Annotated in this window: 32 protein-coding genes and 1 pseudogene; 10 read left to right on the forward strand and 23 right to left on the reverse strand. The window is 64.2% G+C overall.

All coding sequences use genetic code 11. From position 1 onward, the window contains the following. Positions 1-220 precede the first annotated feature (220 nt). From rraA to OKB81_RS05650, 12 genes are all read right to left on the reverse strand, one after another. Entirely contained in the window at positions 221-706 is a 486-nt protein-coding gene (gene rraA, locus OKB81_RS05595; protein ID WP_010676045.1) for a ribonuclease E activity regulator RraA, read from the reverse strand. Between the two features lie 154 nt (positions 707-860). After that, a complete protein-coding gene (gene mgtE, locus OKB81_RS05600; RefSeq protein ID WP_010676044.1) occupies positions 861-2,285 on the reverse strand; it encodes a magnesium transporter in 1,425 nt (474 codons plus the stop codon). Positions 2,286-2,417: 132 nt separating this feature from the next. Beyond that, complete coding sequence (gene cysG / locus OKB81_RS05605) at positions 2,418-3,824, reverse strand: siroheme synthase CysG (RefSeq protein ID WP_160837361.1); 1,407 nt, start codon at positions 3,822-3,824, stop codon at positions 2,418-2,420. 12 nt (positions 3,825-3,836) lie between these two features. Beyond that, positions 3,837-4,649 (reverse strand): nitrite transporter NirC, encoded by an 813-nt coding sequence (gene nirC / locus OKB81_RS05610; RefSeq protein ID WP_160837359.1) that lies wholly within the window; start codon positions 4,647-4,649, stop codon positions 3,837-3,839. A 136-nt stretch (positions 4,650-4,785) separates the two neighbouring features. Next, complete coding sequence (gene nirD / locus OKB81_RS05615) at positions 4,786-5,103, reverse strand: nitrite reductase small subunit NirD (protein ID WP_160837365.1); 318 nt, start codon at positions 5,101-5,103, stop codon at positions 4,786-4,788. Continuing rightward, positions 5,103-7,649: a nitrite reductase large subunit NirB gene (gene nirB / locus OKB81_RS05620; protein WP_160837357.1), complete on the reverse strand. Its 2,547-nt coding sequence runs from the start codon at positions 7,647-7,649 to the stop codon at positions 5,103-5,105. The genes nirD and nirB overlap by 1 nt, the downstream gene beginning before the upstream one ends. A gap of 303 nt (positions 7,650-7,952) precedes the next feature. Continuing rightward, entirely contained in the window at positions 7,953-9,041 is a 1,089-nt protein-coding gene (locus OKB81_RS05625) for an ABC transporter permease (protein WP_005355575.1), read from the reverse strand. 3 nt (positions 9,042-9,044) lie between these two features. Continuing rightward, positions 9,045-10,154 carry an ABC transporter permease gene (locus tag OKB81_RS05630; protein WP_160837355.1) on the reverse strand — a complete coding sequence of 370 codons (1,110 nt, stop codon included), beginning with the start codon at positions 10,152-10,154 and terminating at the stop codon, positions 9,045-9,047. Then, positions 10,151-11,920, reverse strand: coding sequence for an ATP-binding cassette domain-containing protein (locus tag OKB81_RS05635; protein WP_160837353.1), 1,770 nt, complete (start codon positions 11,918-11,920; stop codon positions 10,151-10,153). Before OKB81_RS05635 ends, OKB81_RS05630 begins: the two co-directional genes overlap by 4 nt. After that, a complete protein-coding gene (hlyD, locus tag OKB81_RS05640; protein ID WP_160837351.1) occupies positions 11,917-12,885 on the reverse strand; it encodes a secretion protein HlyD in 969 nt (322 codons plus the stop codon). Before hlyD ends, OKB81_RS05635 begins: the two co-directional genes overlap by 4 nt. Positions 12,886-12,979: 94 nt before the next feature. Then, positions 12,980-13,621, reverse strand: a complete 642-nt coding sequence (locus OKB81_RS05645) for a TetR/AcrR family transcriptional regulator (RefSeq protein ID WP_041211954.1) — start codon at positions 13,619-13,621, stop codon at positions 12,980-12,982. A gap of 272 nt (positions 13,622-13,893) precedes the next feature. Beyond that, a complete protein-coding gene (locus OKB81_RS05650) occupies positions 13,894-14,814 on the reverse strand; it encodes a LysR family transcriptional regulator (protein WP_160837349.1) in 921 nt (306 codons plus the stop codon). A gap of 168 nt (positions 14,815-14,982) precedes the next feature. Between OKB81_RS05650 and OKB81_RS05655 the strand changes: the two are divergent. Next, positions 14,983-16,378 (forward strand): annotated as a pseudogene (locus tag OKB81_RS05655) (MFS transporter). A gap of 88 nt (positions 16,379-16,466) precedes the next feature. Here OKB81_RS05655 and hslU read toward each other — a convergent pair. The 4 genes from hslU to argS form a co-directional block, all read right to left on the reverse strand. Beyond that, on the reverse strand, positions 16,467-17,795 hold the full coding sequence (gene hslU / locus OKB81_RS05660) for an HslU--HslV peptidase ATPase subunit (protein ID WP_042005659.1): 1,329 nt from the start codon (positions 17,793-17,795) through the stop codon (positions 16,467-16,469). A gap of 92 nt (positions 17,796-17,887) precedes the next feature. After that, the gene (hslV, locus tag OKB81_RS05665; protein WP_005306539.1) at positions 17,888-18,421 is read right to left on the reverse strand and encodes an ATP-dependent protease subunit HslV; all 534 of its coding nucleotides are present in this window, start codon (positions 18,419-18,421) and stop codon (positions 17,888-17,890) included. Between the two features lie 186 nt (positions 18,422-18,607). Then, entirely contained in the window at positions 18,608-19,456 is an 849-nt protein-coding gene (locus OKB81_RS05670; RefSeq protein ID WP_010676029.1) for an SPOR domain-containing protein, read from the reverse strand. A 3-nt stretch (positions 19,457-19,459) separates the two neighbouring features. Beyond that, on the reverse strand, positions 19,460-21,205 hold the full coding sequence (argS, locus tag OKB81_RS05675) for an arginine--tRNA ligase (protein ID WP_010676028.1): 1,746 nt from the start codon (positions 21,203-21,205) through the stop codon (positions 19,460-19,462). 314 nt (positions 21,206-21,519) lie between these two features. Here argS and OKB81_RS05680 point away from each other — a divergent pair, with 314 nt between their 5' ends. The 3 genes from OKB81_RS05680 (at position 21,520) to OKB81_RS05690 (ending at position 23,438) form a co-directional block, all read left to right on the forward strand. Next, on the forward strand, positions 21,520-22,086 hold the full coding sequence (locus tag OKB81_RS05680; RefSeq protein WP_010676027.1) for an LON peptidase substrate-binding domain-containing protein: 567 nt from the start codon (positions 21,520-21,522) through the stop codon (positions 22,084-22,086). A 124-nt stretch (positions 22,087-22,210) separates the two neighbouring features. After that, entirely contained in the window at positions 22,211-22,780 is a 570-nt protein-coding gene (locus OKB81_RS05685) for a sigma-70 family RNA polymerase sigma factor (RefSeq protein WP_010676026.1), read from the forward strand. Continuing rightward, positions 22,773-23,438, forward strand: a complete 666-nt coding sequence (locus OKB81_RS05690; protein ID WP_160837347.1) for a ChrR family anti-sigma-E factor — start codon at positions 22,773-22,775, stop codon at positions 23,436-23,438. The genes OKB81_RS05685 and OKB81_RS05690 overlap by 8 nt, the downstream gene beginning before the upstream one ends. 111 nt (positions 23,439-23,549) lie before the next feature. Here OKB81_RS05690 and bacA read toward each other — a convergent pair whose 3' ends face one another. From bacA to galE, 6 genes are all read right to left on the reverse strand, one after another. Further along, positions 23,550-24,365 carry an undecaprenyl-diphosphate phosphatase gene (gene bacA, locus OKB81_RS05695; RefSeq protein ID WP_010676024.1) on the reverse strand — a complete coding sequence of 272 codons (816 nt, stop codon included), beginning with the start codon at positions 24,363-24,365 and terminating at the stop codon, positions 23,550-23,552. 254 nt (positions 24,366-24,619) lie between these two features. Beyond that, the gene (locus OKB81_RS05700; protein WP_160837363.1) at positions 24,620-25,615 is read right to left on the reverse strand and encodes an aldo/keto reductase; all 996 of its coding nucleotides are present in this window, start codon (positions 25,613-25,615) and stop codon (positions 24,620-24,622) included. Between the two features lie 148 nt (positions 25,616-25,763). Next, the gene (locus OKB81_RS05705) at positions 25,764-26,831 is read right to left on the reverse strand and encodes a galactose-1-epimerase (protein WP_270662503.1); all 1,068 of its coding nucleotides are present in this window, start codon (positions 26,829-26,831) and stop codon (positions 25,764-25,766) included. A gap of 27 nt (positions 26,832-26,858) precedes the next feature. Then, on the reverse strand, positions 26,859-28,007 hold the full coding sequence (gene galK, locus OKB81_RS05710; RefSeq protein ID WP_128273415.1) for a galactokinase: 1,149 nt from the start codon (positions 28,005-28,007) through the stop codon (positions 26,859-26,861). Beyond that, on the reverse strand, positions 28,004-29,062 hold the full coding sequence (locus OKB81_RS05715) for a UDP-glucose--hexose-1-phosphate uridylyltransferase (protein WP_160837343.1): 1,059 nt from the start codon (positions 29,060-29,062) through the stop codon (positions 28,004-28,006). Before OKB81_RS05715 ends, galK begins: the two co-directional genes overlap by 4 nt. Positions 29,063-29,111: 49 nt before the next feature. Further along, complete coding sequence (galE, locus tag OKB81_RS05720) at positions 29,112-30,125, reverse strand: UDP-glucose 4-epimerase GalE (protein WP_048209550.1); 1,014 nt, start codon at positions 30,123-30,125, stop codon at positions 29,112-29,114. 216 nt (positions 30,126-30,341) lie between these two features. On the opposite strand from galE, the gene OKB81_RS05725 reads away from it, so the two are divergent. The 6 genes from OKB81_RS05725 to OKB81_RS05750 all read left to right on the forward strand — a co-directional run bounded on the left by OKB81_RS05725 (position 30,342) and on the right by OKB81_RS05750 (position 40,657). Next, positions 30,342-31,346, forward strand: coding sequence for a substrate-binding domain-containing protein (locus OKB81_RS05725; protein ID WP_010676018.1), 1,005 nt, complete (start codon positions 30,342-30,344; stop codon positions 31,344-31,346). A 639-nt stretch (positions 31,347-31,985) separates the two neighbouring features. After that, complete coding sequence (locus OKB81_RS05730; RefSeq protein ID WP_160837342.1) at positions 31,986-35,060, forward strand: beta-galactosidase; 3,075 nt, start codon at positions 31,986-31,988, stop codon at positions 35,058-35,060. A 219-nt stretch (positions 35,061-35,279) separates the two neighbouring features. After that, complete coding sequence (mglB, locus tag OKB81_RS05735; RefSeq protein ID WP_010676016.1) at positions 35,280-36,266, forward strand: galactose/glucose ABC transporter substrate-binding protein MglB; 987 nt, start codon at positions 35,280-35,282, stop codon at positions 36,264-36,266. A gap of 53 nt (positions 36,267-36,319) precedes the next feature. Then, complete coding sequence (gene mglA / locus OKB81_RS05740; RefSeq protein ID WP_010676015.1) at positions 36,320-37,840, forward strand: galactose/methyl galactoside ABC transporter ATP-binding protein MglA; 1,521 nt, start codon at positions 36,320-36,322, stop codon at positions 37,838-37,840. A gap of 15 nt (positions 37,841-37,855) precedes the next feature. Then, positions 37,856-38,866, forward strand: coding sequence for a galactose/methyl galactoside ABC transporter permease MglC (gene mglC / locus OKB81_RS05745; protein WP_010676014.1), 1,011 nt, complete (start codon positions 37,856-37,858; stop codon positions 38,864-38,866). Positions 38,867-38,923: 57 nt separating this feature from the next. Continuing rightward, positions 38,924-40,657: a methyl-accepting chemotaxis protein gene (locus OKB81_RS05750; protein WP_039039635.1), complete on the forward strand. Its 1,734-nt coding sequence runs from the start codon at positions 38,924-38,926 to the stop codon at positions 40,655-40,657. A gap of 751 nt (positions 40,658-41,408) precedes the next feature. Here OKB81_RS05750 and OKB81_RS05755 read toward each other — a convergent pair. Next, the gene (locus OKB81_RS05755) at positions 41,409-41,585 is read right to left on the reverse strand and encodes a hypothetical protein (RefSeq protein ID WP_164882869.1); all 177 of its coding nucleotides are present in this window, start codon (positions 41,583-41,585) and stop codon (positions 41,409-41,411) included. Between the last annotated feature and the right edge of the window lie 458 nt (positions 41,586-42,043).

The raw sequence follows: 42,043 nt of genomic DNA on the forward strand, positions 1-42,043 counted from the left end.
GCCAAGCAAGCCTGCACCAGTTCAGGTGACAGCAGGTCAGACAGGGACTCAAACTTTCCGGGAGGACAGGCGTGAATGAAGTCGAGAGCTTGGTCGATACGCATAAAAAAATCCGAAACCCAACAAGGAGTTTCGGATTCTTACACAGCCTGAGGATCGGTCAATGGATCCTTAACTGATCGGCATTAGAGCCAGGGCTCCCATTTTCACTCTGCTCCGCTTACTCGATGTCGAGGGCATCGGGGGAGAGGATCACCCCTGTGGTATCGGCATAGAGGTGGTCATCCGGCAGGAAGGTGACGCCGCCGAAGTTGACCGGCAGATCGGTTTCCCCGATATCCTTGCTGTCGGCGCCCACCGGAATGGCCGCCAGGGCCTGAATGCCGATGTCGAGATCTTCCAGGATATCGACCTCACGGACGCAACCGTAGCAGACGATCCCTTCCCATTCATTTTCCGCCGCCGTGGTGGCGATCTCGCTGTCGATCAGGGCACGACGCATGGAGCCGCCACCGTCGATCAACAGCACGCGACCAACGCCGTTCTCCTTGACCAGTTCACGGATTAGGCCGTTCGATTCGAAGCACTTGACCGTTGTGATGACGCCGCCGAAAGAGGCGCGGCCGCCGAAGGAGCAGAGCATGGGTTCGAGTACATCCACCATGTCCTGATAGATGTCGCACAGTTCTGAAGTGTTGTATTCCATTGTGTCAGATCCACCGCTGGAAACAGGTGGATCCAGTATAAGGAGTGGGGTTGGCATTTCAACGACTATTCCTTGCCCAGTGGCGGGAAATGCCGTTTTTGCGCGAAAGCGGCCCCGCGTCTTGGCAGGAGCCGCAGACGGTCAGCCTCGGGCCCTAGAGCAGGAACAGGGTCGCCAGCCCCAGGAAGATGAAGAAGCCGCCGGTGTCGGTGATGGCGGTGATCATCACGCTGGCCCCTACCGCCGGGTCGCGCCCCAGCCGGCTCATGGTCATGGGGATGATGACCCCCATCAGGGCCGCCACCAGCAGGTTGAGGATCATGGCGAGCGTCATCACGCCTCCCAGCGCCGCATCCTGATAGAGCAGGAAGGTGGCGATGCCCATGATGCCGCCCCACACCAGGCCGTTGATCAGGGCCACCCCCAGCTCGCGCCACAGCAGGAAGGAGACGTTGCCGGTCTGGATATGCTGCAGCGCCAGCGCCCGCACTATCATGGTGATGGTCTGGTTGCCGGTGTTGCCGCCGATCCCCGCGACGATGGGCATCAGGGCCGCCAGCGCCACCAGCTGGGAGATGGTGTGCTCGAACAGGCCGATCACCCGCGATGCCACGAAGGCGGTGCAGAGGTTGATGGCGAGCCAGGCCCAGCGGGTCTTGACCGCCTTGGAGACGGGGGCGAACACGTCTTCTTCCTCGCTGATCCCCCCCATCCGGCGCAGGTCGGTGTCGCTCTCCTCATAGACCAGGTCCACCACCTCGGCGACGGTGAGCCGTCCCATCAGCTTGCCCCTGGCATCCACCACGGCGGCGGAGACCAGGTCGTCCCGCTCGAAGGTGCGGGCGGCGGCCTCGTCGTTGTCTTCCGGATCGAAGGTGACCGGATCCTTCTCCATCGCGTCGCTCACCAGGGTTTCGGGCTTGTGCAGCAGCACGGCGGTGAGGGGCAGCTCCCCCTGCAGCCGGTTGCGCCGATCGGTGACGAACAGCTTGTCGGTGTTCTCGGGGATCTGGCCGCGTAGGCGCAGATAGCGCTGGACGGTGGCCAGGGTCACGTCGGGCCGCACCGTGATGAGCTCGAAGTCCATCATGGCGCCGACCGTGTGCTTGCCGTAGCGGATCACCTCCCGCACCTTGTCCCTGTCCACCGGCGCCATGGAGGTGAGCAGCCGCCCCATCAGGTTGCGGGGCAGGTGCTGGCCCAGGTAGATCTGGTCGTCGATGTCGAGGGTGCTCAGGGCGTGCAGCAGCTCCTTGTCGCTCATGCCGCTGATGAGGCTGTCCCACACCGTCTCCGACGCTTCCACCAGGATCTGGCCGTGCTTGTCTGCATCCACCTGCTGCCACAGCACGTGGCGCTCGTCCGGCGGCAGGGACTCCAGCGCATCGGCGATATCGGCGGCGGGCAGGCTGTTGACCAGCCGGGTCAGCTCGCTGGTCTGGTCCCGAAGCGCTGCGTCCTGCTCCCCTTGCGGGTCGAGCAGGCTCTCGGTGAGGGCGTCATCGGCCAGCAGGAGCGTGAGGATGCGGGCTCTGTCGTGTTCACGCTGTTTGGCGCTGTTCTTGGGGGGGAGGGACATGAAGCAGAATTCCTGAATTCGGTGATCCGGCGGACAGTCCCCATAGGATACCAGACTCAAAACAAGAGGTTATGACAGTAAATGCAGAAAAAGAAACGCCACCCGAGGGTGGCGTTGGAATGGATGCAGCGATCAGGCCGAGGCCAGGGCCGCGTCTGCGGCGCCTCCTTGCCCGAACCAGGCAAGCTGGTCCGCCAGGGTCACCACAGATCCCACCATGATGAGGGCCGGGCTCTCGACGCCCACCGCCAGCGCGGGCAACTGATCGAGGGTACCGCGAATGACCCGCTGGCTTGGCTGGGTGCCTCGCTCGATCAGCGCCACCGGGGTGCTGCCCGCCTTGCCGTGGGTCAGCAACTGTTCGCGGATGGTGGCGCAGGAGGAGAGCCCCATATAGAAGACCAGCGTTTGCCGATCTTTGGCCAGCAGCGGCCAGTCGAGATCCTGAGCGCCCCCCTTGCCGTGGGCGGTGACGAAACGCACGCTCTGGGCGTGATCGCGGTGGGTCAGCGGAATACCGGCGTAGGCCGCACAGCCGCTGGCAGCGGTGATCCCCGGCACCACCTGAAAACCGATGCCGCTGCCGACCAGCGTCTCCAGCTCCTCGCCGCCACGGCCGAAGATAAAGGGGTCACCCCCCTTCAGCCGCACCACCCGCTGCCCTTTTTTAGCCTCCTCCAGCAACAGCTGGTTGATCCCCTCCTGCGGCACGCAGTGGTTGCCCGCCTGCTTGCCGACGAAGATGCGTTTGGCGTCGCGGCGCACCAGCGCCATCACCTCGTCCGAGACCAGCCGGTCATAGACCACCACGTCCGCCTGCTGCATCTGGCGCAGGGCGTGCAGGGTGAGCAGACCCGGATCGCCGGGGCCAGCTCCCACCAGTACCACCTCGCCAGCGGTCTGGCTTTCGTCGGCAAACAGGCTGTCGGCCAGCTGATTGGCAGAGGCACTATCACCGCGGGCCAGCGCCTGCCCGAGCCGATCCGCCCCGAGCAGCCGTTCCCAGAAGCGGCGCCGTTCTCCCATGCTGGCGAAGCGCGCCTTGACCCGCTCCCGCAGGCTGCCGGCGAAGGTCGCCACGGCCCCCAGATGTTGCGGCAGCAGGGCCTCGAGTTTTTCCCGCAGCAAGCGGGCCAGCACCGGGGCCTTGCCGCCGGAGGAGATGGCCACCATCAGCGGCGAGCGATCGATGAGCGACGGCATGATGAAGCTGGAGCGTTTCGGGTCATCCACGACGTTGGCAAAGATCCGCGCCTGATTGGCGCTCTGGTAGACCAGTGCGTTCACCTCGCGCCGATCGGTGGCGGCCACCACCAGCCACTTGCCCGTCAGTTGCTGCGGCGCGAATTCACCGGCCAGCCACTCGATGCTGCCGCTGGCAGCCAGTTCCGCCAGCTCGGGGTCGAGCTCGGGCGCGACCACGGTGAGCTGGGCACCGGCATCCAGCAGCAGGCGCGCCTTGCGCTCTGCTACCTCGCCGCCGCCGACCAGCAGCACGGGTTTGTTGTCGAGTCGGCAAAAGATGGGCAAGTAGTCCATGGGGCCTCCTGATCAGGCGGTTTGGGTCTGGCTGGCAGTGGTGGTGGTCTCGCTCACCGCGACCGGGCGCTCGGCCTTGGGGGTGGCATACCAGTAGCCGAGGCCCATGAAGAGGGCGCCGGAGACGGTGTTGCCCAGGGTCACCCACAGCAGGTTGTGGCCGATGCCGCTCAGGGTATAGGCCTCCGAGTGGGCGCCAAACCAGGAGAGGGCGAACAGGGTCATGTTGGCGATGGAGTGCTCGTAGCCGGAGGCGATAAAGGCGAGCAGGCACCACCAGATCGCGATGAACCTGGCGGCACCCTCGGTGCGCAGCGCCATCCAGATGGCGAGGCAGACCAGCCAGTTGCAGAGGATCCCCTTCATAAACAGGGTCATCGCCGGGGCCTGGGTCTTGGCCAGCGCCACCTTGTGGGCCAGGCTGCCTGCGTCCGGCAGCAGGCTGCCGCCGTAGGAGTAGATGAGCGCCACCACGACGGAGCCAATCAGGTTGCCGGCCCAGGTCTGCGGCAGGATACGCAGCAGGTCGGCCATGGTGATCTTGCCGGTCTTCACCCCGAAGGTGAGGAACATGGTGTGGCCGGTAAACAGCTCGGAGCCAGCGATGATCACCAGGGTCAGGGCGATGCCGAAGGTGGCCCCCATCACCAGCGGCCGGATGGCGGGATCCACCAGATTGCCGAGGGTGAAGATGAGGATGATGCCGAGGCCCACATAGGCCCCCGCCATGGCGGAGCTGAGCCAGAAGCCGAGCTTGTCGCTGCGCTCGAAGCGGTTGATGCGGGCCGCGTTGGCGGCGCACTTGTTGATGGTTTCGGTATACATCTTTGCTTCCTTCAAGAGGGCCGCCCGCGGGCAGCCCTGACTGTTTTTTAACCCCCTCCCTGCCTCCCCCTTGTCAAGGGGGAGGGGCTTTTTGCTCCCTCCCCTGTGAAGGGGAGGGCCGGGGTGGGGTCTGGTGTTAGACGGCGACCCAGACCTGCTGGTCGCGCACTTCAACGGGGTAGCTCTGCACCGACACCGCAGGATTGTCGAAACAGTGGCCGTCGCTCAGGCGAAAGCGCTGCTTCTTGAGCGGACTGGCGACCCAGAGTTCGCCGTCGTGTTCGCAGATCAGGCCCCGCGACAGCACATTGGCGGCGAAGAAGGGATCCCGGTTGTCGATGGCGAACACCTCGGCGGCCGCGCTCGGGCGGAACAGAGCGATCTGACGACCCTCGATCAGAGCGCAGACGCCGGTGCCCGGCAGGATGTCGTTGAGTTGGCAGGCGAATTTCATCATTTGGTTTCCACCTCGATCTGGTAGACGGGGATGCGCTCGGCCGGAGTGGCGGGTCTGTGCTGGTCGCGCTCGGCGACGAACTGGACGTCCGGATCGCGCTTGTCGCTGTTGATGAAGTGGCTGAAACGCTTGAGCGCTTCCTCTTCGTTGAGGGTGCGCGACCATTCGCACTCGTAACTGTCGATGAGGGTCTGGATATCGCGTTCCAGCGTCTCGGCCAGTCCCAGCTTGTCGTCGACGATCACTTCGCGCAGGTAGTCGACGCCCCCTTCCAGATTGCCGAGCCAGACCGAGGTGCGCTGCAGTTTGTCGGCGCTGGTGACGTAGAACATCATGAAGCGGTCGATCAGCTTGATCAGGGTCTCGCGGTCGAGGTCAGACGCCAGCAGGTCGGCGTGGCGCGGCTTCATGCCGCCGTTGCCGCCCACATAGAGGTTCCAGCCAGCATCGGTGGCGATGATGCCGACGTCCTTGCCCTGGGCTTCCGCACATTCGCGGGTACAGCCGGAGACGCCGAACTTCATCTTGTGCGGGGTGCGAATCCCCTTGTAGCGGTTCTCGAGGAAGACCCCGAGGCCAACGCTGTCCTGCACGCCGAAGCGGCACCAGGTGCTGCCGACGCAGGTCTTGGCCATGCGCAGTGCCTTGGCGTAGGCCTGACCTGTTTCGAATCCGGCCGCCAGCAGCTTGCGCCAGATGGCGGGCAGATCATCCTTCTGGGCCCCGAACAGGCCGATGCGCTGGGCGCCGGTGATCTTGGTGTAGAGCTTGTAGTCGCGGGCGACTTCGGCCACCGCCAGCAGCCCTTCCGGAGTCACTTCGCCACCGGCCATGCGCGGGATGACGGAGTAGCTGCCGTCCTTCTGCATGTTGCCGAGGAAGATATCGTTGGTGTCCTGCAGCGGGATGTTGCGCGGGCTCAGCACATGCTCGTTCCAGCAGGAGGCGAGGATGGAGCCGACGGTCGGTTTGCACACCTCGCAGCCATAGCCCTGACCGTGCTTGGCCAGCAGCTCGTCGAAGCTCTTGATCCCCTCCACCTTGACCAGGTGGAACAGCTCCTGACGGGAGTGGGGGAAGTGGGCGCAGAGGTGGTTGTTGACCTCGATGCCCTGCTTCACCAGTTCGGCGTTGAGCACCTGACTGATGAGCGGCACGCAGCCGCCGCAGCCGGTACCGGCCTTGGTGTGCTGCTTGATGGCGGCAAGGGTGGTGTGACCCTCGGCCACCGCCTTGGCGATGTCGCCCTTGGAGACGTCGAAGCAGGAGCAGATCTGGGCGCTTTCCGGCAGGGCATCCACCCCCAGGGTCGGCTTGGCACCGGCGTAGGCAGGCAGGATCAGGGTGTCCGGGTGGCTCGGCAGCGGCAGGGCATTTAGCATCATCTGCAGCAGGTTGCCGTAATCTTCCACGTCACCCACCAGCACGGCGCCGAGCAATCGGCTGTTGTCCTCGCTCACCAAGATCTTCTTGTAGACGCCGGCCTGGTCGTCCTGGAAAACATAGCTGTGGCTGCCCGGGGTGCGGCCATGGGCATCACCGATGGAGCCGACGGAGACGCCGAGCAGCTTGAGCTTGGCGCTCATGTCCGCCCCTTCGAAGCGGCTGTCGCCGCCGAGCAGATGGTCGACGGTGATCTGGGCCATCTTGTAGCCCGGCGCCACCAGCCCGAAGAAGCGGCCCTGCCAGGCGGCGCACTCGCCGATGGCATAGATGTCGGGGTCGGAGGTGAGGCAGTGATCGTCGATGACGATGCCGCCGCGCTCGGCGATGGCGAGATCACCGTAGCGGCCGAGGGTATCTTGCGGGCGAATGCCGGTGGAGAAGACCACCACATCCACTTCAAGCTGGCTGCCGTCAGCGAAGGCGAGGCGGTGCTTCGCCTGCTCGCCGCCATGCATCAGGATCTCGCTGGTGCTCTTGCTGGTGTGTACCTGCACGCCCATGGATTCAATCTTGCGGCGCAGCAGCTGGCCGCCCTGACCGTCGAGCTGCTCGGCCATCAGCACAGGAGCAAACTCCACCACGTGGGTCTCGAGACCCAGCGCCTTGAGGGCACCGGCGGCTTCGAGGCCAAGCAGACCGCCCCCGATCACCACCCCGCTCTTGCCGCTCTTGGCGGCGCTGCGGATGGCTTTCAGATCCTCGATGGTGCGATAGACGAAGCACTCGTGGTGCTGACTGCCCGCAATGGGCGGCACCCAGGGGTAGGAGCCGGTGGCCAGCACCAGCTTGTCGTACCCGACCACAGTGCCCTTGTTGGAGTGCACTTCGCGGTTGGCCCTGTCGATTTTTTTCACCGCTTCGCCGAGCAGCAGGCGGATGCCGTGCTTGTCGTAGAAGCCGGGTTTGACGAGGGAGAGATCTTCGCTGGTGTGATGGGAGAAGTAGGAGGAGAGATGGACACGATCGTAGGCGGGACGGGGTTCTGCACCGAAGACGGTGATCTCGTAGCGGCCCGGATCGGCCCGCTCGATCAGCTCTTCGATGAAGCGGTGCCCCACCATGCCGTTGCCCACAACGACCAGTCTGACTTTGCTCATAGTTGCCTCAAGTTTGGAGTAATAAAACATCATTCTGAGGCTAGGCTACCCAGTCGGCAGGGGCAGACGATTGATGCAAATCAAGTGTCTATTTATATATCCCCTCAGGGGTAATTCCTGATAATTCAAAGCTATACATAAATGGGTATACCAGTTGATGGTTTCTGCGCTGGCTTGGAGTGAGGGGGGGAGGGTAAGCCTGGTTTACCCACGGCCGGGGAGTGAAAACTTCTGGCGGGAAAAGGCCGGTCTCGCACTGGGCGAGACCGGTATCAATGGGCATCAGCTGAACAAGGTGGCGCGTCAGGCAATATGGCGGCGGAACATGGCGAGCGCCAGCGACAGGGTGACGCCGGCGATGGCGAGCAGCGGCCAGAGCAGGGGCCAGGCGGCCGACCAGTCAAACCCCTTGAGGAAGACCCCCTTGAGCAGCACGATGAAGTGGGTGAGGGGGTCGATGGCCGCCAGCCACTGGAACACCTGCGGCATGTTCTCCACCGGCGAGATGTAGCCCGAGAGGATCACCGCCGGGACGGTGAAGGAGAAGACCCCGAGAAAGGCCTGCTGCTGGGTCGAGCAGAACGAGGAGATGAAGAGCCCGATCCCGGCCAGTGCCAGCCCGTAGCAGACCATGCCCGCCATCAGCAGGCTGAGGCTGCCGGCAAAGGGGAGGTGAAAGACAAAACGGGCGGCCAGCGCGACTATGCATCCTTGCCCCACCGCCACCATGATGCCGGGCACCGCCTTGCCCGCCATGATCCAGCCTGCGGTGAGGGGCGAGACCAGCAGCTGATCGAAGGTGCCCTCTTCCCGCTCCCGCGCGACTGAGAGGGCGGTGACGATAAGACAGCCGGTGGTGGTGATGATGGCCACCAGCGCCGGCAGGATATGCCAGTGGAACTCGACGTTGGGGTTGTAGAGGTTGCGTACTGCCAGCTCGGGTTGCCCCTTGCCCTCACTTTGCCAGCGAGCGATCACCTGACTGATGTAGCCCGCCGCTACCTGACCGCCGTTGGAGCGGCGGCCATCGATAATCAGCTGCACCTTGGCCGGTTCGCCCCGCGCCAATCGGCGCGAAAAATCCCCCGGAATAATCAGCCCGAGCAGCGCCTGCTGCCCGGTGATGGCCTCGGTCATGCCCGCCTCGCCCTGCACCGGAATGATGGTGGTGAAGGCGGGCATATGGGTGAGGCGCTCCAGCAGCTCGCGGCTCTGGGCGCCGCCATCCTGGTTGTAGATGGCCAGCGTGTTGCCGGTCACCTCCAGAGTGGCGGCGAACGGGAAGAGGGCGGTCTGCAGCAGCACCGGCATGATGAGCAGAAAGCGCCCCTGAGTATTGCCCATCAGGGCCTGCAGCTCTTTTCGGATCAGCCACCAGAGTCGGATCAGCATGGGTTACTCCAGAGTGCGCCGCGTCTTGCGGGCGGTCAGGGCCAGCCAGAAACCGGCCAGCAGCAGCAGACAGAAACCGTTGACCAACAGGATCGAGAAGACGCTGCCCGCCTGATAGAGGGTCTGCAGGGAGCTCGCGAAGTAGCGGGCCGGAATGAGGTGGGTGATGGCTCGCAGCAGCGGCGGCATGCTGGCGATCTCGAACACGAAGCCCGACAGCATCACGGCGGGCAGAAAGGCGGCGATCAGCGCTGCCTGCGCGGCGTTGAACTGGCTGCGCATCACGGTGGAGAGAAACAGCCCGAGTCCGAGGGCGCTGCCGAGAAAGACGCTGGTGACCAGAAAGAGCAGCAGCAGGGAGCCGCGCCACGGCACGCCCATTACCGCCACCGAGAAGAGCAGGCAGAGCAGCATAGCGATGATGCCAAGGCCATAGTAGGGCAGCAGCTTGGAGAGCAGCAGCTCCCCCTTGGTGACAGGGGTGGCGAGCAGCGCCTCCATGGTGCCGCGCTCCCACTCCCGCGCCACCACCAGCGAGGTGAGCAGGGCCCCTATGATGGTCATCACCACCGCAATGGAGCCCGGCACCAGAAAGTTGCGACTCACCAGTGCCGGGTTGAACCAGGCGCGGCTCTCTATCGACACTGGCATGGCGACCCCCTCGCCAGCGAGCCACCCCTGCCAGATCCCCTGCACATAGTTGGTGACGAAGTTGGCGGTGTTGGGCTCGGAGCCGTCGGTCAGCAGCAGCGCCTGCGGCGTGCCGTTGCCCTGACCGGCCAGCGCGCGGGAGAAGCCGTCATCGATCACCAGCAGGCCGCGGATCTCGCCACGGGCCAGACTGGCGAGCAGGGACGCCTTGCTCGGGCCGCTGTGGATCTCCAGCGCGGTAGAGCCGCGCAGGGCCTGCTCCAGCCGCACCGCCGGGGCGCCGCTGTCGGTGCGCCAGATGCCGAGGCGCAGATGGTCCACATCGAGATTGATGGCGTAACCCATCACCACCAGCAGCACCACTGGCATGATGAAGGCGATGAGGATGCTGCTCGGGTCACGGACGATTTGCAGCGACTCCTTGCGACACAGGGCCAGCAGTCGTCGACGGTTGATGCTCATGCGTCCTCCTCGCTGGCCCGCTCGACCAGGGTGATGAAGGCCTCTTCCATTGTTGGCAAAGAACAGGTCGGCAAGGAGCCGGTTGGCAAAGAGGTCGCCGCCTCTTTGGCGGCCAGCCCCTTGAGATCGTCCGGGGTGCCGAGGGCCAGCAGCTTGCCGCGATAGATGAGGGCAATGCGGTCGCAATACTCCGCCTCATCCATAAAGTGGGTGGTGACCAGCACGGTGACGCCGTGGTCGGCCAGCGCGTTGATGTGCGACCAGAACTCGCGCCGGGTCACCGGATCGACCCCGGAGGTGGGCTCGTCGAGAAACAGCAGCGGCGGCTCGTGCAGCAGGGCGCAGGCCAGCGACAAGCGCTGGCGCAGGCCGAGCGGCAGGGATTCCGCCTTCTGATCGAGCCAGGGGGCGAGGGCAAAGGCAGTCACCATGGCGTCGATCCGCGTCTGCTGGTGGCGGCCGAACAGGCCGTAGATACCGGCGAAGAAGGAGAGGTTCTGGGCCACGGTGAGCTGCTTGTAGAGGGAGAACTTCTGCGCCATGTAGCCGAGGCGCTGGCGTGCCGCCGAGGGGCTGTGGGCCAGATCGATGCCGGTCACCAGCGCCTGTCCCTCGCTCGGGCGCAGCAGGCCGCACTCCATCTTGAAGGTGGTGGACTTGCCCGCCCCGTTGGGGCCGAGCAGGCCGAAGATCTCGCCGCGGCGCACCGCAAAGCTGACATCATCGGTGGCGGCGAAATCGCCGAAGCGTTTGGTGAGGTGGCGCGCCTCGATCACCGCCTCGGGGGAGACCCCCTGCGGCAGTTCGGCTTCCCGCATCCCGGCCGCCAGACTCGACTCCCCGCCGGGGCCGCCGCCGAGCAGGTCGATAAAGGCATCCTCCAGCCGGGGCTGGGCCGGTTGAAAGGCGCCGTTGGCCAATTGCAGCTCCGGGAGCGGCGGGGGCGTCATGCCCGGGTGCAGCAGCAGGCGAACCTGCTCCCCCGCCACCGCGCCATCCATCACCGCCTGGTGAGCCAGTGCCCGGCGCAGCAGGGCGCGCCGCTCGCGGCCATCCAGTTGCCCCGCCTCCAGCAGCCAGCAGCGGCTGGCCATGGCCCCCATCAGATCGGCTGGCGTGCCGCTGGTGCGCACCTCGCCATCCGCCATCAGCAGCACGTGGTCGCACAGCTCCGCCTCATCGAGATAGGCGGTACTCCAGAGCACCGTCATCCCCCCTTTTGCCAGCTCGCGCACCATCTGCCAGAGGGCGCGGCGGGATATGGGATCGACTCCGACCCCGGGTTCGTCGAGCAGCAGCACATCCGGGGTGCCGAGCAGGGCGCAGGCCAGCCCGAGTTTCTGCTTCATCCCGCCAGAGAGCTTGCCCGCCGGCCTTGCGGTGAAGCGGGCGAGATCGGTGAAAGCGAGCAGCCGCGCGAAGGTGGGCGTGCGTTCGGGCTCCAGTACGCCGCGCAAGTCAGCGTAGAGGGTGAGGTTCTCCAGCACGCTGAGATCCTCGTAGAGGCCGAACTGCTGGGGCATGTAGCCGAGGCGCTGACGCAGCAGATCCCCCTCGCTCACCGGGTCCAGCCCCAGCACCCGGATGGTGCCCGCTTCGGGGATCAGCAGACCGGCCAGCAGGCGCAGCAAAGTGCTCTTGCCCGCGCCGTCGGGGCCGACCAGCCCGGTGATGCCGCCAGCCGGAATGGTGGCCGAGATGGCGTTGAGGGCGACCCGATCGCCAAAGCGTTTGGTGAGCCCCTCGAGGGAGATGGCGCAGCTCATGGGGCCAGCCTGACGGTGACCGGCATCCCTTGGCGCAGGGCCGGGTCGGGATCCTGTACCACGATGCGCAGCCGGTAGACGAGGTGGGTGCGAAGATCCGGCGTTTCCACCGATTTCGGAGTGAACTCGGCGGTGGGCGAGACAAATCCCACTACTCCGTGATAGGGCTTGTCCGGCCGCGAGTCGGTGGTGAGGGTCACCCTGGCGCCGCTCGGGAAGTGGCCGAGCCAGGGCTCCTCCACATAGGCGCGCACCCAGACCGGCGCGGTCAGGGAGAGGTTGAAGGCGGTCGCTCCGCTCTGCACCATGCTGCCGTTCTCGATGGCGCGGCTGATGATGATGCCGTCGCTGGGGGCGGTCAGGCTGGCATCCGCCAGCGCCAGCTCGGCACTGGCGAGCGCCGCTTTGGCCCCTTCCAGCTGGGCATCGGACTGGGCAATCTCTTCCGGGCGGTAGCCGGTTTCGAGCTGGGCGAGCTGTTCGCGTGCCGAGCGCACCTGCGCCTGGGTCTGATCCCGCTGGGAGCGGGCGGTATCGAGCTGACCGCGGGAGATGGCGCCGGTGGCGGCCAATGCGCTCTGGCGGCGCCACTGCTGGTCGGCCTCCAGCGCAGCGGCGTCTGCGGCGGCCAGTGCGGCCCGGGCGCGGTCGGTCTCTTCGCTGCGATAGCCTTTGTGGATCAAGGCGTTGGCGGCAGTGAGCGCAGCCAGATTGGCCAAGGCGCTGTCGCGGCTGTGGGTGAGGGGCGCCGGATCCAGGCGGGCCAGCAGTTGACCGGCTTTTACGCTATCTCCCTCATCGACCAGTACCTGATCGACGCGGCCGCCGACCCGAAAGGCCAGATTGACGTTGCGAATGTCGACGTTGCCGTAGAGGATGGAGCCGTCGGCCGGGCGCCCCTGCCACCAGAGGTAGCCACCGATAACGGTTAGCAGCAGGGCCACGATTGCAATGCGTTGTTTCATGCTGCTTCTCCTTGAGGATGGGTCTGCCACCAGAGGTCACCACCGAGAACGGCCAGCAGCAGAGCTGCCATAGGGATGATGGCGATGGGTTGTTTCATGCCGTTTCTCCTTCCTTGATGTCGGTGGAGCGCAGGCCGCGCAGGGCCCATACCAGCCGTTGTCTGGCGGCCTCGGGGTTGTCTATCTGGCTGAGAAAGGGGGCGGCCTGTTCGGGCAGCCAGCCGAGCTGGCGACCACTGCCGGCGATCACCAGCGGCAGGCCGACCGACCCCATGATGAAGATCATCAGCTGGAGCGGGTGACCGGCGACCAGCGACCCTTCCGCCTGTGCCATCCGTACCTGTTCGATCAGCAGCAGGGGATGGCGGCGCGGCAGGCTGAGCAGAAAGCGCTGGGCCGCCCCTTCCCCCGCCAGCGCATCGCCAAACAGGTGGTTGATGAAGCCGCGCTGGCGGGCCACCAGCCCGATCAGCGCCTCCATGGTGGCCTCGAACATGGCGATGGCAGAGGGGTAGGAGCCTTTGGCTGCCACCGCCTTGAGCTCGTCATAGAGGGGGGCGTACCAGAGCTCCACCAGCTCGTCGATAAAGGCGTCGCGGTTGCCGAAGTGGTAGACGAAGGAGCCGAGGTTCACCTCGGCCGCCGCCGCCAGCTCGCGCACCGTGAGGCCGCGCAGCCCCTTCTCGGTGGCGATGGCGAGGCCGGTATCGAGCAGTTTCTGACGGGTGGGGTGCATCTGGCTGGCGCTCCTGGTGTATGCATTTTGTACGCAATTATACGACCATATAAAAAATGCGGAAGCGGGCGGCAGGATCTTTTTGCCCGCAATGTGATCCGCCCCGCTCTGAGGGGCAGTGATCCCCGTCCGGCAGGGGGAAGGATCCACCACTTGTGCCCAAGCCACAGGCATGTCGGTGTGACGGGGTGGTGACAGGCGCTTCAGGCCCCGGGTGCGGGTGCCCGGGCCACAAGAGGCTGGTGATGGAGCCGGGAGCTGCCTGACCCGGATCAGGGGGTGTCGGTGGTCCCGGTGTGATAGGGGGGCCGGGCACAGGTGTCCCGTATCAGGGCGCGCAGCCAGCGGTGGCCCGGATCGGCATCCTGACTGGGGTGCCAGAGCAGGGCGACCCGGATCCCTGGCAGAGCGAAGGGCAGGGGCAGGGTGACCAGATCGCCGAGCAGGCTGGCGCAGTGCAGGTGCGGCACCGTCGCCACCAGATTGCTCTCCCTGACCAGGGCCAGCGCCGTCGCAAACCCGGGTACCAGGGTGGTGATGGTGCGTCTTTTCCCCTGGCCTGCGAGGATCTCGTCGATGGGGCTGTGAGGCTGGCCCCGGCGGGAGACCAGCACGTGGCGCGCGGCGGCATAGCGCACCACGGTCAGGGTGCCGTCGCAGAGGGGGTGGTCCGGGTGCACCACGGCGACGAAGTGGTCCTGGAACAGGGCCTGGGTGCGCAGCTCAGGGGCCGTGGTGGCGCCGATCACCCCGGTCTCGAAGTCCAGCTCGCCACGGCGCAGGGGGCCGCTCTCCTTGTCGGGTTTGGCCAGAAAGTGCAGCCGCACCCCGGGGGCCTCGACGGCGAGGCGCGCCAGCAGGGCGGGGCCCACCGCCTCCACGAAGCCGTCACTGGATCGCAGGCGGAAGGTGCGCTCCAGGCTCGCCGGGTCTACTTCCTGCTGGGGGCGCAGCACGGCCCGGGTCTCCTGAACCAGGCGGGCAACCTCATCCCGCAGGATCTGCGCCCGGGGTGTGGGGATCAGGCCGCGTCCCGCCCGCACCAGCAGCGGATCCCCCGTGGTATCCCGCAGCCTTGCCAGGGCCCGGCTCATGGCGGAAGCACTCAGGCCTAGCCGTCTGGCGGCGCCCGCCACACTGCCCTCTTCCAGCAGGGCATCCAGGGTGATCAGCAGGTTGAAATCCGGGGTCATGGTCGTCTCCTCGCAGGCGGCGCCTGACGGGCCGACCCCTTCATGATACGCGAGTTGCCGTCTCTTCATATGGCGTCTGATGCAACTATAAGCTGCAATCCGTGCGTCTTCCGCCTTGTCATCTCCCCCGCTAGCCTGAGTGCATCATCACTTGCCGGAGAGACTGCCATGTCCACACCACTTCTTGTTCCCCCTCCCGTGACGCGCCGTCTTGGTCTCGCGGGGCTCGGGCTCGCCACCCTGCTGCCCATGCTGGCGGGCAGCATGGCCAACCTGGTGCTGCCTGCCCTGGGGCAGGACTTCGGCGTGCCCTTCGCCAGCCTGCAATGGGTGCTGGTGGCCTACCTGCTTGGGATCACCAGTCTGACGGTGGTGGCGGGCCGGCTCGGGGATCGTCTGGGGCGGCGTCGCCTGCTGCTCTGGGGGACCGGGGTCTTTGCGCTGGCTTCCCTGCTGTGCGCCCTGGCCCCTTCCATCAGCTGGCTCATTGCAGCTCGCACCCTGCAAGGGGCGGGTGCGGCCTGCATGCTGGTGCTCTCGCTGGCCATGGCAGGAGAGCTGGTGCCGCCAGCCCGACGGGGCTGGAGCATGGGATTGCTCGGCACCCTGTCGGCCTGCGGCACGGCGCTCGGCCCCTCCTTCGGCGGCCTGTTGATCGGCGGATTTGGCTGGCAGGCACCCTTCCTGCTGCTGCTCCCCCTGGCGTTGCTGGCGCTGGGGTGTGCCTGGCGGGATCTGCCCCGGGATGAGGCGGGCTCTGCCGAGGGAAGCCTCCCGCTCACCAGTCTGTTGCTGCTGGTGACGGCGCTGCTCTGCTACGGGCTGGCACTGACCCGGGGCAGCCCGCTCGGAGCCTGGCCGGGGATAGGGGCGCTCGTCGCCATGGCGCTCTTCGTGCGTGCCGACTCGGGTGCCCGTCGCCCCCTGCTGCCCCTGGCGTTGCTGGGGGCGTCCAGGCAAAGAGGCGGGATCATCGCCAGTGCGCTGGTGGCCAGCGTCATGGTGGCGACGCTGCTGATCGGTCCTTTCTACCTGCACGGCGCCTTTGCCCTCGACATGGGGACGGTGGGGCTGATGATCTCCATGGGCCCGCTGCTGGCGGCGCTGTCCGGCATGCCCGCCGGCTGGCTGGTGGACAGGGTGGGGGCTCATGGTGGTGGCCGCCGTCTTGCTGGCCTTGCTGGACAGGGCGTTCGGGCCCCTCGGCTACCTGCTGCCCATCCTGCTGCTCACCGCCGGTTATGCCCTGTTCCAGACCGCCAACAACAGCGCCGTGGTGGGGGAGGCGGAGGGGGCGAGCCGTGGCGCAGTGGCCGGGCTGCTGACCCTGTCGCGCAACCTGGGCCAGCTGACGGGGGCGGCGGGGCTGGGGGGCCTGTTCGCCGCCCTGGCGGGGCGGCCCGATCTCGCCCTCGCGACGGCGGACGAGCTGGCGTTTGCCACCCGGGCCACCTTCGCCCTGACGGCCTTGCTGCTGATGAGCGCGCTCTGGCTGGCGGGAAGGGGGGAGCGTGCCGTGCAGGGTGATGTGGCCCGGGACGGCTGCGAGTCGGGAGAACGCTGAAAACGAAGACGCCTCCACAGGGGAGGCGTCTTGCTATGGGGTTGAGCAGGATAGTAAACCGCTCAGCTCCTCGTTATCGATCAACCGGTTACAGAATGAAGCGGCTCAGATCCTCATCTTCAATCAGCTTGCCGAGGTGGGCGTTGACGTAGTCGGTGTTGATGACGAAGGTCTCGCCTGACTTCTCGGAGGCGTCATAGGAGATGTCTTCCATCAGCCGCTCCATCACGGTGTGCAGACGACGGGCGCCGATGTTCTCGGTGCGCTCGTTGACCTGCCAGGCCGCTTCGGCCAGACGGCGGATACCATCCTGGGTGAACTCGATGTTGACCCCTTCGGTGGCCATCAGCGCCTTGTACTGATCGGTCAGGGAGGCGTTCGGCTCGGTCAGGATGCGCTCGAAGTCTTCGGTGGTCAGGGCGGTCAGCTCGACCCGGATCGGCAGACGGCCCTGCAGCTCGGGGATGAGGTCGGATGGCTTGGCGATCTGGAAGGCACCGGAGGCGACAAACAGGATGTGATCGGTCTTGACCATGCCGTGCTTGGTGTTGACGGTGCAGCCCTCGACCAGCGGCAGCAGGTCGCGCTGAACCCCTTCACGGGAAACGTCCGGGCCCGAGCTCTCGCCGCGCTTGCAGATCTTGTCGATCTCGTCGAGGAAGACGATGCCGTTGTTCTCGACGGAGGCGATGGCCTTCTGCTTCAGCTCTTCCGGGTTGACCAGGCGGGCTGCTTCCTCTTCGATCAGCGCCTTCATGGCCTCCTTGACCTTGATCTTGCGCTTCTTCTTCTGGTTCTGGCCCAGGTTCTGGAACAGCCCCTGCAACTGGTTGGCCATCTCTTCCATGCCCGGCGGGGTCATGATTTCGACACCCATGGGGGAGGCGGCGAGCTCCAGCTCGATCTCCTTGTCATCCAGCTGACCTTCCCGCAGTTTCTTGCGGAAAATCTGGCGGGTGTTGGAGTTGTCGGCTTTCTCTTCCTCACCCCAGCTGTTGCGCGGGTTGGGCAGCAGGGCGTCGAGGATGCGCTCTTCGGCGGCTTCCTCGGCGCGGTATTTCATCTTCTCCATCTCGGTCTCGCGCACCAGCTTGATGGCGACATCGGTCAGATCGCGGATGATGCTGTCCACTTCCTTGCCCACATAGCCCACTTCGGTGAACTTGGTCGCTTCCACCTTGATGAAGGGGGCGTTGGCCAGCTTGGCCAGGCGACGGGCGATCTCGGTCTTGCCGACGCCGGTCGGGCCGATCATCAGGATGTTCTTCGGGGTCACTTCGTGGCGCATCTCCTCGGAGAGCTGCATCCGGCGCCAGCGGTTGCGCAGGGCGACGGCGACCGCGCGCTTGGCGTCGGCCTGACCAATGATGTGTCTGTCCAGCTCGTGGACGATTTCTCTCGGGGTCATCTCGGACATGATGGCGTTCCTGTATCCGGGGCGGGCAGGGCCCACCCCTTGGAAAATGGGGTTTGGCTGGCGGCCTTATTTGGCGGCCCTATTTCGCCGGCTTATTTAGCTGAATAATCCAGCACTTCGATGGTGTGGTTGCCGTTGGTGAAGACGCAGATGTCGCCCGCAATCTTGAGGGACTTCTCGACAATGCTCTTGGCGTCGAGCTCGGTGTTCTCCAGCAGGGCGATGGCGGCGGACTGGGCGAAGTTGCCGCCGCTGCCGATGGCGATGAGATCGTGCTCCGGCTGCACCACGTCACCGTTGCCGGTGATGATGAAGGATTTGTGCTCGTCGGCGACGGCCAGCAGCGCCTCGAGGCGGCGCAGGGCGCGATCGGTGCGCCAGTCCTTGGCCAGCGCCACGGCGGCGCGCTCCAGGTTGCCCTGATGGGCCTGCAGTTTGGCTTCGAAGCGCTCGAGCAGGGTGAAGGCGTCGGCGGTGCCGCCGGCGAAACCAGCCAGTACCTTGCCGTTGTAGAGGCGATGAACCTTGCGGGCGTTGCCCTTCATGACGGTGTTGCCAAGAGAAACCTGGCCATCGCCACCGATGACGACCTGACCGTTGCGGCGAACTGAAACTATGGTAGTCACTTTACTTACCTCGCTTGAGCCGAATGACGGCCTGACTGTGCATGGAGGAAAAGATGGGGATGGCAAAACGGCTTTTCAAGCCTGTGCCGAGCACGGATCGCGGAGGAGGGATCGGGTGGGCGCGGGATGGCGCCAAAAGAAACAGGGCCGGGTGTTGCCACCCGGCCCTGTGCATGAACGCGGCGATCACCCCTTCTTGGGGATGCAGCCGCTGATGCCCGAGCCCTGCAGCTTGCGGTTGGCCGCATCGGCCGCCGCCTTGCCGTTGAAGGGGCCCACCATCACCTTGTAGACGGCGCCACCGGCCCCGTTCACCACCTGCAGGCTTGAAGAGAGCCCGGCGGTGAAGGCGATGCGCGCCTTGAGGGATTCTGCGGAATCCTGGGAGCGCAGGGCGGCACACTGCATCATGTAGCGACCGCCGTCGGCGGCTGCGGTCTGGGCAGTCTGGGTCGCCGCCTTGGCCCTGGCGGCCTCGGCACGCTCCCGCTCAAGTTCGGCGCGGATCTCCCGCTCCATCCGCTCACGCTCGGCCTTCTGGTCGATCACCTGCTCCCGGGCGCTGGCGACCGGGGCGCCGGTCGCCGGCTTGGTCGGCTGCACCGGTTGCGGCTGATAGGGCTTCACCTGACCGATGGGGGTTCCCGGCTGGGGAATGTCGGTCGCGACCGGCTTGGGCAGCTTCTCCGGTTGCAGGGTCATGGTCTCGGCAGGCGGGGGCGGCAGCACGCCCGGCTGGGGCGGCGGCTCTATGATGTCCACCTGCTTGTTCTCCAGCCGCTCGATGTAGCTCCACTTCTCCTGGGGCAGGGTATTGCCCTGTGCCTTGGGTTTGTTGGCCTTCACCTGCTCTTCGATGGTGGGGGCATCGGCGCCCTTGCCGTTGATGAGGTAGAGGAAGGCGCCGAAACCGACGACCAGGGCCCCGGCCAGCAGTGCCGGGATAACAGGAAAGCGGCGAGGGGCCGCTTTCTTGATGTTACGGCCACCCGCCCGTCGTCTCGGGCTGTTGCCGACGTAATCCCGGGTCGCCATCTATTACATGCGCTCCAGGGTGTGGATGCCCAGCACGCCCAGGCCCAGCTTGAGCACCTTGGCGGTGGCGGCGCACAGCAGCAGACGGCTCTGGCGGGTCGCTTCGTCCACGCCGTCCTTGTTGATCGGGCAGGCTTCGTAGAAGGTCATGAAGTTGCCGGAGAGCTCGTACAGATAGGTACAGAGCAGGTGCGGCATCCCCTTGTCCGCCACGCCGTTGACCGCGTCGGAGAACTGGATCAGCTTCTGGGCCAGGGTCTCTTCGGCATCTTCGCTCAGGACCACCTTGCCGCTCAGGGTATCGGCATCGACGCCGGCCTTGCGGAAGATGGACTGGATACGGGTGTAGGCGTATTGCAGGTAGGGGGCGGTGTTGCCTTCAAACGACAGCATCAGATCCCAGTCGAAGATGTAGTCGGTGGTGCGGTTCTTGGAGAGATCCGCATACTTGACCGCGCCCATGGCGATGGCGTGCACCACCTGGGCCTTCTCTTCGGCAGAGAGGTCGCTGTTGCGGCTCTCCAGCAGGGCGCTGGCGCGCTCTTCCGCTTCGTTCAGCAGGTCAACCAGCTTGACGGTGCCGCCGGAGCGGGTCTTGTAGGGACGGCCGTCCTTGCCCAGCATCATGCCGAAGGCGTGGTGCTCGAGGGGCACGGACTCCGGCACATAGCCCGCCTTGCGGGTGATGGTCCAGGCCTGCATCAGGTGCTGGTGCTGACGGGAGTCGATGAAGTACATGACCCGGTCGGCGCCCAGGTTCTCGTAACGGTATTTGGCGCAGGCGATGTCGGTGGTGGTGTAGAGGAAACCGCCGTCGCTCTTCTGGATGATGACGCCCATGGGCTCGCCATCCTTGTTCTTGAACTCGTCCAGGAAGACCACGGTGGCCCCTTCGCTCTCGACTGCCAGCCCCTTGGCTTTCAGGTCGGCAACGATCTGCGGCAGCATGTCGTTGTACATGGACTCGCCCATGATGTCCTTGTTGGACAGGGAGATGTTCAGACGGTCGTAGTTGCGCTGGTTCTGCTCCATGGTCATGTCGACCAGCTTCTTCCACATGGTGCGGCAGTACTCATCGCCACCTTGCAGTTTCACCACGTAGTTGCGGGCGCGCTCGGCGAAGGCTTCGTCTTCGTCGTAGTGACGCTTGGCCTGGGTGTAGAAGGCTTCCAGGTCCTTGAGCTCCATGTCGGAGGCGTGCTCGTTGGCCATCTTCTCCAGATAGGCGATCAGCATGCCGAACTGGGTGCCCCAGTCGCCGATGTGGTTGGCACGCACCACCTTGTGGCCCAGGAATTCGAGGGCGCGGGCGGCCACGTCACCGAGCACGGTGGAGCGGATGTGGTGCACCGCCATCTCCTTGGCCACGTTGGGGGCGGAGTAGTCCACCACCACGGTCTGCGGCGCCGGCAGCTTCACGTTGGCGTTGTCGGAGGTCACCATGGCTTCCACCTGACCGGCCAGCCAGCTCGGGTCGAAGAAGAAGTTGATGAAGCCGGGGCCGGCGATCTCGACCTTGGCGATCAGATCGGAGGCGGGCAGGTGCTCGATGATGGCAGCGGCCAGCTCGCGGGGATTCTTGCGGGCCGGTTTGGCCAGCAGCATGGCCAGGTTGGTGGCCAGGTCGCCGTGAGCCTTCTCCTTGCATCGGTCTACTTGCACCCGGGCTTCCAGGTCGGCGGGCAGGACGCCTGCGGACTTGAGATTGGCTACCGTTTGTTCAAGTAGATGATGAATATGCTCTTTCATAACTGACCACCGAGGTTGCGCGTCGAAAAGTGACTGACTGGATAAGGGCGTGAATTTTACCCGCATCGGGCCGAGAAAACTATAGGAACGGCCCGCACCCGTAGGTGTGGCGGATATTTCACTGCGTTTTCCACCACATTGCAGGATATTGATTTGGGTAAGTGGTGGTTATCCATTTCTACTGCATAACGAAACGGCTTGTCCAGGCTATTTTCCCCTGATTATGACAGGGTTATTTATACCGATTCGATCTGAATGATCCCGCTTCCCGTGGCGGTCGTATCCTTTGAGGACGCCGTTGGAGGATGATTCCCATGACACTGGTACTGTTTCCACTCTCCGCTCACCTGCTGCCGGGCGGCATCATGCCGCTGCGCATCTTCGAGCCCAGATACCAGCGCATGATCGCCGAGTCCCGGGAGCGGGAGTTCGCGCTCTGCATGCTGGACCCCCGCCAGCCCGACGCGCTGCGCAACATGTACCCCATCGCCACCCGGGTGCGCATCATCGATTTCGATCTGCTGCCCGATGGTTTGCTCGGCATCACGGTGCTCGGGGTGGAGCGGGTGCGCATCACGGATCTCTGGCAGGAAGAGGACGGTCTGCGGGTCGGCGAGGTGGAGCCCCTGCCCCCCTGGCAGAGCGGCAGGCTCCAGGCGGATCAGCACTCCCTGGCCAAGGCGTTGCAGGACGTGTTCAACGACTATCCGGAGTACGCGGCCCTCTATCCGGAGCCGGACTGGGAGGATGCGAGCTGGGTCGCCCAGCGCTGGCTGGAGGTGCTGCCCATCCCGGTGGAACAAAAACAGTGGCTGGTGGCGGCCAAGGACAACCAGCCCACCCTCTCCCTGCTGAGCGGTCTGCTGGTCGCGAGCCATTGAATTCCCCTTCCCGGTGATCCTTTTTCCTCGCTCACCGTATTGGGGGTGAACACCACACGCGAGGGATGGCGCAATGGCATATACTGGCCAACCACAATCGGCTCCACGCAGGACATCGCCCCCCATGGACAACCCAGACGGCGACCTCACATCTTTGCTGGTCCGGGTGGCCGAGCGGGCCGACAAGGCTGCCTTCGCCACCCTGTTCCACCACTTCGCGCCGCGCATCCGCAGCTACGGGCTGCGCCACCTCGGCAGCGAAGCCAACGCCATGGAACTGGTGCAGGAGACCATGCTGCTGGTCTGGCAGAAGGCACGGCTCTATCACCCCGACAAGGGCGCCGCCACCACCTGGATCTACACAGTGATGCGCAACCAGAGCTTTGACATGCTGCGCCGCCGCCGCGCCAGCAAGGAGGAGCTCTGCGCCGAGGAGATCTGGCCGCTGCTGGAATTCCGGGCCGAAGAGGAGCACCTGAGCGGCGGTGAAGACGCGGTGCTGACCCGCCAGATGGCCCACTATGTCGCCACGCTGCCGGAGCCGCAGCAGCAGGTGGTGCGCGGCATCTACCTGCAGGAGCTCTCCCAGCAGGAGCTGGCCGACCGACTCGGCGTGCCCCTTGGCACCATCAAGTCCCGGCTGCGGCTGGCACTACAGAAACTGAAGGAACAAGTGGAGCAAGGCCATGATTAAGACCCATCCGACTGAACCCATGCTGCGCGCCTTCGCCGCCGACGAGCTGCCCCTGCCGCTGGCCGTCGGTGTCTCCGCCCATTGCGAGTTCTGCCCCGAGTGCGCCGCCCGGGTGAAGGAATTTGAAGAGGCGCTGGCGTGCCAGCATCTCGCCCCTGACGCGCCGGACGAGGCGCTGCCCGCCGGATTCGATGCCATGCTGGCGGGCATACTGCAACAGCCGGTGGCGACGGAGGCGGCGCTCGCCCTTCCCGAAAGCTCGAGGCCAGAGCTCAGGGTGGCGGGTCACAGTTACCGGCTGCCGCGGGCATTGGCACGGCATCATGCCCCCAGGTGGCGTCATCTCGGGGCCATCCGTCAGGTCAGCCTGCCCCTGGACGAGATGGGGGCGCGGGCCAACCTGCTCCACATCGAGGCGGGGGGGCGGATCCCCGAGCACACCCACAAGGGATATGAGCTGACCCTGCTGCTGGCGGGCACCATCGAGGATGGCGACACCCGCTATCAGGCGGGGGATTTCATCTGGCGCGATGCCAGCCACGCCCACAGCCCCCGTACCCCGGACGGCTGCCTCTGCTACACGGTGCAGGATGCCCCCGTGCAGTTCACCAAGGGGTTGTCACGGCTGCTCAACGGCATCAGCCAGCACCTCTATTGAGTTGGGTCACGGCTGCCCGGTGATCGCGGGCTGCCGCGCGACTGAGGCGGTATCACGGCATGAAAAAAGGGACCCTCGGGTCCCTTTTGTGTTGCTTGGCGGCGAAGCCCATCAGGCCACGAAGACCAGGTAGACGACGAAGGCCAGCAGGAAGCGGTAGATGGCGAACGGGATGAAGTCGAGACGACGGATCAGCGCCAGGAAGGTCTTGATGGCGACCATGGCCACCACGAAGGCGGTGACGAAGCCCACCGCAAACATGGGGAAGTCCGCCATGGAGAGGAAATCGCGGCTCTTGTAGAGATCCAGGCCGCTGGCCGCGATCATCATGGGCACCGCCATGATGAAGGAGAATTCCGCTGCCGCGTGGCGGCTGATGCCCATCAGCATGCCGCCGCTGATGGTGGCGCCGGAGCGGGAGAAGCCGGGCCAGAGTGCCAGGCACTGGAACAGGCCGATGCCGAAGGCCTGCTTGTAGCTGATGTCGTCCAGGGTCTCCGCGGTCACGGCGGGGCGGAACTTTTCGGCGATGATGAGCAGGATGCCGCCGGCCACCAGGGCATACATCACGGTTTCCGGCCCGAACAGATTGGCCTTGATCCAGCTGTGGATAGCCAGCCCGACGACCACGGCGGGCAGCATGCCGAGGATGACGTGCACCAGGGAGAGGGTCGCGTGGCCCGGGGTCGGTTTCTGACCGAAGTGAATGCCGATGAGTCCGAACAGGCGGCGCCAGAACATGACGACCACTGCCAGTATGGAGCCGAGCTGGATCACCACCTCGAAGGTGGCGGCCTTGGGTCCTTCAAACCCGAGGAGGTGGCCGACGATGATCATGTGGCCGGTGGAGGAGACGGGGAGGAACTCGGTCAGGCCTTCCACTATGCCCAGCACAAAGGCGACGAACAGGGCGTAGGATTCGGTCATGGTGCAGATCTCTTGGTTATGGGGTCTGGATAAAATCAACCCCGAACGGGTCGGGGCGGCCAATGATGGCGGAAAATCGCGCGGGCAACCAGTGAATATTGGGGATTTCAGCGCCCTGTTCCGGCCGGGAAAGGGCGCTGGCGGACCATGCAGGGCGCGGCTTGCCGCATGCTGTCAGAAGCCATGACTGCCCCGTCACGTTCTGACAGGTCAGTCACGCCTGTTGACCTCTGTTTTATGATCTCTTTGTGCTGTCAGGACAGTATGGACAGGATTTTCTGTTGAAGATCATCGTCTAGGGGGGGCTGCCCCAGGGCGTCGACGGCGCTCGTTATCTGTTGGGGATGGCTGGCGCCGATCAGGGCGCAGCTCACCACGGGGTCGCGCAGCACCCATTGCAGTGCGAGTTGCGACAGGGACTGACCCCGTTGCAGGGCCAGTGCATGCAGGGCGCGGACGGTGGCGAGCTTCTCCTCGGTGATCTGGTCCGCCGTGAGGAAGGGGCTGGCACTGGCGGCGCGGGAATCCGCGGGAATGCCCGCCAGGTAGCGATCGCTCAGCAGCCCCCCCGCCAGGGGCGAGAAGGCGACCACCCCCATGCCGTGCTCCCGGCAGGCCGGCAGGGTGTCGGGCTCAATATCGCGTTGGAACAGGGAGTATTTGAGCTGGTTGACCAGGCAGGGGGTGCCGAGCTCCGCCAGCCGGGCGGCAGCCTTGGCCGCGAGCGGTGCCGGGTAGTTGGAGAGGCCGATGTAGAGCGCCTTGCCCTGGCGCACCATCAGGGCCAGGGCCTGGCAGGTCTCCTCGAGCGGGGTGCGGGGATCCGGCCTGTGGTGATAGAAGATGTCCACGTAGTCGAGGCCGAGCCGGCGCAGGCTCTGGTGCAGGCTGGCGAAGAGGTACTTGGCGCTGCCGCCATCGCCGTAGGGGCCGTCCCACATCACGTAGCCCGCCTTGCTGGCGATGATGAGTTCATCCCGATAGGGAGCCAGGCTCCTCTTGAGCAGCGTGCCGAAGGTCAGTTCGGCAGATCCCGGCGGCGGCCCGTAGTTGTTGGCGAGATCGAAGTGGGTGATCCCCAGATCGAACGCCTGATGCACCATGGCCTTCGCGGTGGCGGGATCGCTCCCGGCGCCGAAGTTGTGCCAAAGGCCCAGACCGATGCCGGGCAGGCGCAGGCCGTGGCGGCCCGCCGGTCGGTAGGGCTGGCGCTGGTAGCGGTCGGGGGCGGCGAGGTAGTTGTCATCCATCACGGTGCGGTTCCTTGGCTGATGTGCAATGAGGAGCGACGGACCTTGCGGCGGGCCTCACTCCGGCTGATTCGGTGGTGCCATCGGGGCCGGGGCCGCCATGACGTGGCGGCGCGCCCGGGCGCCTTCGTCTGCCCGAGCGGGGCTGTCAGGGGGCAGGAATAAAGCGATAGCGGGTCTGGTGGCGATAACGCTGCCCCGGCAGCAACCAGGGATCGCCGAGGGCGGGCCGGTTCGGGCTGTCGGGCAATTGCTGGGCCTCCAGGCAGAAGCCGTCGTAATCCCGGTAGGGTCGGCCCTGACGATCCGGTGTGCCGGTCAGGCAGTTGCCGCTGTAGAACTGCAGGGAGGGCTGGTTGGTGTAGACCGCCATCGCCAGCTTGCCATCCCCCGAGATCACCCGGGCGGCCCATGGCTGATTTGACCCACCAAACGGCTCATCATTAGGCTCAAAATCGCTGTTGTTGAGCAGAAATGCGTGATCGTACCCCTTGGCCAACTGCTGCTGGGGGTGGTCCAGCCACGCCTGGCCGATGGGGCGGGGGGCGCGCAGATCGAAGGGGCCTTCCACCGGGGCGATGGCCAGCGGCAGGCTCTGGTCATCCGTGGGCAGGTAGCGGTCGGCGTCGAGGCTGATGGTGTGGTGGCGGATGTCGCCACCGCCATCCAGGTTGAAGTAGGCGTGGCTGGTGAGGCTGACCGGGCTGGGGGCGTCCGTGCTGGCGCAGAAGTCGACCACCAGATCGCACTGCTCCAGCCGATACTCCAGGCTCACCCTCAGATTGCCGGGAAAGCCCTGATCCCCCGCCCGGGAGAGGAGCGCCAGCTTGACCCTGTCCGCCTCCTGCTCCTTGATCTGCCAGGTGCGGCGATGGAACCCGTCGCGCCCGCCGTGCAGGCAGTTGGCCCCCTGGTTGGCGTCCAGCGTCCAGCACTGGCCTTCCCGCTCAAGGCGGGCGCCGCCGATGCGGTTGGCAAAGCGCCCCGCCACAGCCCCCAGCCATACCTGCTGGGTGAGGTAGGCCTCGTCGGCGCAGCCCAGCAGCACCTCCCGCCGCTCTCCCGCCACCGGCAGGGTGAGGGAGGTGAGGGTGGCCCCGTATGCGAGACCGCGCAGCCGCAGTCCCTCCTCGTTTTCCAGCTCGAATCTCATCATGGTTTGCGGTTCCCCGTCGTGATCCCGTCGCCCCCTGCCGGCGTCGCGAGTGCCGGGCAGGGGGCGTCACCCGTTGTCAGGCGTGCGTTACAGTCTGCCGGCCCCTGCGCTGGCACGGCAGACGTAGCAGTCCGCCTTGAGGCCGAAACGGGCCGGGTATTCCGCCTCCACCACGGCGATCACCTCGGCCACCTTCTCGGGGCGCAGCAGGGCGACCACGCAGCCGCCAAAACCGCCGCCGGTCATGCGCACACCGCCTTCGCTGCCGATCCGGGCCTTGATGATCTCCACCAGGCCGTCGATGGGAGGCACGGTGATCTCGAAGTCATCGCGCATGGCGGCGTGGGACTGGCCCATCAGCTCGCCGAGGCGCACCAGATCGCCCTGTGCCAGCGCATCGGCCGCCGCCAGAGTGCGGGCGTTCTCGCCGACAACGTGGCGGGCACGGCGATAGCAGGCCTCGTCCAGACCGGCCTTGCCCGCTTCCAGGGTCGCCAGATCCAGGTCGCGCAGGGCCTTGACCCCGTAGTGACGGGCGGCGGTTTCGCACTGCTGGCGACGGGTGTTGTATTCGCTGTCCACCAGGCCGCGGCGCACGTTGGAGTTGACGATGAGCACCGCCAGATCGGTCGGCATGGGGATGAGCCGGGTCTCCAGGGAACGGCAATCGAGCAGCAGGGCGTGATCCTGCTTGCCGCTCGCGGAGATCATCTGATCCATGATGCCGCAGTTGCAGCCGACGAACTGGTTCTCCGCCTGCTGGCCGTTGAGGGCAATTTCCGCCTGGCTGATGGCCAGCCCCTGGGCCTCCTTGAAGGCCTGGCCGATGGCTACCTCCAGGGAAGCGGAGGAGGAGAGACCCGTCCCCTGGGGCACGTTGCCGGAGACCACCAGATTGAGGCCGCGCAGGGCGTGGCCTCGTGCCTGCAGGTGTTTCACCACGCCGCGGATGTAGTCGCTCCAGCGCTGGCTGGGGTGGTGCTCGATGGGGTGATCGAGACTGAACCGGTCGCGCTGGTTGTCGTAGTCGGCGGCGATCACTTCGACCAGGTTGTCGCCGCGCAGGCCGATGGCGACGCAGGTCTCGTAGTCGATGGCGCAGGGCAGCACGAAGCCGTCGTTGTAGTCGGTGTGCTCGCCGATGAGGTTGACGCGGCCTGGAGCCCGTACCAGCAGGTCGGGTTGTTGCTCAAACTGCTCGGCAAACACGGCGCTGACGCGCTGGCTCGGGGTCATAGGGCCTCCTCGTTGGCCTGGTTCTGGTCGTTGTAGTGGATGGGACTGAGGGCGAGCAGCCGTTCCGCCGCCTGTTCCGGGGTGAGATCGCGCTGGGTTTCGGCCAGCATCTCGAAGCCCACCATGAATTTGCGCACCGTGGCGGAGCGCAGCAGGGGCGGATAGAAGTGGGCGTGCAGTTGCCACGCCTCGGGGCAGTCGGAACGGGGCGGGGCGAAGTGCCAGCCCATGGAGTAGGGGAAGCTGCACTGGAACAGGTTGTCGTAGCGGCTGGTGAGCTCCTTGAGCGCGATGGCCAGATCCTGTTGCTGTTCCCGGGTGAGATCCAGCATGGAGGGAACATGGGCCTTGGGCAGCAGCAGGGTCTCGAACGGCCAGGCCGCCCAGAAGGGCACCACCGCCAGCCAGTGGGCCGTCTCCACCACGATGCGGGAGCGATCCGCCAGCTCCCGTTCCACATAGTCCAGCAGCAGGGGGCGGCCGTGTTCGGCCAGCCAGGCGCGCTGGTGCGCCTCTTCCCGGGCAATCTCGTTGGGCAGGAAGTCGCTGCCCCAGAGCTGGCCGTGAGGGTGCGGATTGGAGCAGCCCATGACGGCGCCCTTGTTTTCAAATACTTGCACCCATTCCCACTGGTCAGAGAGCTCGGCCACCTGGTCCATCCAGGTGGTGATCACCCCTTCGATGGCGGGCAGGGGCAGCTCGGGCAGGGTCTTGCCGTGATCCGGCGAGAAGCAGATGACCCGGCTGGTGCCCCGGGCGGCTTCCAGCTTCAGCAGGGGATCCGGCGCCGCGTCAGCGGCCGGGGTGTCCTGCATCAGGGCGGCGAAGTCGTTGGTAAAGACGAAGGTGCCCTGATAGTCGGGGTTGATATCGCCGGTCACCCGGGTGTTGCCCGCACAGAGGAAGCAGTCGGGATCATGGGCCTGGCTCGGCGCCTGGCTCACCTTCTCGACCTGGCCTTGCCAGGGGCGCTTGGCCCTGTGAGGGGAGACCAGCACGTACTGGCCGGTGAGCGGGTTGAAGCGGCGGTGGGGGTGATCAACGGGGTTGAACATCATCACTCCAGTGTGTGAGTTGAATACATCCGAAGGCGCAGGCCAGGGCCTACGCCTCGTAACCATTGGGGTTGGCGGACTGCCAGCGCCAGCTGTCGGCGCACATGGCGGCGAGATCCCGGCTGGCGTGCCAGTCCAGTTCCCGAGCGGCCTTGGCGGGATCGGCCCAGCACTCGGCGATGTCGCCGGGGCGCCGTGGCTCGATCCGGTAGGGAAGGGGCCGACCGCAGGCGGCCTCGAACGCCGCGACCATCTGCAGCACGCTCTGGCCCTGGCCCGTGCCCAGGTTGTAGGCGTGGACACCGCCCCGTCCGGCGCAGTGTTCCAGAGCCTTGACGTGCCCTTCGGCGAGATCCATCACATGGATGTAGTCGCGCACCCCGGTGCCGTCGATGGTTGGGTAATCGTTACCAAAGACCGAGAGGCAGTCGCGCCGGCCGATGGCGACCTGGGTCAAAAACGGCATCAGATTGTTGGGGATGCCCTGGGGATCCTCCCCCAGAGTGCCGGACTCGTGGGCGCCGACGGGGTTGAAATAGCGCAGCAGGGTCATGCTCCAATGGGGCTCGGCCCGCTGCAGATCCTCGAGGATCTCCTCGATGATCAGCTTGGATCGGCCGTAGGGGTTGGTGGCGCTGCGGGGGAAATCCTCCCGGATCGGGGTGCTGGCGGGATCGCCGTAGACGGTGGCCGACGAGCTGAACACCAGATTGCGTACCCCGGCCCGTTTCATCGCCTGTAGCAATACCAGGGTGCCGCTCAGGTTGTTCTCGTAGTAGTCCAGCGGGATGCGGGTCGACTCGCCGACCGCCTTGAGGGCGGCGAAGTGGATCACGGCGTCGATGTGCTGCTCGCTGAAGATGCGATCCAGCAGGGCCGGGTCACGGATGTCCCCCTCGTAGAAGCGGGGCTCGTGCCCGCTGATGGCGGCGACACGGGTCAGGACGCTCGCCTTGCTGTTGCAGAGGTTGTCTACCACCACGGGCTCCATGCCTGCGGCCTGCAAGGCCAGACAGGTGTGGCTGCCGATGTAGCCGCAACCGCCGGTGACCAGTACTTTCATCCGTTGTTCCACCCTCAACTCCTCGCATCAGGAAAGCCTGAGCAGGAGTCTAGCCGAGGGGCTGACGGGCAAACTGTGAGCTGCTTAACAAATATGTGTAAACGATTACACTTGTTTTCATCGACCAATGTGGCAAGTTCTGATTTTTCCCCCTGTTATCAGTGACATTGAACGGTATAATGCGGCCAGTTGCAGCGTGAAATAAGTGAAAACAGCATGAGCACCATCAAGGATGTCGCCCGTTTGGCCAATGTGTCAGTGGCAACGGTTTCACGGGTGATGAACAACTCACCCAAGGCCAGTGCCGCCTCCCGCGAGGTGGTGCTGAAGGCCATGGCCGAGCTGGGCTATACCCCCAACGCCAACGCGCGGGCCCTGGTCAGCCAGACCTGTGACACCATGGGAGTGGTGGTGGGGGACGTGGCGGATCCTTTCTTCGGCGCCCTGGTCAAAGGGGTCGCGGCGGTGGCGGTGGAGCAGGGCTTGCACCTGTTGATGGGTAATGGTTTTCACCGCGCCCAGCAGGAGCGGGAGGCCATCGAGCTGCTCATCGGTAAACGCTGCGAGGCACTGGTGGTGCACAGCAAGGCGCTCGGCGACGAGGAGCTGGTCGACTACGCCCTGCGCGCCCCCGGCATGGTGCTGATCAACCGCGACATTCCGAGTCTGAGGGGGCGCTGCATCGCCCTCAACAACCGCCAGGGTGCGGCGACCGCCACCCGTCATCTGCTGGATCTCGGCCACCGCCATATCGCCTTCCTGAGCTCGGATCACGCCATCGAGGATGCGCTGTTGCGCCACCAGGGCTATCAGGATGCCCTGGCGGAGGCGGAGGTCTTCGCCGATCCCGAGCTGGTGGAGAGCGGCATGCCCAATGAAGAGGGGGGCGAGCGCGCCATGCTCAACCTGCTGGCCAAGGGGTTGCCCATCACGGCGGTGGTGGCCTACAACGACGCCATGGCGGCAGGGGCCATCTCTGTGCTGGCGGACAACGGCCTCAAGGTGCCGGAAGAGGTGTCTGTGGTGGGCTTCGATGACATCATCTACGCCAGATACCTGAGGCCCAAGCTCTCCACCATGCGCTATCCCATCGAGCTGATGGCGGCCCAGGCGGCCAAGCTGGCGCTGCAACTCGCCGCAGGGGAGAGCGAATCGGTGCAGAGCCGCATCTATACCCCCACCCTGATCAACCGCCATTCGGTCGCTCCCGTCAGGTCCTGATCGCAGCGCTTGTGCCCCCGTCGGCGCAAGCGCTGCGCCTGGCGAACCCGGACTGCAGCCCATAAAGCGCCCCATAGCTCAGACGATAGATAGCTCAGAGCATGGCTAGCTGAAAGCATGGATAGCGCAGACCATAAAGGACTGTCTGAGGAGTGACAACCGTCCCCTCACGCTCCCTGCCTGCCGAACTCGGCAGCTCTTCCCGCTCGTCTGTCACGAGCCCCTCTCCCCCGGCCTGCCGAGCCTCACTTCCTGCCGGAACCTGCCAGACGCCCGCCATGGCTTTTCTCTGCGCCGGGCAGGGGCTCTCGTGGCCTCTGCGCGCTCCTTCGAGAGGCCGGGCTGCGTGCCCGGAACTGGGTTGGGGCGAGGGGGCACGATGTCGGGTCTTTGCCATGGCTTGCTCCGCTGGTTCGGCCATTGCCTCCCGGTTTCACACTCCCGGGCATCTTTTGCCCTTCCGAAGGTCCGCTTTTCCCCCCTTGGGGTCATTTACCCGGATTTATCCGATTTTTACTCCGCTTTACTTAACAAAACGAGTGTAATCGTTTACATCTGTGTGAGCGGGATCGCCGATCACCGGGCAAAACTCTCCTACACTGCAGTGGTTTTCAGCGTGAATGCAGGGAGAAGTGAAGCATGCTCAGGGAGATAGTGGCCCGTCAGGATTGGCAGACCCAGGGGATCACCGCCGTGAACCGGTTGCCAGCCCATACCCCCTTGTCCAGTTGGCGCAGTGAAGGGGAAGCCAGGATGGGGGGGTTGTCACCTTCCCGCCTGCTGCTGGACGGCGAGTGGCAGTTCTCCTGGTTCGAGGCCCCGGAGCGGGTGCCGGAGCAGTGGCTGGTAGAGGATCTGCCAGATGCCTGCCCCATCAAGGTGCCGGGCAACTGGCAACTGGCTGCGGCCTATCCGGGGGCGCGGCCCGTCACGGATGTGCCCATCTACACCAACATCAAGTACCCCTTTCCCTGCGACCCGCCCCGGGTGCCTGCCGAGAATCCCACCGGTTGCTACTCCCGCGAGTTCACCGTTGCTGCGAACTGGCTGGCCGAGGGGCAGACCCGGATCATCTTCGATGGAGTGGACAGCGCGTTTCACCTCTTCTGCAACGGCCGCTGGGTCGGCTACTCCCAGGACAGCCGGCTGCCGGCGGAATTCGATCTGACCCCCTTCCTTCAGGCCGGGGCCAACCGCCTCGCCGTACTGGTGCTGCGCTGGTCTGACGGCTCCTATCTGGAAGATCAGGACATGTGGCGCATGAGCGGCATCTTCCGCTCCGTCAGCCTGCTGCACAAACCGGCCCGTCATCTGATGGATATCCGGGTGACGCCCGAGCTCGACGCCTGCTACCGGGATGCCCGCCTCAAGGTTGAATTGCAGGCGGCCAACGGAGCCGGTCTGTCGGTGGAGGCCAACCTCTATGATGGCGACGAGCGGGTTGCGACCCTGCGCCAGCAGATTGGCACCCAGGCCATCGACGAGAAAGGGATGTATGACGATCGCGCCGAGCTGTGCCTGACGGTAACGGCGCCACACAAGTGGAGCGCCGAGACCCCGCACCTCTATCGCCTGACCCTGACCCTGCTGGACGAGCAGGGAAGCGCTCTCGAGAGCGAGGCCCATGACGTGGGCTTTCGGGCGGTGGAGATCCGTGGCGGCCTGCTGCGGGTCAACGGCCAACCACTGCTCATTCGTGGCGCCAATCGCCATGAACACCATCCCGCCACGGGTCACGTGGTGACCCCGGCCGACATGGAGCAGGATCTGCTGCTGATGAAGCGGCACAACTTCAACGCGGTGCGCTGCTCCCACTATCCCAATCACCCCGAGCTCTATCGCCTGTGCGACCGGCTCGGCCTCTATGTGGTGGACGAGGCGAACCTGGAGACCCACGGCATGACCCCCATGGGGCGGCTGGCGCGGGATCCCGCCTGGAGCAACGCCTTCCTGGAGCGGGTCACCCGCATGGTGGCCAGGGACTTCAACCACCCCTGCATCATCATCTGGTCTCTGGGGAACGAATCCGGTTATGGTCCGGCCCACGACGCCATGTATCGCTGGGTGAAGGGGGCGGATCCCAGCCGCCCGGTGCAGTACGAAGGGGGCGGGGCCGACACCCCGGCCACCGACATCATCTGCCCCATGTATGCCCGTACCCATCAGGATCAACCCTTCCCGGCGGTGCCCAAGTGGGCACTGGCCAAGTGGATCGGCCTGCCGGAAGAGACCCGGCCGCTGATCCTGTGCGAATACGCCCACGCCATGGGCAACAGCCTGGGGGGCTATGCCCATTACTGGCAGGCATTTCGCGATCATCCGCGGCTGCAGGGTGGGTTTGTCTGGGATTGGGTCGATCAGGGGCTGGACAAGCAGACCGACGATGGCCGCCATTTCTGGGCCTATGGTGGCGATTTCGGCGACACTCCCAACGATCGCCAGTTCTGCTGCAACGGCCTGCTGTTCCCCGATCGCACCCCCCATCCCTCCCTGTTTGAAGCCCGGCGTGCCCAGCAGCCCTTTGTTCTTACCCTGCAGGGTCGCCAGCCGCTGACGGTGGAGATCCGCAGCGAATACCTGTTCCGCGAGACGGATAACGAGACTCTGCAGTGGCGTCTGTGTGAAGACTGCGTGGTGGTGAGCCAGGGTGAATGCCCGCTCGAGCTGGTCCCCCGGGGGAGCATGACGCTGACCCTGCTGGAGCAATTGCCGGCCTTTGCGCCGGGGGCGCTCGCCTGGCTGGATCTCGCCATCGTGCAGCCCACCGCCACGGCCTGGGCCGGAGCGGGTCACGAGGTGGCTCGCCAGCAATGCCTGTTGCCCGCGCCCCTGGCGCTGCCGTCGGCCTGCCCGGCGGTCAGCCTGACCGAGCAGCGCGATCACTGGGTGCTTGGCGCCGCAGATTCCCTGTGGCAGCTCGACAAGGCCAGTGGTCGCATCGTCAGCTGGCAGAAACAGGGCCGCGAACGGCTGCGCGACGCCATCGCCGATCACTTCTATCGGGCGCCGCTCGACAACGATATCGGCACCAGCGAGGCGGATCACGCCGATCCCAACGCCTGGATTGCCCGCTGGCAGGAGGCCGGACTCAATGATCTGCAGCACCGCTGTCTCGGCCTGGAGGCGAGTCCGGAGCTGGGTCTCATCACGGCGCACCACGGCTACTTCGTGGGTGACGAACCGAAGATCCTGACCCGCTGGCATCACAGGGTGGACGGGGAGGGCGCCATGCACCTCGCCATCGAGGTGGAGGTGGCCGCCGACATGCCCTCCCTGCCGCGCATCGGTGCCCGGCTCTGGCTGGCCGATGAACCGGCCGAAGGTGCCCCGGTGAGCTGGCTGGGGCTTGGCCCCCACGAGAATTACCCGGATCGCCGGCTCGCCGCCGATCTCGGTCGCTGGCAATTGCCCATCGAGGCGTTGCACACCCCTTATGTCTTCCCCACCGACAACGGGCTGCGCTGCGATACCCGCGCACTGCAACTGGGGGATCTGGCGGTGGAGGGGCGCTTCCACTTCAGCGTCAGCCGCTACAGTCAGCAGCAGCTGACCGAAGCCCGTCACCAGACCGATCTGGTGGCCCTGGGGGGCACGCACCTGTGCCTCGATGGCTTCCACATGGGGGTAGGAGGCGACGACTCCTGGAGCCAGAGCGTGCGGCCCGAGTTCTGGCTGTTGCCGGGGCGTTATCAGTGGCACTGCCGTCTGAGCTAGCCGGACCCGCCGTCGCGAGATGGCGAGACCCAAAGGCAGTTTCTCACGTAACTATTTAATTTTTAACAATATTACGGCTATGTAACAGAGTGTAAACGTTTTCATTTTGTTGCCAGGATCACAGACCGCCTCACAACAAACTGATTACATTAGGCTGGCGCCAGCTCAAACGGTGTACAGCATTCCCTACAAAAAACAGATAGAGATCGGAGCATAACAATGAAAAAACTCACGACAGTTGCCACCTTGCTGATGGGACTGATGGCGGGAGCCCAAGCCCAGGCCGATACCCGTATCGGGGTCACCGTCTACAAGTACGACGACAACTTCATGGCCGTGGTGCGCAAGGCCATCGAGAAAGAAGCGGCGGCCACCCCGGGTGTGGAACTGCTGATGAACGACTCCCAGAACGACCAGTCCAAGCAGAACGACCAGATCGATGTACTGCTGGCCAAGGGCGTGAAGGCCCTGGCCATCAACCTGGTTGACCCGGCGGCGGCCCCTGTCGTGATTGAGAAAGCCCGTGCGGACGAGATCCCCGTGGTCTTCTACAACAAGGAACCGAGCGCGGCCGACCTGGCCAGCTATGACAAGGCCTACTACGTGGGCACCGACTCCAAGGAGTCCGGCATCATCCAGGGCCAGCTGATCGCCAAGCACTGGAAAGCGCACCCCGAGTGGGATCTGAACAAGGATGGCGTCATCCAGTTCGTGCTGCTCAAGGGTGAGCCTGGCCACCCGGATGCGGAAGCACGCACCACCTACGTCGTCAAGACCCTGAACGATGGCGGCATCAAGACCGAGCAGCTGCACATGGATACCGGTATGTGGGATACCGCCATGGCCAAGGACAAGATGGACGCCTGGATCTCCGGTCCGAACGCCAACAAGATCGAAGTGGTCATCGCGAACAACGACGGCATGGCGATGGGCGCCGTGGAATCCCTGAAGGCCCAGGGCAAGACCGCCATCCCGGTGTTCGGTGTTGACGCCCTGCCGGAAGCCCTGGCCATGGTCAAGAGCGGTGCCATGGCTGGTACCGTGCTGAACGATGCGGCCAACCAGGCCAAGGCCACCTTCGAGCTGACCAAGAACCTGGCCGAAGGCAAGCCGGCCGGTGAAGGCACCAACTGGAAGATCGACAACAAGGTCGTCCGCGTTGCCTACGTGGGCGTAGACAAAGACAACCTGTCCCAATTCGAGTAATTCCTCCCCTCAGGGCAAGGGAGATCCCCTTGCCCTCTTTTCAACCAGATGTGATGGCTGATATGACAACACGGCAACAATCAGAATGGCTGTTGGAGATGATTGACGTCAGTAAGAGCTTTCCTGGCGTCAAGGCACTCGATAATGTCAATTTACGGGTCCGTCCTCATTCTGTGCATGCGTTGATGGGCGAGAATGGCGCAGGGAAGTCCACGCTGCTCAAGTGCCTGTTCGGCATCTACGAGAAGGATCAGGGCAAGATCTTCTTCAAGGGACAGGAGATCAACTTCACCTCGTCCAAAGAGGCGCTGGAGAATGGCGTTTCCATGGTGCACCAGGAGCTGAACCTGGTACTGCAACGCACCGTGATGGACAACATGTGGCTCGGCCGCTATCCCACCAAGGGACTGTTTGTCGACCACGGCAAGATGTATCAGGACACCAAGCATATCTTCGAGGAGCTGGACATCGACATCGACCCCAGGGTCAAGGTCGGCACCCTGTCGGTTTCCCAGATGCAGATGATCGAGATTGCCAAGGCATTCTCCTATGACGCCAAGATCGTCATCATGGACGAACCCACCTCCTCCCTGACCGAGAAAGAGGTTAACCACCTCTTCAAGATCATCAACAAGCTCAAGGAGAAGGGGTGCGGCATCGTCTACATCTCCCACAAGATGGAAGAGATCTTCCAGCTCTGTGACGAGATCACCATATTGCGGGATGGCCAGTGGGTGGCGACCCAGCCCCTCAAGGGCATGACCATGGATCAGATCATCGGCATGATGGTCGGCCGCGAGCTCACCCAGCGCTTCCCGGAAAAAACCAACCAGCCCAAAGAGGTGATCCTCGAGGTCGAGCACCTGACGGCCAAGAACCAGCCTTCCATCAAGGACGTGACCTTCAACCTGCACAAGGGGGAGATCCTCGGCATCGCCGGTCTGGTGGGGGCCAAGCGCACCGACATCGTGGAGACCCTGTTCGGCATCCGCGATCGCAGCGAAGGGACCATCAAGCTGCACGGCAAAGAGGTGGCGAACCACAACGCCCACGAGGCGATCCAGAACGGCTTCGCCCTGGTGACCGAGGAGCGCCGCTCCACCGGGATCTATTCACGCCTCGACATCGCCTTCAACTCCCTGATCGCCAACATGGACAACTACAAGGGATCCATGGGGCTGCTCAGCGACAACAAGATGAAGAGCGATACCCAGTGGGTCATCGACTCCATGCGGGTCAAGACACCGACCCAGCAGACCCAGATCGGCTCCCTCTCTGGTGGCAACCAGCAGAAGGTGATCATCGGTCGCTGGCTGCTGACCCAGCCCGAGATCCTGATGCTGGATGAACCGACCCGGGGTATCGACGTCGGCGCCAAGTTCGAGATCTACCAGCTCATCCTGGAGCTGGCGAAGAAGGACAAGGGCATCGTCATCATCTCCTCCGAAATGCCGGAACTGCTCGGCATCACGGACCGCATCATGGTCATGAGCAATGGTCGGGTCGCGGGGATCGTCAACACCAAAGAAACTGACCAGAGCGAGATCCTGCGCCTGGCATCTCTGTACCTATAAAGACAGGAAGACATTATGGAGTCGGCTAAAAATTTCAATCTGATGCAGGCGCTCAAAGAGAACGGCATCTATGTGGTGTTGCTGGTGTTGCTCATGATCATCGTGATCAAGGAGCCCTCCTTCCTCAGCCTCACCAACCTCAGCAACATCCTGACCCAGTCCTCGGTACGGGTCATCATTGCCCTCGGGGTGGCGGGCATCATCATCACCCAGGGTACTGACCTGTCGGCCGGTCGCCAGGTCGGCCTGGCAGCGCTGATCGCGGCCACCATGCTGCAGGCCCTGACCAACGTCAACAAGGTCTTCCCCACCCTGGGGGAGGTGCCCATTCCGGCGGTGATCCTGCTGGTGTGCGTGGTGGGGGCCCTGATTGGTCTGGTCAACGGCCTGATCGTCGCCTACCTGAACGTGACGCCCTTCATTACCACGCTGGGCACCATGATCATCGTCTACGGCATCAACTCCCTCTATTTCGACTCCGTAGGGGCTTCTCCGGTAGCCGGGTTTGATCCTCGCTTCTCCAACTTTGCGCAGGGCTTCATCCGGATTGGCGGGTTCAAACTCTCGTACCTGACCTTCTATGCGGCCATCGCCAGCGTCTTCGTCTGGGTGCTGTGGAACAAGACCCGCTTTGGCAAGAACATCTTCGCCATCGGTGGCAACCCGGAAGCGGCCAAGGTGTCCGGCGTCAACGTCGCCGTCAACCTGGTGGTCATCTATGCCCTGGCCGGTGTCTTCTACGCCTTCGGCGGCATGCTGGAAGCGGGGCGAATCGGCAGTGCCACCAACAACCTCGGCTTCATGTACGAGCTGGATGCCATCGCGGCCTGCGTGGTGGGGGGCGTTTCGTTTGCCGGCGGTGTGGGAACTGTCGCGGGTGTGATCACCGGCGTACTTATCTTCACGCTGATCAACTATGGTTTGACCTACATCGGTGTCAGCCCTTACTGGCAGTTCATCATCAAGGGCGGCATCATCATCCTGGCGGTAGCCCTGGACTCCATGAAGTACGCCAAGAAGAAGTAAGCATTGGCAGGGAGGGCCGGGTCATCCCGGCCCTTTCTCTTTGGAGGGACCCATACCATGGCATTCAAAGTCAAAATCAACGTGCTGTTGCTGCTCGCCATTCTGGTCACCATCGGTACCGCCTGGTTCAGCGTCAACCATTTCATCAGCGGCTACATCCGCACCCAGGCCACCCAGAACATCAACGAGCAGATCACCCTGGTCAGGGAGAAACTGGCGGGTGACATCAACCAGAAGGTGCTGCTGGCCGCCAACCTCAACCTCGGGGTGACCAGCGTCAAGAAGGCGCTGCAGGAGACCGGCTTTCACAACATCGTCAAGCTCATTGGCGACATGGCATTCGACGCGAACGGGGTCATCGACGACAAGGCCAGGGTTGACGCCCTGCGCAAGCTGATCCCCGCCGCCAACAACCAGATCACCGTCAGCCCGCTGGAGCAGCTGGACGGCAAACCCGTCATCTCCATCCTGGTGCCGCGCGGTGCCGACTCCGCCTACCTCTACTACCTCGACATGAGCGAGTTCAAGACGCTGCTGACCAAGGTAAGCGGGGAAGGGCGTTACTTCTCCCTCACCGACAGTCAGGGACAGGTGCTCTACAGCAGCAAGCCCCAGGGAGAGAGCGAGAGCCGCCCCAACAAGCTGGATATTCGCGGCAGCGAGTGGACCCTGACCGGTTATGTGGATCTCGACTATATCCGGGCCATGACCCAGGCGCTCAACGGCAAGATCACCCTGGCCCTGCTCGGAGTGGCGGCGCTGGTACTGGCCCTCTCCATGGTGGCCCTCAACCTGGCCTATAGACCCATCCTCTCCTTGCGCGACCTGGTGCAGGAGCTCTCCCAGGGCAATGGGGATCTGACCCGCCGGCTCACGGTGACCAGCAAGGATGATCTCGGCCAGATCTCGGCGGGCATCAACCGTTTCATCGAGCAGTTGCAGGGCATGATGGGGGAGGTGAGACAAGCGAGCGGCCAGCTCAATGAAGGGATATCGGCATTGGCGAGGCAGACGGGGTCAGCCCAGGGCCTGCTGGCGGAGCATGTGCGGGAGACCGAACAGGTGGTCACCGCCATCAACGAGATGAGCCGTACTGCCGTCTCGGTATCGGAGAGCGCGGCCAATACTGCCCAGCTGACCGGCCAGAGCCAGCAACTGGCCAACCAGTCGCGTCAGGTGGTGGATCAGGCCATGGCCAGCGTCACTGCGCTGGTGACGGAGGTGGAGGCCACGGCACACTCCATCGAAGCCATGCAGCAGGATGTGCAGCAGATAGGCTCGATTCTCGGGGTCATCGGTGGCATCGCAGAGCAGACCAACCTGCTGGCCCTCAACGCCGCCATCGAGGCGGCCCGGGCTGGTGAACAGGGGCGGGGGTTTGCGGTGGTGGCGGACGAAGTGCGCTCTCTGGCGGGACGCACCCAGAAGAGCACTGCCGAGATCCAGACCATGCTGACCCGGCTGCAACGGGGCACCCAGACCGTGGTGGCCGCCATGGGCAACACCCGGCAGAGTTGCCAGGATGCGGCGGAAAACACCAGCAAGGTGAATGCGTCACTGGATCTGATGGCAGGAGAAGTGGTGGAGATCAACGATCTCATCAGCCATATCGCCACGGCCGCGGAGGAGCAGAGTGCCGTTGCCGAGGAGATCAATCGCAACATGAGTGCCATCGCCGAGGTGATCACCCAGCTCAAGGGGAATGGCGAGCGCACCGTGGACAGCTCGAACGCCATGCAGCGCACCTATGACAGGCTGCGGGAGATAGTGGGGCACTTCCGGCTGGAATAGCGCCGGCTGGGCGAGTCCCGGGTACCCTGGCCAGCAATATAGTGGCCGGGGTGACCCATCAGCGGGCAGACGTGAAAAAGGCCCAAAAAAGATGGGGGCGACTTGCGTCGCCCCCGATAGTCTTATCGCTCATATCCTTGAACGAAGTTGCTCCCTGCAATCCCTGACTATACCTCTTCCTTTAGGTTTCCCCTTCCCAATCCTTTGGGGTGTCCTTTAGCCATCATGGCCTGACGAGTCATCCGTTCCCGTCGCACTTTCTCCGTCCTGGGAGGTGTCCTTTACCACATCCTGTGGTGAGTCCATTTGCCCAACCCTGGCAGCCAGTCTTCCTGACTGACTTCATTGCGTCCGTGCAGGAGTAACTATAAGGATTTCGCGCAGGGCGACAATGACATGCTGAAAAACGTTTTATTCAAACTGGTTTCCCGCGAAAGGATAATGAAGTTATCTTTTTTAAAATCATGGTTTTAATGATCTATCATGCTGTTTTTTCACGCGCATCTTCCGACTATGGCGAGAATTTTGTTGGCACTTTACTTACGCAGTCGATGGCGAATATCTCACAAGGCGTTTAACTGCGGTTCAGAATCCGGGGAGGCCGGTCAGTGTCGATCGCAGATGAGGGTGGAGGAGGGCAACGGGCATGATGCAGGTGGCGTGGTCCGGATCCCATTCAGGAGATAAAGGAGGTAAAGGAGGGAAAGCTGAGATGACCCAAGAGGAGATCGCCTCCCCTTGGGCGAGAGGGTCAGGGATGCTGGCTGCCATCGTGCCATTGGCATAGGTAGGCGGGGACCAGCATCTGGGGTGCCTGGTCAACGTGACAGACCACCAGCGGCATGGCGGGGGCTCCCTGGGCATGCACCAAGGCCGGTGTCATGGGCAGGACCAGGGCGACGAACAGAAACAGCGACGGGATCTTCATGGTTATCTCCTTGGTGACGGGAACGAATGTGACAATCATCACTTTTTGAGTTAAGGCGAACCCGAAATCGGCGCAAGGTGACTGAAAAAATTCAACTAATGAAAAAACTTTGGATCCCGGTTGCACTCCGGTCGTTGAAAAAGGCGCCATCAGGATGCGTGCAAAATGCATATCCATATAAAAGAGATAGTGCACACAACTTGGCAATGAGGCTCGCCATCTGGCCCGGGCAGGCCGCCATGATCTGGGACAAGAGATGGATTATTCAGCGATAAAGGAGCAGGTGATTATTTATGTGGGAGCAAACGGGATGATAAGCGAGGATAAATTCAAAGGTGGGTGAAGTTTATTCAAAAAATGAGCGATCTGATTTTAATATAACCGACATTCCGCACCTGATTTAGGAATAAATTTGCCGATAGCGCTCACCCAATACCTCCAAAATGATCTGCTGGTCT

Origin of the sequence: Aeromonas sp. QDB56, assembly GCF_027705505.1 — a bacterium.
GTDB classification, from domain to species: domain Bacteria; phylum Pseudomonadota; class Gammaproteobacteria; order Enterobacterales; family Aeromonadaceae; genus Aeromonas; species Aeromonas caviae.

What these genes read in the sequence shown, in the direction of transcription:
- mglC (WP_010676014.1), top strand. Translation starts at nt 37,856, where the DNA reads ATGGAGTCGGCTAAAAATTTCAATCTGATGCAGGCGCTCAAAGAGAAC.
- cysG (WP_160837361.1), bottom strand. Translation starts at nt 3,824, where the DNA reads ATGGACTACTTGCCCATCTTTTGCCGACTCGACAACAAACCCGTGCTG.
- OKB81_RS05645 (WP_041211954.1), bottom strand. Translation starts at nt 13,621, where the DNA reads ATGCACCCCACCCGTCAGAAACTGCTCGATACCGGCCTCGCCATCGCC.
- OKB81_RS05685 (WP_010676026.1), top strand. Translation starts at nt 22,211, where the DNA reads ATGGACAACCCAGACGGCGACCTCACATCTTTGCTGGTCCGGGTGGCC.
- galK (WP_128273415.1), bottom strand. Translation starts at nt 28,007, where the DNA reads ATGACCCCGAGCCAGCGCGTCAGCGCCGTGTTTGCCGAGCAGTTTGAG.
- OKB81_RS05700 (WP_160837363.1), bottom strand. Translation starts at nt 25,615, where the DNA reads ATGGATGACAACTACCTCGCCGCCCCCGACCGCTACCAGCGCCAGCCC.
- nirD (WP_160837365.1), bottom strand. Translation starts at nt 5,103, where the DNA reads ATGAAATTCGCCTGCCAACTCAACGACATCCTGCCGGGCACCGGCGTC.
- OKB81_RS05630 (WP_160837355.1), bottom strand. Translation starts at nt 10,154, where the DNA reads ATGAGCATCAACCGTCGACGACTGCTGGCCCTGTGTCGCAAGGAGTCG.
- rraA (WP_010676045.1), bottom strand. Translation starts at nt 706, where the DNA reads ATGGAATACAACACTTCAGAACTGTGCGACATCTATCAGGACATGGTG.
- nirB (WP_160837357.1), bottom strand. Translation starts at nt 7,649, where the DNA reads ATGAGCAAAGTCAGACTGGTCGTTGTGGGCAACGGCATGGTGGGGCAC.
- OKB81_RS05670 (WP_010676029.1), bottom strand. Translation starts at nt 19,456, where the DNA reads ATGGCGACCCGGGATTACGTCGGCAACAGCCCGAGACGACGGGCGGGT.
- OKB81_RS05650 (WP_160837349.1), bottom strand. Translation starts at nt 14,814, where the DNA reads ATGACCCCGGATTTCAACCTGCTGATCACCCTGGATGCCCTGCTGGAA.
- hslU (WP_042005659.1), bottom strand. Translation starts at nt 17,795, where the DNA reads ATGTCCGAGATGACCCCGAGAGAAATCGTCCACGAGCTGGACAGACAC.
- galE (WP_048209550.1), bottom strand. Translation starts at nt 30,125, where the DNA reads ATGAAAGTACTGGTCACCGGCGGTTGCGGCTACATCGGCAGCCACACC.
- OKB81_RS05750 (WP_039039635.1), top strand. Translation starts at nt 38,924, where the DNA reads ATGGCATTCAAAGTCAAAATCAACGTGCTGTTGCTGCTCGCCATTCTG.
- OKB81_RS05730 (WP_160837342.1), top strand. Translation starts at nt 31,986, where the DNA reads ATGCTCAGGGAGATAGTGGCCCGTCAGGATTGGCAGACCCAGGGGATC.
- OKB81_RS05715 (WP_160837343.1), bottom strand. Translation starts at nt 29,062, where the DNA reads ATGTTCAACCCCGTTGATCACCCCCACCGCCGCTTCAACCCGCTCACC.
- OKB81_RS05635 (WP_160837353.1), bottom strand. Translation starts at nt 11,920, where the DNA reads ATGAGCTGCGCCATCTCCCTCGAGGGGCTCACCAAACGCTTTGGCGAT.
- OKB81_RS05755 (WP_164882869.1), bottom strand. Translation starts at nt 41,585, where the DNA reads ATGAAGATCCCGTCGCTGTTTCTGTTCGTCGCCCTGGTCCTGCCCATG.
- mglA (WP_010676015.1), top strand. Translation starts at nt 36,320, where the DNA reads ATGGCTGATATGACAACACGGCAACAATCAGAATGGCTGTTGGAGATG.
- hlyD (WP_160837351.1), bottom strand. Translation starts at nt 12,885, where the DNA reads ATGAAACAACGCATTGCAATCGTGGCCCTGCTGCTAACCGTTATCGGT.
- OKB81_RS05725 (WP_010676018.1), top strand. Translation starts at nt 30,342, where the DNA reads ATGAGCACCATCAAGGATGTCGCCCGTTTGGCCAATGTGTCAGTGGCA.
- OKB81_RS05625 (WP_005355575.1), bottom strand. Translation starts at nt 9,041, where the DNA reads ATGCTGATCCGACTCTGGTGGCTGATCCGAAAAGAGCTGCAGGCCCTG.
- mglB (WP_010676016.1), top strand. Translation starts at nt 35,280, where the DNA reads ATGAAAAAACTCACGACAGTTGCCACCTTGCTGATGGGACTGATGGCG.
- argS (WP_010676028.1), bottom strand. Translation starts at nt 21,205, where the DNA reads ATGAAAGAGCATATTCATCATCTACTTGAACAAACGGTAGCCAATCTC.
- mgtE (WP_010676044.1), bottom strand. Translation starts at nt 2,285, where the DNA reads ATGTCCCTCCCCCCCAAGAACAGCGCCAAACAGCGTGAACACGACAGA.
- nirC (WP_160837359.1), bottom strand. Translation starts at nt 4,649, where the DNA reads ATGTATACCGAAACCATCAACAAGTGCGCCGCCAACGCGGCCCGCATC.
- bacA (WP_010676024.1), bottom strand. Translation starts at nt 24,365, where the DNA reads ATGACCGAATCCTACGCCCTGTTCGTCGCCTTTGTGCTGGGCATAGTG.
- OKB81_RS05690 (WP_160837347.1), top strand. Translation starts at nt 22,773, where the DNA reads ATGATTAAGACCCATCCGACTGAACCCATGCTGCGCGCCTTCGCCGCC.
- OKB81_RS05680 (WP_010676027.1), top strand. Translation starts at nt 21,520, where the DNA reads ATGACACTGGTACTGTTTCCACTCTCCGCTCACCTGCTGCCGGGCGGC.